At 71.2% G+C, this 57061-nt stretch carries 52 protein-coding genes, 1 pseudogene and 1 riboswitch (1 of these 54 cut by a window edge); of the genes and pseudogenes, 21 read left to right on the plus strand and 32 right to left on the minus strand.

The window, feature by feature from the left end; all coding sequences use genetic code 11:
• Nucleotides 1-126: 126 nt before the first annotated feature.
• From ACH4EW_RS26295 to ACH4EW_RS26320, 6 genes are all read right to left on the minus strand, one after another.
• Nucleotides 127-1155, minus strand: a complete 1029-nt coding sequence (locus tag ACH4EW_RS26295) for a VOC family protein (RefSeq protein ID WP_398260916.1) — start codon at nucleotides 1153-1155, stop codon at nucleotides 127-129.
• 96 nt (nucleotides 1156-1251) lie between these two features.
• A complete protein-coding gene (gene thpD / locus ACH4EW_RS26300) occupies nucleotides 1252-2145 on the minus strand; it encodes an ectoine hydroxylase (RefSeq protein ID WP_398260918.1) in 894 nt (297 codons plus the stop codon).
• A gap of 3 nt (nucleotides 2146-2148) precedes the next feature.
• A complete protein-coding gene (locus ACH4EW_RS26305; protein WP_398260920.1) occupies nucleotides 2149-2547 on the minus strand; it encodes an ectoine synthase in 399 nt (132 codons plus the stop codon).
• Nucleotides 2548-2625: 78 nt separating this feature from the next.
• Complete coding sequence (ectB, locus tag ACH4EW_RS26310; protein WP_398260922.1) at nucleotides 2626-3894, minus strand: diaminobutyrate--2-oxoglutarate transaminase; 1269 nt, start codon at nucleotides 3892-3894, stop codon at nucleotides 2626-2628.
• A 43-nt stretch (nucleotides 3895-3937) separates the two neighbouring features.
• Nucleotides 3938-4402: a diaminobutyrate acetyltransferase gene (gene ectA, locus ACH4EW_RS26315; protein ID WP_398261079.1), complete on the minus strand. Its 465-nt coding sequence runs from the start codon at nucleotides 4400-4402 to the stop codon at nucleotides 3938-3940.
• A gap of 394 nt (nucleotides 4403-4796) precedes the next feature.
• Nucleotides 4797-5903: a pyridoxal-phosphate-dependent aminotransferase family protein gene (locus ACH4EW_RS26320; protein WP_398260924.1), complete on the minus strand. Its 1107-nt coding sequence runs from the start codon at nucleotides 5901-5903 to the stop codon at nucleotides 4797-4799.
• 133 nt (nucleotides 5904-6036) lie between these two features.
• On the opposite strand from ACH4EW_RS26320, the gene ACH4EW_RS26325 reads away from it, so the two are divergent.
• Nucleotides 6037-7113: an amidohydrolase family protein gene (locus tag ACH4EW_RS26325; protein WP_398261081.1), complete on the plus strand. Its 1077-nt coding sequence runs from the start codon at nucleotides 6037-6039 to the stop codon at nucleotides 7111-7113.
• 362 nt (nucleotides 7114-7475) lie between these two features.
• On the plus strand, nucleotides 7476-8582 hold the full coding sequence (locus tag ACH4EW_RS26330) for an SCO1860 family LAETG-anchored protein (RefSeq protein WP_398260926.1): 1107 nt from the start codon (nucleotides 7476-7478) through the stop codon (nucleotides 8580-8582).
• 114 nt (nucleotides 8583-8696) lie between these two features.
• On the opposite strand, the pseudogene cobC reads toward ACH4EW_RS26330, so the two are convergent.
• The 15 genes and pseudogenes from cobC to ACH4EW_RS26405 all read right to left on the minus strand — a co-directional run.
• A pseudogene (cobC, locus tag ACH4EW_RS26335) lies at nucleotides 8697-9788 on the minus strand (Rv2231c family pyridoxal phosphate-dependent protein CobC); the annotation flags it as partial.
• The gene (locus tag ACH4EW_RS26340) at nucleotides 9775-10683 is read right to left on the minus strand and encodes a sirohydrochlorin chelatase (RefSeq protein WP_398260928.1); all 909 of its coding nucleotides are present in this window, start codon (nucleotides 10681-10683) and stop codon (nucleotides 9775-9777) included. The pseudogene cobC and the gene ACH4EW_RS26340, both read right to left, overlap by 14 nt.
• Entirely contained in the window at nucleotides 10680-11288 is a 609-nt protein-coding gene (locus ACH4EW_RS26345; RefSeq protein WP_398260930.1) for a precorrin-8X methylmutase, read from the minus strand. Before ACH4EW_RS26345 ends, ACH4EW_RS26340 begins: the two co-directional genes overlap by 4 nt.
• Nucleotides 11285-13012: a precorrin-3B C(17)-methyltransferase gene (cobJ, locus tag ACH4EW_RS26350; RefSeq protein ID WP_398260932.1), complete on the minus strand. Its 1728-nt coding sequence runs from the start codon at nucleotides 13010-13012 to the stop codon at nucleotides 11285-11287. Before cobJ ends, ACH4EW_RS26345 begins: the two co-directional genes overlap by 4 nt.
• Nucleotides 13009-14265 carry a precorrin-6y C5,15-methyltransferase (decarboxylating) subunit CbiE gene (cbiE, locus tag ACH4EW_RS26355; protein ID WP_398260934.1) on the minus strand — a complete coding sequence of 419 codons (1257 nt, stop codon included), beginning with the start codon at nucleotides 14263-14265 and terminating at the stop codon, nucleotides 13009-13011. The genes cobJ and cbiE overlap by 4 nt, the downstream gene beginning before the upstream one ends.
• Nucleotides 14262-15110 carry a precorrin-4 C(11)-methyltransferase gene (gene cobM / locus ACH4EW_RS26360; protein WP_398260936.1) on the minus strand — a complete coding sequence of 283 codons (849 nt, stop codon included), beginning with the start codon at nucleotides 15108-15110 and terminating at the stop codon, nucleotides 14262-14264. The genes cbiE and cobM overlap by 4 nt, the downstream gene beginning before the upstream one ends.
• Before the next feature lie 116 nt (nucleotides 15111-15226).
• Nucleotides 15227-15973: a precorrin-2 C(20)-methyltransferase gene (cobI, locus tag ACH4EW_RS26365; protein WP_398260938.1), complete on the minus strand. Its 747-nt coding sequence runs from the start codon at nucleotides 15971-15973 to the stop codon at nucleotides 15227-15229.
• Nucleotides 15970-17328 (minus strand): cobyrinate a,c-diamide synthase, encoded by a 1359-nt coding sequence (locus tag ACH4EW_RS26370; RefSeq protein ID WP_398260940.1) that lies wholly within the window; start codon nucleotides 17326-17328, stop codon nucleotides 15970-15972. Before ACH4EW_RS26370 ends, cobI begins: the two co-directional genes overlap by 4 nt.
• 10 nt (nucleotides 17329-17338) lie before the next feature.
• Nucleotides 17339-17938, minus strand: coding sequence for a cob(I)yrinic acid a,c-diamide adenosyltransferase (gene cobO, locus ACH4EW_RS26375; protein WP_398260942.1), 600 nt, complete (start codon nucleotides 17936-17938; stop codon nucleotides 17339-17341).
• On the minus strand, nucleotides 17938-19947 hold the full coding sequence (locus tag ACH4EW_RS26380) for a putative cobaltochelatase (protein WP_398260944.1): 2010 nt from the start codon (nucleotides 19945-19947) through the stop codon (nucleotides 17938-17940). The genes cobO and ACH4EW_RS26380 overlap by 1 nt, the downstream gene beginning before the upstream one ends.
• A 169-nt stretch (nucleotides 19948-20116) precedes the next feature.
• A complete protein-coding gene (gene cobN / locus ACH4EW_RS26385; RefSeq protein WP_398261083.1) occupies nucleotides 20117-23782 on the minus strand; it encodes a cobaltochelatase subunit CobN in 3666 nt (1221 codons plus the stop codon).
• Between the two features lie 8 nt (nucleotides 23783-23790).
• On the minus strand, nucleotides 23791-25350 hold the full coding sequence (locus ACH4EW_RS26390; RefSeq protein ID WP_398260946.1) for a cobyric acid synthase: 1560 nt from the start codon (nucleotides 25348-25350) through the stop codon (nucleotides 23791-23793).
• Complete coding sequence (locus ACH4EW_RS26395; RefSeq protein WP_398260948.1) at nucleotides 25347-26390, minus strand: cobalamin biosynthesis protein; 1044 nt, start codon at nucleotides 26388-26390, stop codon at nucleotides 25347-25349. Before ACH4EW_RS26395 ends, ACH4EW_RS26390 begins: the two co-directional genes overlap by 4 nt.
• Before the next feature lie 147 nt (nucleotides 26391-26537).
• Nucleotides 26538-26669, minus strand: a riboswitch (cobalamin riboswitch).
• 170 nt (nucleotides 26670-26839) lie between these two features.
• Nucleotides 26840-27070, minus strand: coding sequence for a hypothetical protein (locus ACH4EW_RS26400; protein WP_398260950.1), 231 nt, complete (start codon nucleotides 27068-27070; stop codon nucleotides 26840-26842).
• 35 nt (nucleotides 27071-27105) lie between these two features.
• Entirely contained in the window at nucleotides 27106-28371 is a 1266-nt protein-coding gene (locus tag ACH4EW_RS26405) for an anion permease (RefSeq protein ID WP_398260952.1), read from the minus strand.
• 318 nt (nucleotides 28372-28689) lie between these two features.
• Between ACH4EW_RS26405 and ACH4EW_RS26410 the strand changes: the two genes are divergently transcribed.
• The 3 genes from ACH4EW_RS26410 (at nucleotide 28690) to ACH4EW_RS26420 (ending at nucleotide 32112) form a co-directional block, all read left to right on the plus strand.
• Complete coding sequence (locus ACH4EW_RS26410) at nucleotides 28690-29349, plus strand: class II aldolase/adducin family protein (protein WP_398260955.1); 660 nt, start codon at nucleotides 28690-28692, stop codon at nucleotides 29347-29349.
• 138 nt (nucleotides 29350-29487) lie between these two features.
• On the plus strand, nucleotides 29488-30615 hold the full coding sequence (locus ACH4EW_RS26415; RefSeq protein WP_398260957.1) for an alpha/beta hydrolase: 1128 nt from the start codon (nucleotides 29488-29490) through the stop codon (nucleotides 30613-30615).
• Between the two features lie 141 nt (nucleotides 30616-30756).
• Nucleotides 30757-32112 carry a hypothetical protein gene (locus ACH4EW_RS26420; RefSeq protein ID WP_398261085.1) on the plus strand — a complete coding sequence of 452 codons (1356 nt, stop codon included), beginning with the start codon at nucleotides 30757-30759 and terminating at the stop codon, nucleotides 32110-32112.
• Between the two features lie 49 nt (nucleotides 32113-32161).
• Here the strand turns inward: ACH4EW_RS26420 and ACH4EW_RS26425 are convergent, their stop codons facing one another.
• A complete protein-coding gene (locus tag ACH4EW_RS26425; RefSeq protein WP_398260959.1) occupies nucleotides 32162-32575 on the minus strand; it encodes a VOC family protein in 414 nt (137 codons plus the stop codon).
• Between the two features lie 250 nt (nucleotides 32576-32825).
• Between ACH4EW_RS26425 and ACH4EW_RS26430 the strand changes: the two genes are divergently transcribed.
• The 3 genes from ACH4EW_RS26430 (at nucleotide 32826) to ACH4EW_RS26440 (ending at nucleotide 35928) form a co-directional block, all read left to right on the plus strand.
• A complete protein-coding gene (locus ACH4EW_RS26430) occupies nucleotides 32826-34424 on the plus strand; it encodes an ABC-F family ATP-binding cassette domain-containing protein (RefSeq protein WP_398260961.1) in 1599 nt (532 codons plus the stop codon).
• 339 nt (nucleotides 34425-34763) lie between these two features.
• Nucleotides 34764-34985, plus strand: coding sequence for a helix-turn-helix domain-containing protein (locus ACH4EW_RS26435; protein ID WP_398260963.1), 222 nt, complete (start codon nucleotides 34764-34766; stop codon nucleotides 34983-34985).
• A gap of 151 nt (nucleotides 34986-35136) precedes the next feature.
• Nucleotides 35137-35928, plus strand: a complete 792-nt coding sequence (locus ACH4EW_RS26440; RefSeq protein ID WP_398260965.1) for an enoyl-CoA hydratase/isomerase family protein — start codon at nucleotides 35137-35139, stop codon at nucleotides 35926-35928.
• Nucleotides 35929-36021: 93 nt separating this feature from the next.
• Here ACH4EW_RS26440 and ACH4EW_RS26445 read toward each other — a convergent pair whose 3' ends face one another.
• Nucleotides 36022-36723: a hypothetical protein gene (locus tag ACH4EW_RS26445; protein WP_398260967.1), complete on the minus strand. Its 702-nt coding sequence runs from the start codon at nucleotides 36721-36723 to the stop codon at nucleotides 36022-36024.
• A 92-nt stretch (nucleotides 36724-36815) separates the two neighbouring features.
• Here ACH4EW_RS26445 and ACH4EW_RS26450 point away from each other — a divergent pair, with 92 nt between their 5' ends.
• The 5 genes from ACH4EW_RS26450 to amaP are packed head-to-tail and all read left to right on the plus strand — an operon-like array spanning nucleotide 36816 to nucleotide 39140.
• Complete coding sequence (locus ACH4EW_RS26450; protein WP_398260969.1) at nucleotides 36816-37283, plus strand: Asp23/Gls24 family envelope stress response protein; 468 nt, start codon at nucleotides 36816-36818, stop codon at nucleotides 37281-37283.
• A gap of 39 nt (nucleotides 37284-37322) precedes the next feature.
• On the plus strand, nucleotides 37323-37514 hold the full coding sequence (locus ACH4EW_RS26455; protein WP_398260971.1) for a hypothetical protein: 192 nt from the start codon (nucleotides 37323-37325) through the stop codon (nucleotides 37512-37514).
• A gap of 5 nt (nucleotides 37515-37519) precedes the next feature.
• The gene (locus tag ACH4EW_RS26460; protein WP_398261087.1) at nucleotides 37520-37873 is read left to right on the plus strand and encodes a hypothetical protein; all 354 of its coding nucleotides are present in this window, start codon (nucleotides 37520-37522) and stop codon (nucleotides 37871-37873) included.
• Complete coding sequence (locus tag ACH4EW_RS26465; protein ID WP_398260973.1) at nucleotides 37870-38556, plus strand: DUF6286 domain-containing protein; 687 nt, start codon at nucleotides 37870-37872, stop codon at nucleotides 38554-38556. The genes ACH4EW_RS26460 and ACH4EW_RS26465 overlap by 4 nt, the downstream gene beginning before the upstream one ends.
• Before the next feature lie 5 nt (nucleotides 38557-38561).
• The gene (gene amaP / locus ACH4EW_RS26470; RefSeq protein WP_398261089.1) at nucleotides 38562-39140 is read left to right on the plus strand and encodes an alkaline shock response membrane anchor protein AmaP; all 579 of its coding nucleotides are present in this window, start codon (nucleotides 38562-38564) and stop codon (nucleotides 39138-39140) included.
• Between the two features lie 39 nt (nucleotides 39141-39179).
• On the opposite strand, the gene ACH4EW_RS26475 is transcribed toward amaP, so the two are convergent.
• The 6 genes from ACH4EW_RS26475 to ACH4EW_RS26500 all read right to left on the minus strand — a co-directional run bounded on the left by ACH4EW_RS26475 (nucleotide 39180) and on the right by ACH4EW_RS26500 (nucleotide 44921).
• Nucleotides 39180-39935, minus strand: a complete 756-nt coding sequence (locus ACH4EW_RS26475; protein ID WP_398260975.1) for an SDR family oxidoreductase — start codon at nucleotides 39933-39935, stop codon at nucleotides 39180-39182.
• A 5-nt stretch (nucleotides 39936-39940) separates the two neighbouring features.
• The gene (locus ACH4EW_RS26480; RefSeq protein ID WP_398260977.1) at nucleotides 39941-41740 is read right to left on the minus strand and encodes a glycoside hydrolase family 15 protein; all 1800 of its coding nucleotides are present in this window, start codon (nucleotides 41738-41740) and stop codon (nucleotides 39941-39943) included.
• Between the two features lie 293 nt (nucleotides 41741-42033).
• Nucleotides 42034-42849, minus strand: a complete 816-nt coding sequence (locus tag ACH4EW_RS26485; RefSeq protein ID WP_398260979.1) for an SURF1 family protein — start codon at nucleotides 42847-42849, stop codon at nucleotides 42034-42036.
• A gap of 71 nt (nucleotides 42850-42920) precedes the next feature.
• The gene (locus ACH4EW_RS26490; RefSeq protein WP_072482991.1) at nucleotides 42921-43154 is read right to left on the minus strand and encodes a hypothetical protein; all 234 of its coding nucleotides are present in this window, start codon (nucleotides 43152-43154) and stop codon (nucleotides 42921-42923) included.
• 64 nt (nucleotides 43155-43218) lie between these two features.
• Entirely contained in the window at nucleotides 43219-44217 is a 999-nt protein-coding gene (locus ACH4EW_RS26495) for a DEDDh family exonuclease (protein ID WP_398260981.1), read from the minus strand.
• 29 nt (nucleotides 44218-44246) lie between these two features.
• Nucleotides 44247-44921, minus strand: coding sequence for a TetR/AcrR family transcriptional regulator (locus ACH4EW_RS26500; RefSeq protein ID WP_398260983.1), 675 nt, complete (start codon nucleotides 44919-44921; stop codon nucleotides 44247-44249).
• A 126-nt stretch (nucleotides 44922-45047) separates the two neighbouring features.
• Between ACH4EW_RS26500 and ACH4EW_RS26505 the strand changes: the two genes are divergently transcribed.
• From ACH4EW_RS26505 to ACH4EW_RS26525, 5 genes are read left to right on the plus strand one after another with little or no spacing between them, the layout of a single operon-like run.
• The gene (locus ACH4EW_RS26505; RefSeq protein WP_398260985.1) at nucleotides 45048-45848 is read left to right on the plus strand and encodes an acetoacetate decarboxylase family protein; all 801 of its coding nucleotides are present in this window, start codon (nucleotides 45048-45050) and stop codon (nucleotides 45846-45848) included.
• Complete coding sequence (locus ACH4EW_RS26510) at nucleotides 45845-46729, plus strand: SDR family NAD(P)-dependent oxidoreductase (protein WP_398260987.1); 885 nt, start codon at nucleotides 45845-45847, stop codon at nucleotides 46727-46729. The genes ACH4EW_RS26505 and ACH4EW_RS26510 overlap by 4 nt, the downstream gene beginning before the upstream one ends.
• 10 nt (nucleotides 46730-46739) lie before the next feature.
• Nucleotides 46740-48017: an amidohydrolase family protein gene (locus tag ACH4EW_RS26515; RefSeq protein ID WP_398260989.1), complete on the plus strand. Its 1278-nt coding sequence runs from the start codon at nucleotides 46740-46742 to the stop codon at nucleotides 48015-48017.
• Nucleotides 48017-49246, plus strand: a complete 1230-nt coding sequence (locus ACH4EW_RS26520; RefSeq protein WP_398260991.1) for an amidohydrolase family protein — start codon at nucleotides 48017-48019, stop codon at nucleotides 49244-49246. The genes ACH4EW_RS26515 and ACH4EW_RS26520 overlap by 1 nt, the downstream gene beginning before the upstream one ends.
• A 25-nt stretch (nucleotides 49247-49271) precedes the next feature.
• Nucleotides 49272-49985: a VIT family protein gene (locus ACH4EW_RS26525; protein ID WP_398260993.1), complete on the plus strand. Its 714-nt coding sequence runs from the start codon at nucleotides 49272-49274 to the stop codon at nucleotides 49983-49985.
• Here the strand turns inward: ACH4EW_RS26525 and ACH4EW_RS26530 are convergent.
• On the minus strand, nucleotides 49942-50736 hold the full coding sequence (locus ACH4EW_RS26530) for a TetR/AcrR family transcriptional regulator (protein WP_398260995.1): 795 nt from the start codon (nucleotides 50734-50736) through the stop codon (nucleotides 49942-49944). The two genes, ACH4EW_RS26525 and ACH4EW_RS26530, sit on opposite strands and share 44 nt — an antisense overlap.
• Before the next feature lie 135 nt (nucleotides 50737-50871).
• Between ACH4EW_RS26530 and ACH4EW_RS26535 the strand changes: the two genes are divergently transcribed.
• The 3 genes from ACH4EW_RS26535 to ACH4EW_RS26545 all read left to right on the plus strand — a co-directional run bounded on the left by ACH4EW_RS26535 (nucleotide 50872) and on the right by ACH4EW_RS26545 (nucleotide 53908).
• Nucleotides 50872-52092, plus strand: a complete 1221-nt coding sequence (locus tag ACH4EW_RS26535; RefSeq protein WP_398260997.1) for a saccharopine dehydrogenase family protein — start codon at nucleotides 50872-50874, stop codon at nucleotides 52090-52092.
• Between the two features lie 251 nt (nucleotides 52093-52343).
• Nucleotides 52344-53222 carry a sterol desaturase family protein gene (locus tag ACH4EW_RS26540; protein ID WP_398260999.1) on the plus strand — a complete coding sequence of 293 codons (879 nt, stop codon included), beginning with the start codon at nucleotides 52344-52346 and terminating at the stop codon, nucleotides 53220-53222.
• Entirely contained in the window at nucleotides 53219-53908 is a 690-nt protein-coding gene (locus ACH4EW_RS26545) for a lysoplasmalogenase (protein WP_398261001.1), read from the plus strand. The genes ACH4EW_RS26540 and ACH4EW_RS26545 overlap by 4 nt, the downstream gene beginning before the upstream one ends.
• 141 nt (nucleotides 53909-54049) lie before the next feature.
• Here ACH4EW_RS26545 and ACH4EW_RS26550 read toward each other — a convergent pair whose 3' ends face one another.
• Both ACH4EW_RS26550 and ACH4EW_RS26555 read right to left on the minus strand, forming a co-directional pair.
• Nucleotides 54050-55489 (minus strand): CoA transferase, encoded by a 1440-nt coding sequence (locus ACH4EW_RS26550; protein ID WP_398261003.1) that lies wholly within the window; start codon nucleotides 55487-55489, stop codon nucleotides 54050-54052.
• Between the two features lie 112 nt (nucleotides 55490-55601).
• Nucleotides 55602-57061 carry the 3' portion of a S8 family peptidase gene (locus ACH4EW_RS26555; RefSeq protein WP_398261005.1) on the minus strand. It continues 76 nt past the right edge of the window, so 1460 of the gene's 1536 nt are visible here — the last part of the coding sequence; its start codon lies off the right edge, out of view; it ends in the stop codon at nucleotides 55602-55604.

Raw genomic sequence — 57061 nt, forward strand, 5'->3', positions numbered from 1 at the left:
CATCTGGGCCGAGCTGGCACTGCCCCGACCCGACGGGCCCCCGAACGGCACAGCATTCCCGAACATCCTTGACGCGGAACTCTGACCGCCGGGTCGACAGGTCCCGTGGAGCCCGACAGGCGGCGGTTACTGCTCCTGGCCGGCCTCGTCCAGCGGCGCGCTGTGCCACTTCCACGAAGCGACCCGGGCACGACCGGGCAGCTCGGCGCGGCCGGTGGCCCAGAGCAGGACGGCCCACCGGTCGGCGTCCTTCGGGGCGTCCGGGAACAGCCGGGCCAGCACCCGGTCGCAGAGACCGGCGGGCGGGGTCCAGGGGACATCCAGGCTCGCGGCGAGGTCATGCACGTGCACCAGGGTCTCCACGACGCCCATGGCGGCGAAGCCCTCCGGGTCGGACACCCCGTAGGAGTGGTACGAGCGGACCTCGGGCGAGGCCGTCCGTACCATCGCCGCGAGCAGCGCACCGCTCGCCTCCAGTGTCCGGAGCAGCCCGGCGGGTCCTGCCGTCCGGTCGGCGAAGACCGCGTTCGCCGGACCGCCCTTGTACTCGGCGCTCCAGCGGTACGGGAGATACGTGTCCAGCGGCGGCTGCCGCGGGCCCAGCTGGGCCGCGTAGGAGAAGAGGTCGTCGCTCAGATGCTCCGCGGTCTCCCAGCAGTTCCACTCCAGCGACCCGGCCGGGACCAGCCAGTTGTCCACCGGGGACTCCCGGAGCGCGTCGACCGCGAGACGGACCGCGGTGGTCACATCGTCCGCCGTGACCGGCAGCCGGGTTCCGGTCAGCGCAGCCCGTTCCGCCGCACTGCACTCGACACAGAACTCATTGCCCTCCGGATCGGCGAGCGTCGCCCAGCCCCGCCCGTTCGGCCTGCGATGGTCGGCCACGAGGGTGGCACCCAGGCCGAGCAGCCGCTCCACCTCCTCGTCGCGGGTACGGTCCTGCGGCTGAATGTCCAGGTGCAGACGGTTCTTGGTGCTCTTCGGCTCCGGTACCGAGATGAACAGCAACGCGGCACCGGGGGCCTCGACGAGCGCCTCGGGATCGCCGGGGGCGTCCTCGTCGGAGAGCGGGGCGCCGAGCACCCCGGACCAGAAACCGGCGAGCTCGTAGGCGTCGGCGCAGTCGATCGTGATGTGACGTACGAGTGAAGTCATGGGCCCCACTGTCGCTGCTCGCGGCTGTCGCGGTCCACCAGCTTTGGAGCGGGGGGTGGGACGGTGCCTGCCGCCCCACCCCCGCTCCAGCTCACGTCACCTCACCGGCGTGAAGTTCCGTGCCCCGATGAACTCCGGACGCCGTGCCGGTGCCGCGAACGGCTCCTCCGCGGCGTTCTCCACACTGTTGAAGACGATGAAGACATTGCTGCGCGGGTACGGGGTGATGTTGTCCCCCGAGCCGTGCATGCAGTTGCAGTCGAACCAGGTCGCCGAACCTGCCTTGCCCGTGAAGAGTTTGATGCCGTGCCGGTCGGCCAGCTTCGTCAGCGCCTCGTCGGACGGTGTGCCGATGTCCTGCATCTTCAGGGACTGCTGGTAGTTGTCCTTCGGCGTCTCGCCCGCACAGCCGAGGAACGTCTTGTGTGAACCGGGCATGATCATCAACGCGCCGTTGGTGTCGTGGTTCTCGGTCAGCGCGATCGACACGGACACCGCCCGCATGTTCGGCAGACCGTCCTCGGCATGCCAGGTCTCGAAGTCCGAGTGCCAGTAGAACCCCGAAGCGCCGAAGCCCGGCTTGACGTTGATCCGGGACTGGTGGACGTATACATCCGAACCGAGGATCTGACGGGCCCGGCCCACCACGCGCTCGTCGGCGACCAGCCGGGCGAAGACCTCGCTGATACGGTGGACCTCGAAGAACGACCGTACGTTCTGGGACTTCGGCTCCACGATCGAGCGCTCGTCGGCCCGCACCGCCGGGTCGGCGATCAGCCGGTCCAGTTCGGCGTGGCAGACGGCGACTTCGTCCGGTGTGATCAGCTGGTCCACGGTGAGGAAGCCGTCGCGCTCGAAGCCCTGCAGATCCTTCACGGCGACCGGCCCCGGGGCTCCGGGCCGGGACCAGATGACCGGGTCCTGACGGGGCGTGATCATTTCGGCCGGGCCGCGTGTGGGGTACAGATCGGCGCGTACATCGGTGGTCATGGTTCAGCCCTCCTCGGTGAGCAGTGGGTAGACACCGTTCTCGTCGTGCTCCTCCCGTCCGGTGACCGGAGGGTTGAAGACGCAGATGCAGCGGAAGTCGGTCTTCGGCCGCATGGTGTGGTGCTCATGGCCGTTCAGCAGGTACATCGTGCCGGGGGTGATCCAGTGCTTCTCGCCGGTCTCGTCATTGGTGAGCTCGGCCTCGCCCTCGACGCACAGGACGGCCTCGATGTGGTTCGCATACCACATCGACGTCTCGGTACCCGCGTACATCGTGGTCTCGTGGAGCGAGAAGCCCACCTTCTCCTGCGCGAGCACGATGCGCTTGCTCTCCCAGGTGCCGGAGGCGGCCTTCACATGCCGGTCGGTGTTCTCGATGTCGCTGAAGGATCGAACGATCATGGTGGTCGGTGCCTTTCTCTCGGCCGTGGTGTGTCTCGTCGGACTCGCGTCGGGGGGCGAATCCGGGTCAGGGTCGGGTCAGGCGGTCTCGCGGACCGCGCGGGCGAGCGTCCGCAGGCCCTCGTCCAGCTCCTCGGGGGTGACGGTCAGCGGCGGCAGCAGCTTCACGACCTCGCTCTGTGGACCGGAGGTCTCGACCAGCAGGCCCAGCTCGAAGGCGCGGGCGCAGACCGCGACGGCGCGCGACTTGTCGGTGAACTCCATGCCCCAGACCAGGCCGCGGCCCCGGAACTGTGCACCGAGCCGCGCGTGTTCGTCGCAGATTGCAAGGAGCGCCTGCTCGATCTGCTCGCCTCGGGCCTGGGTCTGCTTCTCCATCTGGCCGTCCGCCCAGTAGGCGTCCAGCGCGGCGGCGGCCGTGACGAACGCCGGGTTGTTACCGCGGAAGGTGCCGTTGTGCTCGCCCGGCCCCCAGATGTCCAGCTCCGGCTTGAACAGGCAGAGCGACATGGGCAGTCCGTAGCCGCTGACGGATTTGGACAGGGTGACGATGTCGGGGGTGATGCCGGCCTCCTCGAACGAGAAGAACGTCCCCGTACGTCCGCAGCCCATCTGGATGTCGTCGACGATCAGGAGCATGTCGCGGCGATGACACAGATCGGACAGCGCCCGCAGCCATTCGGGGCGCGCCACATTGATGCCGCCCTCGCCCTGCACCGTTTCGACGATCACGGCGGCGGGCTTGTTGAGACCGGAGCCCTGGTCCTCCAGGAGTCGCTCGAACCAGAGGAAGTCGGGTACCTGGCCGTCGAGGTAGTTGTCGAACGGCATCGGGGTGCCGTGCACCAGCGGGATACCGGCCCCGCCCCGTTTGAAGGCGTTGCCGGTGACGGCGAGCGCGCCGAGCGACATGCCGTGGAAGGCGTTGGTGAACGAGACGATCGACTCGCGCTGCTTCACCTTGCGGGCCAGCTTCAGCGCCGCCTCGACCGCATTGGTGCCGGTCGGGCCGGGGAACATCACCTTGTACGGGAGGTCACGCGGGCGCAGCACGTTGCTCTGGAAGGACTCCAGGAAGGCGCGTTTCGCGGTGGTGGCCATGTCGAGGCCGTGGGTGATGCCGTCGCGTTCGATGTAGTCGATCAGCGCGCGCTTCAGCACCGGGTTGTTGTGGCCGTAGTTGAGAGATCCTGCACCGGAAAAGAAGTCGAGGTAGGTGTGGCCGTCCTCGTCGGTCAGACGGGCGCCCTGCGCACGGTCGAACACTGCGGGCCAACTGCGGCAGTAACTCCTTACCTCCGACTCCAGGGTTTCGAAGACACTCAGTGCGGGTGGGGTGATGGTCACAGGGAATCTCCTGCTTGAGGGGTTGTGGCGGGCAGCAGTGTGCTCAGGTGCGGAACGGGCCGATGCGGTAGAGCACTTCCGGCAGATGCGTTCCCTCGGGGAACAGCTCGCCGTCGAAGAGCACTTCGCGCTCCAGGGCCACGTCATGGCGCTGCGCGTAGGAGGTGAACAGCCGGTCCGACGCGGTGTTGTCCGGAGTCACGGTGGTCTCGACCGAGGCCAGGCCCTGCTCGGCGGCGACCCGCGAGGTCAGCGCGTCCAGCAGCTTTCCCGCCAGTCCGGTCCCGCGGTGGCCGTGGTCGACGGCCACCTGCCAGACGGCGAGTGTCTCGGCGCGGTCCGGCCGGAGGTATCCCGTCACGAAGCCCACGGGCCCACCGGTCTTGTCGCGGGCGACCACGGAGGTGGCCGAGAAGTCACGGCACCACAGCAGGTAGCTGTACGAGGAGTTGAGGTCCAGGACCTCGGAGTCGCGGGCGATGCGCCAGATCGCGGCCCCGTCCTCCACTCGTGGGGTGTCGATGGTGAGGAATTCGCTTCGGGCACTTGCGAAATCTGCTGGTGCGGCGGTCATGCGAATTGAATTTACCCGGCAAATTCTGAATTTTCATCGACGCGAGGGGTTGGGTGGGGCAATCCTTTCTGTTATCGCGCGGGCGCGTAAGTCGACGCGATCTGGCTGTACTTTCTTCCGGTTTAGGTGCTATTTATCCGGCATAACAGTCGTGATGTGGGATCGGTCACAAGGTCGTAACTCTCAGGTGGCGCAACGGAGTTGCATGGATCAAACTCCTGGCAACTTGAGTGTTTAGGGTCCGGGAAAGCGGGCAGAAGAATGCGGGGAGCTGCTCTGAATAAAGCAGCTCCCCGCATTTGTGAAATGTTGACGTTATCGGTGCGATTTACTCGCTCGGCCAGGCCTCCGAAGCGGCTTTGCGGGCAGTTTCGAAGTCGACCTGCCGGCCCGCATCGGCCAGCGCCGCCCCCAGAGCCGCGAGCGAGGACTGCACCGTGCCGCGCGTCGCATCCACACCGTAGTGATTGACCCGGATCATCTCCTTGGACAGCGCACCGCCGCCCGCGATCAGCGGCAGCGACGGGTCGGCCGCGAGTGCCCGCGCGACCAGCTCGGAGGCGTCGATGCCTGCCGGGGCGCGCAGCGTCGTCGCGACCGGTGCGGCGTCCTTCGCCTCGTGCACGTACGGCGACAGACCGCCGCCGAGTGCCACCGCACCCGCGCGCGTTGCCGCGGCCGCCGCGGCGTGCCGGGCCATCAGCGCATCCAGCCCCTCGGCCTCGATCCGCTCCACGCACGCCGCCAGAGCCAGCATCTCCAGCTGGGCGGGGGCGTGCAGCAGCGCCCTGCGGCCGCCGTCGATCCAGCGTTCCTTCCAGTCCAGGAGGGAGAGGTACGAGCGGCGCGGGGCCTGGGGGTTGGCGGCGATCCGCTCCCAGGCTCGCTCGCTCACGGACACCGCGGACACCCCGGCCGGGCCGCCCATCGCCTTCTGCGCGCCGATCACACAGAGGTCGACGCCCCACACGTCCGGCAGCAGCGGCTCGGCGCCCACCGATGCGACGGCGTCCAGCATGAACAGCGCCCCGTGCGAACGGACCACCTCGCCGATCTCGGCGACCGGGTTGGTGTTGCCGGTCGCCGCCTCGGCGTGGACCAGGGAGACGAAGTCGATCTCGGGGTGCTCGGCCAGCGCCCGCGCGACCTGGTCGGCGGTGACCGCCGTGTGGAACGGAACCGCCAGGTCGACGACGTTGGCTCCGCAGTCCCGCAGCCAGTTCCCGAAGGTCTGTCCGTATGGCCCGGTGACGACGTTCAGGGCGGTCGAGCCCGGCCGGGCACCGCCCCGGATGCAGCCTTCGAGGGGGAGCAGCGCCTCGCCCTGCATGATGACGACGTCCTGCTCGGTGGCGAGGAGGCCGGCCACCCGCTTCTCGATGGCCGCGAAATGCGCGGCGGTGAGCGGGGCGAGGTCGAGGAAGGGGTGCGTCACGGTGGTGCTCTCTTCAGGATCGGGTCGGTGTGCCGCGGTGCTGCGTACGGACAGTGCTTCCGTCGAAGCGTACCCAGGGTGCCGGGCGGTGCCTCGTACAGTGCTGTTCATGAGCGATCACAGGGCACCGCAGGTGCTGCACGTGAAGGGGCGGGTGCTCGTCGGACCCGAGGACGTCCGGGACGAGCTCTGGGTCGTCGACGGGCGGATCTCGTACGGGAGGCCGGCCGGCTTGGAGGAGGCGGTGACCGTCACCGGCTGGGCGCTGCCGGGGCTGGTCGACGCCCACTGTCACGTCGGGCTCGATCACCACGGCGCCGTCGACGCGGCGACCAGCGAGAAGCAGGCCATCGCCGACCGGGAGGCGGGTGCGCTGCTGCTGCGGGACGCGGGCTCTCCGTCCGACACCCGGTGGATCGACGACCGCGAGGACCTGCCGAAGATCATCAGGGCCGGACGTCACATCGCCAGGCCCCGCCGGTACACCCGGAACTACGCCCACGAGATCGAGCCGGACGAGCTGGTCGCGTACGTCGCCCAGGAGGCGCGCCGCGGCGACGGCTGGGTGAAGCTGGTCGGCGACTGGATCGACCGGGAGGTGGGCGATCTGACCGCCTGCTGGCCGCGTGAGGCGGCCCGGGCGGCCATCGCCGAGGCGCACCGGCTCGGCGCCCGGGTCACCGCGCACTGCTTCGCCGAGGACTCGCTGCGCGATCTCGTCGAGGCCGGGATCGACTGCATCGAGCACGCCACCGGGCTGACCGAGGACACTGTTCCGCTCTTCGCCGAGCGTGGTGTTGCGATCGTCCCCACGCTGGTCAACATCGCCACGTTCCCGGCGCTCGCGGCGGGCGGCGACGCCAAGTTCCCCCGCTGGTCGGCCCATATGCGGCGGCTGCACGAGCGGCGTTACGACACCGTGCGCGCCGCGTACGACGCCGGGGTTCCGGTCTTCGTCGGCACCGACGCGGGCGGGGTGCTCGCCCATGGGCTGGTGGCGGACGAGGTCGCCGAGCTGGTGAAGGCGGGCATCCCGGCCGTGGAGGCGCTGTCCGCGACGACCTGGGGTGCGCGTCAGTGGCTCGGGCGTCCGGTGCTGGAGGAGGGCGCACCGGCGGATCTGGTGGTGTACGACGAGGACCCGCGGGCGGACGTACGGGTGCTGGCGGCGCCGCGACGCGTGGTGCTGAACGGGCGGGTGATCGGCTGAGAGCCTTGTCGGGTGACCTTCGACCGGAAAGCGGGCTCACGGAGCCGCCTTCCGACCGGGGTGTGCCGTGTTGACCGGCAGTTACCAAATCCCTGCCGTGTCGTTGAAGCATCCTTGCGTGCACTCCGGCGCAGTCGGTCTCCGTGCCGTCCGCGCTCGGCGGATCGGGTGACTCCGAGGAACGAACGTACCGAGATAATCGAATACAGGTGCGGAAACCCCCCTTTGGGGTGAACTCACTTCAGGTGTCTGCCAGTTCACCCTCCGTGCGTAAAGCTTTCGGGGTCGAGGTCACCGGTGCCCGTGATGTCCCCGTTGGACGGCGCCGGTGGCTCCATGTCTCTTGTGGGGGTTCCACCATCTTGAACAGCAACACCTTCCGCCTGGCCGCCCTGGCGGTCGCCGCCGCTCCCGTCGCCCTGCTGGTCGCCGGTCCGGCGCAGGCCGCCACCGCGGCCACCACGACCACCGGCGACGGAAAGGCGAGCGCGGTCGTGCTCCGTACCGCACTCGACGTCTCGCTCCTGAACAAGACGATCGATGTGCCGCTCAAGGTCACGCTCAATGAAGTGCAGGCACCCGCCAGCGCCGACAAGACCGCGCTGAGCGTGCGGCTCGACGGGGTGGACAACGGAAAGCCGGTCAGCGTCCTGAGCGCCGATGTGGCCACCGCCAGGGCGACCGTCGGCAAGAACAGGGCCGAGGGTTACAGCAATCTCGTGAAGGCCGGGGTCCATGTGCCCGGACTGCCGCTGCTCTCGCTGATCGAGGTCGAGAAGGTCACCTCCAAGGCGGTCTGCGAGGTGGGCAGGAAGCCGGTCGCCGAGTCGAACGTGCTGGGGCGTGTGTCGGTCCTCGGCCAGCGGATCAACCTCACCGCGAGCGGCACCACACGGGTGCAGGTGCCGGGCGTCGGAGAGGTGAGCCTCGGCCTCTCGAAGACGCACACCACCTCGCGCACCGCTGCGGCGGCCGCACTGCAGCTGAAGGTCTCCGTCAATCCGCTCAAGCTGAATGTCGCCGATGTGCAGGGCGAGGTCACGCTCGCCGAGGCGACCTGCGAGACGCCGAAGGCGACCGGGCCGGGCGGTGGAGAAAACGGCGGTACGAGCAACGGCGGTACGGGCAACGGCGGTTCGGGCAACGGCGGTTCCGGCAATGGAGGCTCTGGGAACGGTGGTTCCGGCAACGGAGGCTCCGGGAACGGCGGTGCGACCGGCGGGAGCACCTCCGGCAGCGGCGGCAGCACGTCCGGCAGTACGTCGGGAAGCACCTACGGTGCCACCGGTGGCGGTGACGGCGGCGATGTGAAGCCCCAGACGGGCACCGGCCACGCCCCGGCCGTCGATTCCAACCTCGCGGAAACGGGCGGCAGTTCCGCGACGCCGTACATCGCGGGCGGCGCGGCCCTGCTGCTGGCGGTGGGCGCCGGGGCGACGGTCGTGGCCAGGCGCCGCGCCCAGGGCTGACCTCTCAAGGCCCGAGGGGGGCAGGCCATAGGCCGTGAGGGGAGTGGGAGCGGTGTTCGCGTGACGGAACGCCGCTCCCCGTTCGCGTAGGGCGGGCGCGGACCGGGCGCCCCGTCAGTGCGTGACCGCGGTCAGCGTCTGCAGCGCCTGATCGAGTGCCTGCAGGAAGCGGTTGGTCGTCGCACGGTCGCGTACCGCCAGCCGCAGCCACTGCGGACCGAGCCCCGGAAACGTATCTCCACGCCGCGCCGCGAACCCCAGAGCCCGCAACCGCTCCCGTACCTCGATGGCTTCCTCCAGCCGCACCAGGACGAACGGTCCCTCGGCCGGTTCCGCCACCCGCACTTCGGTGAACTCCCTGAGCCCCGCGACCAGATGGGCCCGGTCCACCGCGATCCGCTCCGCCGCGGCAGCCGCTTCGGCCAGGGCCCGCGGCTCCATGCACGCCTCGGCCGCCGCCAGCGCAGGGGACGACACCGGCCACAGCGGCTGCGCCTCCTCCAGCGCGCGGATCGTCTCCGGGGCGGCCAGTACGTAACCGATCCGCAGCCCCGCGAGCCCCCAGGTCTTGGTGAGGCTGCGCAGCACGACGAGCCCCGGGATGTCCGTACGCCCGCACAGCGCCTCGCGCTCGCCCGGCACCGCGTCCATGAACGCCTCGTCGACGACCAATGTCCGCCCGGGGCGCGCCAGTTTCTCCAGCGCGCCCGCCGGATGCAGGACCGACGTGGGGTTGGTGGGATTGCCGACGACCACCAGATCCGCGTCCTCGGGCACGGCCGCCGGGTCCAGCCGGAAACCGTCCTCGGCCGGCAGCAGCACCCGCCGTACCTCGTGCCCGGCCGCACGCAGCGCCGACTCGGGCTCGGTGAACTGCGGATGGATCACGACCGGACGGCAGGCCGGCAGCGCCCGTGCGATCAGCACGAACGCCTCCGCCGCACCCGCCGTCAGCAGCACGCGCTCCACCGGCAGCCCGTGCCGGGCCGCGACCGCCGCGCGCGCCGGACGGCCGTCCGGGTACGCGGCGAGCTCGCCCAGCGACGCGGCTATTCGCGCCTTCAGCCAGGCCGGGGGCGTATCGGCCCTTACGTTGACGGCGAGATCGGTCAGATCCCGGCCCCGTCCCCGTACTTCCGCGTCACCGTGATGCCGCAGATCGTGCGTGCCCGTGCCTGTCGCGCCGGGTCTTTCAGTGGGAGTGTGCATGACCGCCGTGGGGGTGGTGGTGATGGCCGTCGTCGTCGGGGTGGAAGTGCGGCTGCTGCGGCAGCCCCACCTTGTCCTCGAAGCCCGGCAGCGAGATCCGGTACACGCATGAGTCGCAGTTCATCCGCAGATCGCCCTTGACGGCCTCCCGGTAGCGCTCCATGACCAGGTCGTACAGCTCCTCCGCCGCACCGATGACCTCGGCCGAGCGGACATCGAGCTCCGGGTGGGCGGCGGCCCACTCCTCGGTCTGATGACGCACCCGGTCCGGCAGGATGCCGGTGAAGAGGAAGTACGGCAGAACGACTATGCGCCCGGCACCCAGCTTCACGCAACGGTCGAGACCGGACGGTACGTCAGGCGCCGCGAGCGAGACGAACGCCGTCTCCACCCCCGCGTAACCACGGCCCTCCCAGAACAGCCGCGCCGCCTTGTACACCTCGGCGTTGGCGTCCGGGTCGGTCGAACCGCGCCCGACCAGCAGCACCGTCACCTCGGACCGGTCGGTGTCGCCCAGCACCGCGTCGACCCGGCGCTCCAGCACCTTCAGCAGCGCCGGGTGCGGGCCGAGCGGACGGCCGTAGGTGTACGAGATGCCGGGGTGGCGCTCCTTCTCACGGGCCAGCGCCGCCGGAATGTCCCCCTTGGCGTGCCCGGCCGACACCAGCATCAGCGGCACGGCGGCGAAGCGCCCGGCACCGCGCTCGACAAGCTCGGTCACGGCGTCGCCGAGCGGCGGCGGGGACAGCTCGATGAAGCCGCCCGCGACGGGCAGCTGGGGGTGGCGCTTGCCCAGCTCGGTCACGAAGTCACGGAACGCCGCGGCCCCACCCTCGTCCCTGGTGCCGTGGCCGGCGATGAGCAGTGCGGGCTGGACGGACGCGGTGGTCACAGATTCTCCTCGGTGTTCGTGGGGTGCAGGGGGTGGTACAGCAGGGCGTTGAGAGCGGCGGCGGCGACGGCCGAGCCGCCCTTCTCGGACACATTGCTCACGGCGGGCAGACCGCTCTCGCGCAGCGCCGCCTTCGACTCGGTCGCGCCGACGAAACCGACCGGCAGCCCGATGACGAGCGCGGGCGCGGCACCGAGGACGAGCAGCTCCTCCAGCGCCGTCGGCGCATTGCCGATCACCCAGATCGCACCGGGTCCGACTTGCTCGTACGCGAGCCGGATCGCATGTGCCGAACGGGTCAGTCCGGGACCGGACCTGGCCTCCTTCAGACGGCACACGGTCTCGCGGCGGGTGATGCCCGCAGCGACCATCTCCACATCGGTGACGACCGGCGCACCGGCGTGCAGCGCCGCATGTGCGACGACGAGCGACTCCTCGTCGCAGACCAGGTCCGTCGCGTACTCCAGATCCGCCGCCGAGTGAATGACCCGCTCCACCACGGCCCGGGTCAGCGGTGCGAAGTGCGAGGTGTCCAGGCGGGTGCGCAGCCGCCGGAACGACTCCTGCTCGATGGGGTGAACGGTTCTCTCCCAGGGCCGGTTCATTCGGCTCCCTCCCGCGCCGGAGCCGTGGTGGCCGACTGCCAGCGGTAGCCGCGCGGTGTCACCATGCGGCCCGCGATCTCCCGGGTGGCCGTGTTGCCGACCGTCACGACCGTCATCATGTCCACCGTCACCGGGTCCAGACCGGCGAGCGAGGTCACCCGGCTGCTCTCGTCCGGGCGCGAGGCATTGCGGACGACACCGACCGGTGTCGCCGGTTCCCGGTGCTCGGACAGGATCGAGAGGGCCTTCGGGAGCTGCCAGTCGCGGCCCCGGCTGCGCGGGTTGTAGAACGTCACGATGATGTCGGCCTCGGCCGCGGCCCGTACCCGGCGCTCGATGACCTCCCACGGCGTGTGCAGATCGGAGAGGCTGATCGACACATGGTCGTGGCCCAGCGGAGCGCCCAGGATCGCGGCAGCCGCCAGCGCGGCCGTCACACCCGGCACACCCACCACATCGATATCGGCGCCCGCCTCGGCGAGCGCGGGCGACGCCATCGCGTACACGCCCGCGTCACCGCTGCCGATCAGCGCCACCGCATGCCCCTTGCGCGCCTCGGCGACCGCCGTACGGGCCCGCGCCTCCTCGGCGCCGAGCCCCGACTCCAGGATCGTGGTGCCGGGCCGCAGCAGGTCCCTGATCTGGTCGACGTACTGATCGAGCCCGACCAGCACCGAGGCCCGCCGCAGCTCCTCGCGTGCGCGCGGGGTCAGCAGATCGCGCGCACCCGGGCCGAGACCGACGACGGCCAGGCGCCCGCGCGGGCTGCGGCGCACCACCGCACACGTGGCCATCGCGGCCCGCCCCTCGAGGCCACTCGACTTCCGCTTCGGCACGAGGAGTTCGCCCCCCGCGGCGAGCGCGGCGGCCTCCGCGACGGAGGGCGTACCGACGGCGGCGAGCGGCGCGCCCGACGGATTGGGCACCTCGATACGGGCCAACTCCCCGGCGGCGTACGTCCGCAGCGGTACGCCGAGCTGCGCGGCCGCGGCGACGATCCCCGGCTCGTCCGCCTTGGCATCGACCGTCACCAACTCCGCGATGCTCAGCGGCGACAGCCCGGCCTCGCGCAAGGTGTCTTGGATCAGCCCGACGACCTCCCCGACCGGCGCACCCTTGGACGCACCGACACCGACAGCGAGCGAAGCGGGCCTCAACACGGCGGCCTGTGCCTCGAGTTCGATGATCCGGTCGCCGACATGCAGCACGGCCGAGCCGTCGGCACCGGGGGACACATTCGGCGGCAACGGCGGCAACGGCCATACCGCGTCCGCCCGCAGCTCCACCCGTGCCCCGTCGAGCATCGCGCGCGACACCCCCGCCACGTCGCCCTCCACGGGGAGGCCCAGCATGTCCAGCCCCGGCACCCCCGCCGCATCCGTCGCCGTCGTCACGACCGGCGCCGCGCCCAGCACGTCACCGACTGCCCCGGCCAGGGCGTTCGCCCCGCCGCCGTGCCCGCCGAGCAGTGCCACCGCATGGCGGCCCGCCTCGTCGACACAGACGACACCCGGGTCCGAGGACTTGTCCGAAAGCAGCGGGGCAAGGAGCCGCACCACCGCCCCCGTCGCCAGGAAACACACCAGCTGCTCGCACTCGGCGAACGCCCGCTGCACGGCCTCGCGCACCGGTCCCTCGTAGACCACGGTGCGACCGGGCCAGGCCGCGGCCAGCCGGTCGCGGGCGACGGTGCCCGCCGCCGTGGCGGAGATCAGGCCGATCACTGGGTTGCTCCTTCACTTGCACGGACCGCGGGGCGGGTGCCCCACAGCAGAAAGACCGGGTTGGTCGCGGCGAGCCGCGTCACCTCACCGGGCAGCGGCGCCAGCCGGGAGGACTGCAGCAGTACGCCCTCGGGCACGAGCCCGGCACCGGTCAGCGCCGCACGCACCTCAGGCACCCGGTCCAGCGCGGCCAGCGCCACCACCACCGAGCGCCGCGCCCGCCGGGCGCACGCCGTCACGATGGCGGGCAGCTCACGCCCGCCGCCCCCGATGAACACCGCGTCCGGGTCGCCCAGGCCGTCGAGCACGGCGGGCGCCGAGCCGTGCAACGCACGGACGTACACCGCGTGCGCGGCCGCGTTCGCCCTGATCCGCTCGACCCCGTCCGAGGTCTTCTCCACGGCGACGACGGCCGCGCCGAGCCGCGCGCACTCCACCGCGACCGAACCCGAACCTGCACCGATGTCCCACACCAGGTCACCGGTGCTCGGCCCCAGCCGTGCCAGCGCGAGCGCCCGCACCTCGAACTTGGTGATCATCGAATCGCGGTGCTCGAACTCCGTCTCGCCCAGCGCCCACCGGCCGGGCCCGGCGGGCGCTCCCGCGAGCGTCCGCACCGGGGAGAGCACCCGGGACTCGTCCAGACACAGCACCACACTCACCGGATCCGGCCAGTCGCGGGCCGCCGCCTCGGCGGGAGTCAGCCGCTCGACGTGCTCCCGCTCGGGGTCGCCGAGCGCCGTCGCCACGACCAGGGTGCGCCCCTTGGCTCCGTGCACCAGCCCGGCCGCCAGCTGACCGGGCCCGGCGCCGGGCCCGGTCAGGACGGCCACCTTCGGGTGCGCCAGACATGCGTTCACCGCGGTCCGCGGGTCGCGGCCGTGCGCACTGACCACGACCGCGTCGTCCCATGCCAGCCCGAGCCGGGCGAACGCGACCGCGACGGACGGCGCACCCGGCCGTACATCGAGCGCCTCCGGCCCGAAACGCTCCGCCAGCGCGCGGACAATCCCGAAGAATCCGGGGTCGCCGGAGGCCAGCACCACCACCCGCCCCCCGGCCCCGTGCGCATGCTCCGCGATCCGGTCGAGCGCGGGCGCCAGCGGACCGAGCACGATGCGCTCGACCTGCTCCGGCAGCCCCGCGGCCTCCAGATGACGCCGGGCGCCGACCACCAACGTGGCCACGGCCAGCGCGTCCTGGGCATCGGGACCGAGCGGCGCGCCCGTCCCCGTACCGAAGACTCGGATCATGAGCCGGACCGCTGGGCGCGCAGCTCGGCCCGGGCCGCCTTGTCGGCCTTGCGGAAACCGTGGAAGTGCCCCGGGTGGTAGAGGTGCGAACGCGTCCCCGAGGCCGAGAGCGCCGGGCCGACCAGGAAGAGGGTGTGCTTCCAGAGCTTGTGCTCCTTGACCGTCTCCTCCAGGGTCTCGATCGTGCAGTGCAGGATCAGCTCCTGCGGCCAGGTCGCCTGGTACGCGATCACGACCGGCGTCGACGTCGGATAGCCGCCCTCCAGCAGCTCCTGGGTGAGCTGCCCGGACCGCGCCGCCGACAGGAACACCGCCATCGTCGTGCCGTGACGTGCGAATTCCCGTACCTCCTCGCCCGGCGGCATCGGCGTCTTGCCGCCACCCAGGCGCGTCAGGATCACGGACTGCGCGATCTCCGGAATCGTCAGTTCCCGCTGCGCGATCGCGGCGACGGCCGAGAACGACGACACCCCCGGCACGATCTCGACCGCGACCCCCAGCCCGGCACACCGGTCGACCTGCTCCTGCGTGCCGCCCCACAGCGCCGGGTCGCCGGAGTGGATACGGGCCACCTTCAACCCCTCGGCCGCCGCGCGTTCGTACACGGCGACGACCTGCTCCAGCGACATCTGCGCCGAGTCGAGGATCTCCGCGCCCTCCCGGGCATGCTCCAGGACCTCCGCCTGCACCAGGCTCGCCGCCCAGATGACGATGTCGGCATCCGCGATGGCCCGCGCCGCCCGGAAGGTCAGCAGATCGGCGGCGCCGGGGCCGGCACCGACGAACGTCACTCGGCCGTGGGTGGGCGCGGCGACTGCGCCGGCTGCGTCGACTGCTTCGGACATGGGACGGGGTCCTTTCGAAAAGCGGGAAAACGGGACAGATAAGGTGAGGTGGACGGCAGGGCGCGGTGAGATGCGCGCACGGGGTCAACCTGCCGGCAACACGGCGCGGGTGATCCTCACAACTTCCCGCCCCGCCCGCCGTCGCGCGGCGCGGGCGCGATCAGCGTCGACAAATACGGCAACGGCCCCTCGGCCAGGTCCGCCGCCGGCCGGATCGACTCCTCGGGCAGCCCGAGGGCCGAACCCCACACCGCGTCCTCGGTGCGCCCCGTCTCACGCAGCGCCGTGGCCACCTCCGCGGCCAGCCGCCCGAACTTGTACGCGACGACCGTCCCGGGACCTTCCAGGGCCTCCTTGAGCACCGCGGCCCCGGCGGTCACCGGCACCAGCGTCAACGGCTCCGTGCCTTCCGTCAGCACCGCACCGCTGCGCGCGGCCAGATCCTGCATCGCCGTGATACCCGGCACGGTCTCCACGGCCGTACCCGGCAGCAGCTCACCCATCGTGTGCGCGAGATATGTGAACGTCGAGTACACATTGGGGTCGCCGATCGTCGCGAACGCCACCGAACCATGCGTACGCAGCAGCTCCGCGACCCGCTCACCCGCCGCGTCCCACGCCGCCTCCCGACGTGCCCGGTCCGTCCGCTCGTTCAGCGCGAACACCACACGTACGACCTTGTCGGCCGCCACGTAGTGCAGCACGGTCGCCTCGGCCCGCCCCCGTTCACCGGTGTCCATCACCGGCACGACGACGACCGCGGCATCACGCAGCGCGTTCACACCCTTGACGGTCACCAGCTCCGGGTCACCGGGTCCGACACCGACGCCGACCAGTCTGCTCGTACCGTGACCGTGGCTCATCCCTTGCACCTCTCAACGAATCGGCGGGCCATACCGGGCGCCGCAGCCCAATGCGTATGCAGATAACTCGCGTGCACGCCCCGCTGTACGAACCCCTCCACGCGCCGCTCCGGCTGGTGCAGGCCCCACGCCGGCTGGGCCCCGGCGCCGGGCTGCAGCACGGTCCGGTGGAACTCGTGCCCGCGCACCCGCGTCCCGGGCGCCGCCAGCACACTGCCGGAGACCGCCACGGCCTCCCGGTAGCCGAGTGTCAGCCGCTCGGACATCCGCCCCTCGGCATCGAGGACCCCGCACATCGGCAGCCCGTCGAGCGAACGCGCCAGATACAGCAGCCCCGCACACTCGGCAGCCACCGGAGCCCCGGACTCCGCCAGTTCGGCGACGGCCTTGCGCAGCGCGGCGTTGGCGGACAGCTCGGAGGCGTACACCTCCGGAAACCCCCCACCGATGACCAGCCCCCGCGTCCCCTCGGGCAAGGACTCGTCCCGCAACGGATCGAACGGCACGACTTCGGCCCCGGCGGCGGCAAGGAGTTCGGTGTGCTCGGCGTAGGAAAAGGTGAACGCGGCCCCGGAGGCGACGGCGACCCTCGCGGGCCGGGCAGCGGGCCCACCGCACGCGCCCACCGCCCCGGCCACGTCCCACACCTCACCCGGCACCGCGGGCGCCGACCGCGCCAACGCCATGACCGCGTCCAGGTCACACCCCGCCCGCACCCGGTCCGCCATCGCCGCGACAGCGTCCACCGCGTCGCCCCGACGCTCGGCCACCGGCACCAGCCCCAGATGCCGCGACGGCACAGCCACCTGCCCGGCCCGCCGCAACACCCCCAGCACCGGCACACCCGACTCGTCCAACGCCTCCCGCAACAGCGCCTCGTGCCGCTGCGATCCGACCTTGTTCAGAATCACTCCGCCGATCCGCACCTGCGGATCCCACGAGGCGAAGCCGTGCACCAGCGCGGCCACGGACCGCGACTGCGACGACGCGTCGACGACCAGCACCACGGGCGCCCGCAGCGCCTTCGCGACCTGCGCGGTCGACGCCAGCTCGCCCCTCCCCGACGCCCCGTCGTACAGCCCCATCACACCCTCGACGACCGCCAGATCGCAGCCGCGCGCACCGTGCGCGAACAGCGGAGCGACCAGCTCCGGGCCGCACATGTACGCGTCGAGATTGCGCCCCGGCCGCCCCGTGGCCAGCGTGTGATACCCGGGATCGATGTAGTCGGGCCCGACCTTGTGCGCGGACACGGCAAGTCCCCGCTCCGCGAAAGCCGCCATCAGCCCCGTGGCAACGGTCGTCTTGCCGCTGCCCGACGAGGGCGCGGCAATCACCAGACGCGGAACGTTCACCGCGGGCCCCTCACCATTCGATGCCCCGCTGACCCTTCTGACCGGCGTCCATCGGGTGCTTGACCTTCGACATGTCGGTCACCAGATCGGCGGCCTCCACCAGCTTCTCGGGCGCGTTGCGTCCCGTGATGACCACATGCTGAGTACCGGGACGGCCGCGCAGCACCTCGATCACCTCGTCGGTGTCGACCCAGCCCCAGTGCATGGGGTACGCGAACTCGTCGAGGACGTACAGCCGGTACGTCTCGCCGGCCAGGTCGCGCTTGACCTGCTCCCAGCCCTCGCGCGCCGCCTCCTCGTTGTTCAGCTGCTTGTCGCGCTGCACCCACGACCAGCCCTCGCCCATCTTGTGCCAGGCGACGGACCCGCCCTCGCCGCTCGCCCCGAGGACCTTCAGCGCGTTCTCCTCGCCGACCTTCCACTTCGCCGACTTGACGAACTGGAAGACCCCGATCGGCCACCCCTGATTCCAGGCGCGCAGCGCGAGCCCGAAGGCCGCCGTCGACTTCCCCTTCCCGATGCCGGTGTGCACCACCAGCAGCGGCCGGTTGCGGCGCTGACGGGTGGTCAGCCCGTCGTCCGGCACGGTGGTCGGCTGTCCCTGCGGCATTACGCGGCCCTCCCGCTGGTTGACTGAACGTCCTTGACGAGCCCGGCGATCGAGTCGGCCCGCAGTTCGTCGAGCGTGACGGCGACGGACCCGAGATCGCGCGCGAGACTTCCCGCAAGTCCGAGCCGTACGGGCCCCGACTCGCAGTCCACGACGACGGACGCGATGCCCTCGGCCTCGTGCAGCCGCGCCGCCCGCGACGCCAGCGCCACCGGCTCGGGCCCCCCGGTCGCCCGCCCGTCGGTCACCAGGACCAGCAACGGCCGCCGCGACGGATCGCGCAGCCGCTCCACCCGCAGCACCTCATAGGCCTTCAACAGCCCGGCCGCGACGGGGGTACGCCCACCGGTCGGCAACATCTCCAGCCGCGCCGCCGCGGCGTCCACCGACGACGTCGGTGGCAGCACCACCTCGGCGTCCTTGCCCCGGAAGGTGATCAGCCCGACCTTGTCCCGCCGCTGATACGCGTCCAGCAGCAGCGAAAGGACCGCACCCTTCACGGCACTCATCCGCTGCCGGGCGGCCATCGACCCGGAGGCGTCCACGACGAACAGCACGAGATTGGATTCGTGACCTTCTCGCACTGCTTGCCTGAGATCGTCACGACGCAGGAGAAGTCCGGCTCCGTTGCGCCCCCGCGCCCGCTGATGCGGGGCGGCTGCCTGCACGGTCGCCGCCAGATGCAGCTTGGTCAGGGCGCCCTGCGGACGCCGCGCACCCGTCGTGCGCCCGTGCTCGGTACGCGCCCGTGACCGCCGCCCCGCGGCGCCCTCACCCAGACCGGGCACGCTCAGCATCTTCGTACGGAACGGCTCACCGGCCCGTACGGGCTGCTGCTCGCCGCCCCCTCCCTGTCCCTGCTCCTTGCCCTGTTCGGGCACGGACTGCGCGGGCGTGCCGTCGGCCCCGCCCTCGGGCTGCGGCCCGGTGTCGGGTCCGTCGCTCCGCGGCGGCCGGCCGCCGCCACCCGGGCCGTCCGGGTCCGGATCGTCGTCCTCGCCGCTGTTCCGCTCCAGCGTGTCGTCGAGCTTGTCCTCGTCGAGCCCCGGCGCGTCGAAGGGATTGCGCCGGCGCCGGTGGGGGAGCGCGAGCAGGGCAGCCTGTCGTACGTCCTCGGCCAGTACATCGGTGCGCCCCGCCCAGGCGGCCAGTGCCGTGGCGGTCCGGGCCATCACGATGTCGGCCCGCATCCCATCGACCTCAAAGGCCGCACAGGTGGCTGCGATCTGGCGCAACGCACTGTCACCGAGCCGTACGTGGGGCAGCAGTGCACGCGCGGCCACGATCCGCGCCCGCAACGCGCCTTCCTCGTCGGCCCAGTGGGCGGCGAAGGCGACCGGATCGTCGTCGTACGCGAGCCGACGCCGCACCACCTCGACCCGCAGATCGGTCTCACGGGAGGCGGCGACCTCGACGGTCAGCCCGAACCGGTCGAGGAGCTGAGGTCTGAGCTCCCCTTCCTCGGGATTCATGGTCCCGACGAGCAGGAAGCGCGCTGCATGCCGTACGGAGACACCTTCGCGCTCCACGTACGAGGCACCCATGGCGGCGGCGTCCAACAGCAGGTCCACGAGGTGGTCGTGGAGGAGGTTGACCTCGTCGACGTACAGGATCCCGCGATGCGCGTCGGCGAGCAGCCCTGGCTCGAAGGCCTTCACGCCCTCGGCGAGCGCCCGCTCGATGTCGAGCGCGCCGACGAGCCGGTCCTCGGACGCGCCGACGGGCAGTTCGACCGTCCGCGCCGTCCGTGACACGCCGGACCCGGCCTCGTGGGGTCCGTCGGGACACGCGGGATCGGGCGAGTCCGGGGCGCAGGAGAACCGGCACTCCGGGACGACGGCCACCTCCGGCATGAGTGCGGCCAGCGCCCGCACGGCGGTGGACTTGGCGGTCCCCTTCTCGCCGCGCACCAGCACCCCGCCGACGGCCGGCGAGACGGCGTTGAGGAGCAGCCCGAGCCGGAGGTCGTCCTGTCCGACGATGGCGGTGAAGGGATAGGAAACACTCACGCGGTGATCACTCCTTCGGGTGCGGCCGGGGCGAATGGCCGGTCGGCGGGCACGAGGCTGGTGAGGGTGAGGACGTGCTCCCCGCAGACGCGGGGATGTTCCGAGCACGAGATCGCCCTCACGGCCGTCCCGTGTGTGCTCCCCGGAGTTGCGGGGGTGTCCGGGGCGCTCACGCGTCCCCCTCCAGGTCGCCCTCGAGTTCGAGGTAGGTCGCCCGGAGCCGCTCCAGCGTCTCCTGGTCCGGCTCCGCCCACAGCCCCCGCTCGGCCGCCTCCAGCAGCCGCTCCGAAATCCCGCGCAGAGCCCAGGGGTTGGACTTCTTCATGAAGTCCCGGTTGGTCTCGTCGAACACGTACTCGGCCGACAGCTTCTCGTACATCCAGTCGTCGACGACCCCCGCCGTGGCGTCGTACCCGAAGAGGTAGTCCACGGTCGCGGCCATCTCGAAGGCGCCCTTGTACCCGTGGCGCCGCATCGCGCTCATCCACCGCGGGTTCACCACCCGCGCCCGGAACACCCGGTGCGTCTCCTCGCCCAGCGTCCGCGTCCTCACCTGGTCCGGCGTGGCGCTGTCACCGACGTACGCCTCGGGCGACTCGCCGGTCAGATGCCGCACCATCGCCACCATGCCGCCGTGGTACTGGAAATAGTCGTCGGCGTCATGGATGTCGTGTTCTCTCGTATCCACGTTCTTCGCCGCCACCGCGATCCGCCGGAACGCCGTCTCCATGTCGCCGCGCGCCGCCCGCCCGTCGAGCCCGCGCCCGTACGCGTAACCGCCCCAGACCGCGTACACCTCGGCCAGGTCGGCGTCGCTGCGCCAGTTCCGGGCGTCGATCAGCGGCAGCAGCCCCGCTCCGTACGCCCCCGGCTTGGATCCGAAGACGCGCGCCGTTGCCCGGCGCCGGTCGCCGTGCTCCGCGGTGTCCTCATCCGCGTGCGCCCGTACGTAGTTGGCGTCGGCCGGCTCGTCCAGCTCCGCCACGGCCCGTACCGCGTCGTCGATCAGCCCCACCACATGCGGGAAGGCGTCCCGGAAGAAACCGGAGATCCTGACCGTCACGTCGATCCGAGGCCGCCCCAGCTCGCGGACCGGCACGACCTCGAACCCGGTCACCCGCCGCGACGCGTCGTCCCACACCGGCCGGCAGCCGAGCAGCGCCAGGATTTCCGCGATGTCGTCGCCCTGGGTGCGCATGGCGGAGGTGCCCCACACGGTCAGGCCGACCGACTTCGGGTAGTCGCCCGTGTCGGCGAGATATCGGGCGATCAGCGAGTCGGCGAGCGACTGCCCGACCTCCCACGACAGCCGGGACGGAATCGCCTTCGGGTCCACCGAGTAGAAGTTGCGCCCGGTCGGCAGCACATTGACGAGCCCGCGCGTGGGCGAGCCCGACGGGCCGGCGGGTACGAAACCGCCGTCCAGTGCCCGCAGAATGTGTTCGATCTCGTCCGTCGTCCGGGCAAGGCGCGGCACGACTTCCTCGCACGCGAAGCCCAGCACGGCGACCGCATCCGGGAGTTCGAAGCCCAGCACGTCCCGTACCAGCCCCGCCGCGGCCGCGATGTCCCAGCCGCGCTCCTCCATGCCCTCGGCGAGCCGGCGGCACAGCCGCTCCAGCAGGTCGATCGCGTCGGCACCGGTGCGCGCCGGGCCGTCGACCAGTGCGGTCAGCTCGACTGGAACCTTCACCGCGGCGCCGGGCTGGGCCAGCAGCTCCTTCTCGCTGAGCCCGAAGTGCTCGGCGATCGACGCCCGCAGCCCCGGGAGCGCGTTCGCCGTGCCGCCCCACACCTGCGAGGCGCGCAGCACGGCCAGCACCAGGTTGACCCGTGCCTCGTCGACGGGACCGCCGCCCAGAATGTGCAGGCCGTCCCTGATCTGGACGTCCTTGATCTCGCAGAGGTAGCCGTCGATGTGCATGACGAACGAATCGAAGTCGTCGTCGCCGGGCTGTTCGTCGACATGGAGGTCGTGGTGCAGCTCGGCGGCCTTCACCAGCGTCCAGATCTGCGCCCGCACCGACGGAGCCTTCGCCGGGTCGAGATCGCTGACCAGCGCGTACTCGTCGAGCAACTGCTCCAGCTTGGCCAGGTCACCATAGGTGTCGGCGCGCGCCATCGGGGGCACCAGATGGTCCACCACCGTGGCGTGCCCACGCCGCTTGGCCTGGGTGCCCTCGCCGGGGTCGTTCACGATGAACGGGTAGATCAGCGGCAGTTCGCCGAGTACGGCATCGGGGCCGCAACCGGCGGACAGGCCAAGACCCTTGCCCGGCAGCCACTCCATCGTGCCGTGCTTGCCCATGTGGACGACGGCATCCGCGCCGAAGCCCCCCTCCGATGTTGCGGCCTCCAGCCAGCGGTACGCCGCCATGTAGTGGTGGGACGGCGGCATGTCCGGGTCGTGGTAGATCGCGATCGGGTTCTCGCCGAAGCCGCGCGGCGGCTGGATCAGCACCACCACATTCCCGAACCGGAGCGAGGCGAGGACGATTTCGTCCCCGTCCACGTACAGCGAACCCGGCGGCTCGCCCCAGTGCTCCAGCATCGAGTCGCGCAGTTCCGGCTCCAGCTTGGCGAACCAGGCCCGGTAGTCGGCGAGCGGAACACGCGCGGGGGCCGCCGCGAGCTGCTCCTCGGTCAGCCACTCCACGTCGTGGCCACCGGCGTTGATGAGACGGTGGATGAGTTCGTCGCCGTTGTCGGGGTGCCCCTCGACTCCGTAACCGGCGTCGCGCAGGGCGTCCAGGACCCGTACCGCGGATGCGGGCGTATCCAGACCGACGGCGTTGCCGACGCGCGAGTGCTTGGTCGGGTAGGCGGTGAAGACGAGGGCGAGCTTCTTCTCGGCGTTCGTCTTGTGCTTGAGGACCGCGTGACGCACCGCGATTCCGGCGACGCGCGCGGCCCGTTCGGGGTCGGCGCGGTACACCGGCACGTCGTCGGGACCCTGCTCCTTGAAGGAGAACGGGACGGTGATCAGGCGGCCGTCGAACTCGGGGATCGCGACCTGCATCGCGGCATCCATGGGGGAGAGCGCGGCGTCCGAAGCGTCCCACGCGGCGCGCGTGGAGGTCAGGCACAGGCCCTGCAGCACAGGGACGTTCAGCTCGGCGAGCGCGCCGATGTCCCAGGCCTCGTCGTCGCCGCCGGCGGAGGCGTCCGACGCACGGGTGCCGCCTGCCGCGAGCACGGTGGCGACCAGGGCGTCGGCCCTGCCGAGCAGCTCGTGGAGACCGGCGTCCGCGCCGCGCAGCGAACCGCAGTACACGGGCAGCGCGTTGGCGCCACGGGCCTCGACGGCGTCGCACAGGACATCCACGAACGAGGTGTTCCCGGACAGCTGGTGCGCCCTGTAGAAGAGCACGCCGACGGTCGGACGGCCCTCGACGAACTCGCGGCTGCCGTGCAGACCCCACTCGGGCATCTTCTGCGGCTCGGCGAAGCCGTGGCCGGTCAGCAGGACGGTGTCGGAGAGGAAGCGGGCCAGTTCGACGAGGTTTCCGGGGCCGCCCTCCACGAGGTAGCGCAGCGCCTCGGCGACGACACCGGCGGGCACCGACGACTCGGCCATCAGCTCGGCGTCCGGCACGGCCTCGCCGCCCAGCAGCACGGTCGGGATGCCGGACGCCTTGAGGACGGCCAGTCCGTCCTCCCAGGCGCGCTTGCCGCCGAGGAGACGGACGACGGCGACGCAGGAGCCCTCGATCAGCGCGGGGAGTTCCTCATGGGCGTCGATGCGGGTGGGGTTGCCGATCCGGTACGGCGCGCCGGAGGCGCGCGCGGCGAGCAGGTCCGTGTCGGCGGTCGACAGCAACAGCACGGTATTCAGAGGGGCGTTCATGCGCGTGCTCCAGGTGCTCCGGGGGCGATGAAGGGAAGTCCTGACGGTGCGCCCGACTCGATCAGCCGCAGCAGTGCGTCGGTGTCCGCGTGTTCTTCGATGAGGTCGCCGAGGCGGTCGAGCTGTTCCTCGCGCAGCGCGTCGAAGCAGGTGTCGGGGGCGCAGACGAAACGCCGGCCGGCCGCCCGCGCGACCTCGGCCAGGAAGCGGCGGCGGAATTCGTCGCTCTCCAGCGAACCGTGCCAGTGGGTGCCCCACACGGCGCCGACCCGGCAGCCGTCCAGGCCGTGACCCCGGCCGTCGGAGAAGAACGCCTCCCCGCCGTGTACGTCTGCGACGCCGTGATGGATCTCGTACCCCTCGACGGGGGCGCCGAGCGCCTCGCCGACGGGGCGGGCGAGGGTCTTCTCGCGGTCGAAGCGGATACGCACGGGCAGCAGGCCGAGGCCGTCGATGTGCCCGGCCCTGGACTCGACCTCGTCCTCGATGTGTTCGCCGAGGATCTGGAAGCCGCCGCAGATACCGAGGACCGGCCGGCCCTCGGCGGCGTGCCGTACCAGGGCGTCGGCGAGGCCGCGCTCGCGCAGCCAGGCCAGTGCCTTCACGGTGCCGCGAGTACCCGGCACGATGACGAGGTCGGCGTCGGCCAGCTCCTCGGCGCGGTCCACGAACCGGACGACGACGCCCGGTTCGGCCGCCAGAGCGTCCACATCGGTGAAGTTCGACATCAGGGGTACGGCGCACACCGCGACGCGCAGCACGTCGTCGCCGTGCGGCGGCGCGACGACCGATTCGCGTACGGCTCCGCGCAGCGCTGTGCTGTTTTTGAAAGCGGGCCTCAGACCGTCCTCCTCGTCGATCCCGAGGCCGTGGGCGAAGGGCAGCACCCCGTACGTCTGCCGCCCGGTGATCCCGCGCAGCATCTCCAGACCCGGCTCCAGCAGCGACACATCGCCGCGGAACTTGTTGACGAGGTAGCCGGCGATCAGCGACTGGTCCTCGGCGGAGAGCAGCGCCGTCGTACCGAAGAACGAGGCGAAGACACCGCCGCGGTCGATGTCGCCGACCACCACCACCGGGAAGCGCGCCGCCCGTGCGATGCCCATGTTCACGATGTCCGTGCGCCGCAGATTGATCTCCGCCGGACTGCCCGCCCCCTCGCAGATCACCGCGTCATACGTGTCCCGAAGCCGCTCAAGACAGTCCACGACCGTGCCGAGAAGCGCTTCCTGCCTGCCGCCGTGGTAGCCGCGTGCGCTCATCTCGCCCACCGGTCTGCCCATCAGGACGACCTGGCTGGAGCGGTCCCCACCGGGCTTGAGCAGCACCGGGTTCATCAGCGCGGTCGGCTCCACCCGGGCGGCCCGGGCCTGCATGGCCTGGGCGCGCCCGATCTCGGCGCCCTCGCGGGTGACGAACGAATTCAGCGACATGTTCTGCGCCTTGAAGGGCGCCACCTTCACGCCCCGGCGCACGAGCCAGCGGCAGATGCCTGCCGTGACGACGCTCTTGCCCGCGTCCGAGGTGGTTCCGGCGACCAGCAGCCCGCCGCTCATGTCCGTCTCCGTCCTGCGATCCGACGTCCTGTGACCCGGAGTCCTGCGGACCGATGTCCTGCGGACCGATGTCCTGCGGACCGATGTCCTGCGATCCGTCGTGCGACGAGACCCGCACCCAGCCGCCCCGCCACACACATGCCGAGGGCCAGCGCACTCACCCGGCGCGACAGCCGTACCGCGCGTTCGATGTCCTCGGTCTCCACCGCCCGGCCCGTCTCCCCGTTGAGGACGGGGCGGTGTTCTACCCGGCCGCCGTACGCGAGGGTCCCGCCGAGCCGTACGCCGAGTGCGCCCGCGAACGAGGCCTCCACCGGGCCCGCGTTGGGGCTCGGGTGCTTGGCCGCGTCGGCCCGCCACGCCCGTACCGCTCCACGTGGCCGCCCCCCGGCGGCCACGGCGAGCAGGGCTGTGAGCCGGGCACCCGGCCAGCCCGCGAGGTCGTCGAGGCGGGCCGAGGCCCAGCCGTAGCGCCGGTGGCGGGGCGACCGGTGGCCGACCATGGCGTCGAGGGTGTTCGCGGCCCGGAAGCCGACGAGCCCGGGCACACCGGCCAGCGCGCCCCACACCAGGGCGCCGACCACGGCGTCCGAGGTGTTCTCGGCCACGGACTCCACCACGGCGCGGGCGATCTGCGGTCCGTCGAGGGACTGCGGGTCGCGCCCGCACAGATGCGGCAGCCGCTCGCGGGCCGAATCGATGTCACCGGCTGCCAGGGCGGCGCCGATGGTCCGGGCCTCACGCCCCAGGGACGTACCGCCGACGACGGACCAGGTGGCGGCCGCGGTCAGTGCGACGGAGGCGGCGGGGTGGCTGCGTACGGCACGGGTGATCAGCGCGGCACCACCCGCCGCGCCCCCTGCGCAGACGAGCGTGTGCAGCGCGCCCCACCCGCGGTGGTCGCGCCAGAGACGGCGCTCGACGCCTGCTGCGGCCCGCCCGAAGGCGGCGACCGGATGTCCCCTGCGGGGGTCACCGAGCAGCAGATCGCCGATCAGACCGGCCGTGGCGCCGTACGCGAAAATGCGGTCGGCACGCACGGCTCAACCGGCCGTTGCGCCTCGAAGGACCTTCGTACAGGCGGCTCTCGTCGTCGAGAGCGCCACAGAAACGGACGCACGGCAGCCAGGCATGGCGATATGTCCTCACTCAGGGTCCGCGCCCTGGTTCGACGTGACCGGCGACGAGAGTCTCCTGGCTCCCGGATCCGCAGTTCCCCCGGCCTTCCAGCCCGCTCGCGCGCGCCGTGACTTCCGGTGTGGGGGACTGCTCCCCGGTGACAGTGGCGGGACCGCGCCGGATTCGCACCGGCTTCCTCTGCTGTCGCCGTAATCGGCTCCGGCAGTCCACCACGCCCTGCGAACGCCCGTCAACCTGCTGTTGATCTGCGACGGTGCAGTGTGCTGAGCCCCACATCGGACCGGGCACACCGCATCGGGCCGGACACACGAGGTGTGTCCGGCCCGATGCGGTGTGCCCGGAGAAGGGCTCAGGCGACGATCAGATAGATCCCGTACAGGACCGCCGCAGCACACAGCGCGAAGCAGACGTACGCACCGGCGCGGGCCAGCAGCAGCGAGCCGCCGGAGCCGCCCTGCGCCGCAGGTTCGGGCTGCTTGGAGAGACCGACGATGCCCAGGGTGAAGAGACCCACCAGCGCGACGGTGACGACGAGTGAGACGCCGAAGACGGAGCCGAGGGCTGCCCAGTCGATGTTCATGCTGAATCCTTAGACGGCCGGCGTAGGTGGCTGACCTAGAGGGTGGCGGTTCGCGCCGGGTCCTGGGTGGTTCCGGCCGCGGCCGGAATGGTGGCCTTGAGGTCCTGGGTCGCTGCCTGGGCCGCGGTGAGTGGCGGGCTGACGGAGGCGATGGCAGCGGTGACCACGCCCGCGGGCTCGCTGTCGCCGCCCGTCGGCGCGACATCGTCGTGGCCGACCGGCTTGCGGCGTGACACCAGCCAGATCGCCGCGGAGCCCAGGACCAGCAGCGCCGCGACGACGACGACGCCCCAGGTGCCCTGCCTGGTGAGGAGTTCCGCGCCCGCGCCCACCAGGCCCGCGGCCGGCAGGGTCAGACCCCAGGCGACGAACATCCGGGTGGCGGTGGACCAGCGGACCACGCCGCCCCGGCGGCCGAGACCCGCGCCCATCACGGCGCCGGAGCAGGACTGGGTGGTGGAGAGGGAGAAACCGAGGTGCGAGGAGGCCAGGATGACCGTGGCCGCACTGGTCTGGGCGGCGAAGCCCTGCGGCGGCTTGAGGTCGGTGAGGCCGCTGCCCATGGTGCGGATGATGCGCCAGCCACCCAGGTAGGTGCCGAGCGCGATGGCCGCACCGGCAGAGACGATGACCCAGACCGGAGGGTCGGAGTCGGGGGCCAGGACACCACCGGTGACCAGGGCCAGGGTGATGATGCCCATGGTCTTCTGCGCGTCGTTGGTGCCGTGGGCGAGGGAGACCAGTCCGGCCGAGGCGATCTGACCGGCGCGGTAGCCCTTGGCGGTGGCCTTCTCCTGGGCGCCGTTGCGGATCTTTCCGCCGATCCGGTACGTCAGCCTGGTGGCCAGCAACGCGGCCAGACCGGCCACGATCGGGGCGGCGACCGCGGGGATCAGCACCTTGGTGACGACGGTGCCGCCGTTGACCGACGACCAGCCCGCCGACATCACCGCTGCACCGATCAGGCCGCCGAACAGGGCGTGCGAGGAACTGGACGGAAGTCCGACCAGCCAGGTCAGCAGATTCCACAGGATGGCGCCGACGAGTGCCGCGAAGATGACTTCTGTCTGCAGCCCGTCCTCGTTGATGATCCCGCCGGAGATCGTCTTGGCGACCTCCACCGACAGGAACGCGCCGACGAGGTTGAGCACGGCGGACATGGCCACCGCTGTCTTCGGTTTGAGTGCGCCGGTCGAGATGGTGGTTGCCATCGCGTTGGCGGTGTCGTGGAAACCGTTCGTGAAATCGAACACTAGAGCTGTCACGATCACAATCGCGAGCAGCAGCGTGATGTGTTCCATTTACCCAGGCAATCGTTCGGCGTCATTGGCACGTGGACCGTAGGCAACCTGGATGAACGGAAGGTGAACTGAACAGGGCGCTGTGGTGTCTCCAACCGGAGCCGGGCCGTTCCGTTTGTCCTTCGCGGGGCGGTGTGGGCCCGGCGCATGGCCGATCCGGGCCCGGTTCGCCTCCCCCGCCACCACTTTTTGTGAACTTCTCCGCCTTGGATTCGAAGGCCCCGGACGCCGCTCCTTCTCCCACTGTCAATCGTGGGCGAGGTCGTTGGAGTGACCGATCGCATACCTCTTCGCCCGCCGGGCTGGCAGGATCTCCGCATGAGCGATCAGCAGCGGGACGCGATCGAACGTGCCTGGGACGGTGTCGTCGCCACTGCCCGCAGGACGGCGGCGGACGGTCTCGTCGTCGGGACCTCGGGAAATGTGTCGGCACGGGTCGGCGGGACGGTCCTGGTCACCCCGAGCGGGGTGCCGTACGACCGGCTCCGCCCCGAGGACGCCGTCGGCGTCGACCTGGAAGGCAATCGCGTCCTCGGCGAACTGGCCCCGACCAGCGAACTCCCGCTCCATCTCGCGGTCTACCGGAACAGCGACGCCGCCGCCGTCGTGCACACCCACGCGGTGCATGCCACGGCCGTGTCCACCCTGGTTCCCGAGGTCCCTTCGGTCCACTACGCCGCCGCGATGCTCGGGGGACCCGTCCGCGTCGCGGCCTATGCCCGCTACGGGACCGGGGAACTGGCCGAGAACATGCTCGCCGCCCTGCAGGGCCGTACGGGCTGCCTGCTCCAGAACCACGGAACCGTGACCTACGGCGCGACCCTGGACGAGGCGTACGACAGGACCGCCCAGTTGGAATGGCTCTGCCGGCTCTGGCTCGCCGCGAGCTCCGTCCCCGGGCACACCCCGAACCTGCTCTCCCCGGCCCAGCTGCGCGACGTACAGGAGGCGCTGAAGGGATACGGGCAACCGGGTTGACCCGCCCCTGCCTGCCCCGCTGCCCCCCGCTGTCCCATCTGTTGCCATCCGTTCCCATCTGTCCGTCCCGCCCCCGGCGGGACACCGGACGGCCCCCGTCAGCTGGCCGGGTGTGGCGCACGCCGCGACACTGGAGCGGTGCGCCCGGCAACAGTCACGGCAGCAGCCGTCACCACGATCCTCGGCCTCGGTGCGGCAGCGGTCGCGGCCGGCCGGTACGCCTGCGACGCCGCTCTCGGAGCGCCGTCCGGAGGACCACTGCCCACCGACCGCAGGATCACCGTGCACGCCACGGCGGCCGGACAGGTCACCCTGACCCGCTCCTTCGCCGCCCTGCGGCCCGGTACGTACGGACTGGTGGCCGACGACGTCCACGCCGTCGTCGGCCCGGTGATCGAACACGCCCGGCACGCTCCCGACACCGTCGTCCGCAGACTGGAACGCGTCACCCGCGGCAGCCTGGAAACCGGTGCCAAGGTCCGGATCACCCCACAGCTGCACAGCGGCGACCCCTCCTCGGCCCTCGGCCTCGAATACAGAGAAGTCGAGATCCCCGGCGAACTCGGCGCCCTGCCCGCCTGGTTCCTGCCCGGCCCCCGCGACACCTGGGTCATCACCGTGCACGGCCTCGGCACCACCAGGGAACACCCCATGAACGTCATGGAGTTCCTGCACGATCTGCGTCTGCCCGTGCTCGACCTGGCCTACCGCGGCGACGCCGGAGCCCCGCGTTCTCCGGACGGCCTCGCCCACCTCGGCGCATCCGAATGGCACGACCTGGACGCGGCGATCCGCTTCGCCGTGCGGTACGGAGCCGAGAAGGTCGTCCTGCACGGCTGGTCCACCGGTGCCTCGATGGCACTGCACGCGGCCGTCAACTCCGCGCTCCGCAACCGGATCTGCGGTCTCGTCCTCGACTCCCCGGTCCTGGACCGGGCCACCACGCTGCGCGCCCTGGCCGTCGCCCGCGGTGTCCCGACCGCACTGCTGCCGCTCGCCGTCCGCGCCGCCCCGGGGCAGACCGGACTGCGCGGCGCCCGGCTCCTGGACGGCTCCCTCGTACCGGCGCTGCATGTCCCGACCCTGATCTTCCACGGCCCGGACGACACCCTGGCCCCCTGGCAGCCGTCCCGCGATCTCGCTGCCCGCCGCCCGGACCTGGTCGCCCTGCGCGCCGTACCGCAGGCTCCGCATGGGGCGATGTGGAATGCCGACCCGCTCCACTACGAAGAGGCCCTGCGCCGCTTCCTCACACCTCTGATGTGACCTGATATGAGCGATCGGCCGACGGGTGCCGGACCCCGCACGGCACCCCCTTCCACCGCGAATTCGGGTTCCGTTTGGGCTTTCGGGCCGTCAGGGGCAAGACTGCTCCCCGTGACGTCCCGTACCCCGCGCGACTCCAGGCTGCGACTTGTCCGCCCGCGACCCCTTGCCACCGCTCGCAAGGCCGTTACCACCCGGCGCACCAGGCCGGCTCCCCGCCCCCCGGAGGGCACCCCGCCCAGGGCGGAACTGGCCCGTCAGGCCAGGACGGTCCTCGCCGACGCCGTACGGATCGCCCACTGGGCAGCCGACGGCGCGATGCCCGGCGCGCCGCCACTGGCCGCCCATGCTTTCGAACGGGCCGCGACAGCCCTGGAGTTGTCCCCGGCCCAGGTGCGCTCCGGCTGGGACCGGGCCCGGCTCGCCGGTCTGGTCGAACTGCACGGCGACACCGCACGCCCCGGCTGGCGGCTGCGCGCCTGGGACCGCGACGACTCCGCTGTCCTCCGCGGCTGGGTGGCGCTCTTCGACGCCTGGTCGCTCGTCCACCCCGCGCCCGAGGGCATCGAGTCCACCGCGGTCGCGGAGGCCGTCGAGGCCGTGCCGCAGGTGCTCTCCCTCCTTCAGCTCTCGGCGGGTCCGGTCACCGTGCCCGCCCTCCTGGACCTTCTCGGCCAGCGCGTCGCGGAACTCCACGAGGAGCGCTGCGAGGTGCCGTACGGCCCGCAGGCGCTACCCGCACCGGCCGAATCCGCCCCCGCGGCGCACCCTGCCGCCCTGGTCGCCCTCCTTCTCGACTGGGCCCTTGAGGGACTGGCCGCCGTAGGCGCGCTCACTCTCGGCGCCGGACACGCCACCCTCACCCCGCTCGGCAACTGGGCGGTCTGGGTCAAGCTGGAACAGATCTGTGTCGCGGCGCAGAGCCCGGCCGGGAACATCGAGCAGTCCGCCGCCGACATGCTGCTCGGCTGCGCCCGGCTCACCCCCGGCCCGGCCCGCGCCGAATACCGTGCCTGGCTCGCCGCCCGCCCCGTCGGCAGCGCCGTCGCCGAACTCCTCGGCGTCGCCCGCGGGGAGGACGCGCTGCTGCGCGGGCTCGCCTTCGAGGCGCTCCGGGTCGTCGGCGCCCCCGCCGAACCCGAGGTGCGCTCCGTCATGGGCGACCCCTCACTGCGCCCCTATGCACTGCTGTGGCTGGCCGAGTACGACGGAACGGACCCCGAGGACGCCCAGGACGTCCTCAGCCGGGAGGAAGCCACCTGGCTCTGGGTCGACACCGCGGCGGCCGTCGCAGACCACGGCGAGACCGGGCTGCTGGTCCGCCATCTCGACTCGGCCGTCCAGGGCACGGTGCCGGCGCTGCTGGACGAGGTACGGGCAGTCGGCCACCCGCGCACCGTGCAGGTCCTGGTGGCCCTGGCCGCCGCGCACCCCGACCCGGCGCTGGCCAAAGCGGTGCGCCGGGCCGCGTTCCAGGTACACACGGGCGGCGCGTAGCGCGGGTGGGTCCGTGTCGGACGGGCTTGACCACAAGCCCGTCCGGCCGTCAGTCCGCCGACCCCGGTGCGTACGTCCCGAAGCTCCACACATTGCCCTCCCCGTCCCGCGCCGTGTAGTCGCGCGAGCCGTAGTCCTGGTCCGTGGGCGGCATCAGGATCTCCACGCCGTACTCCACGGCCCGGGCATGATGCGCATCGACCTCGTCCACCACGACGTAGACACCGGCCGGGCCCGCGTCCTGCATCGCCTTGGCGAAGACACCCCCGCGGCCCTTGGAACCCAGCATCACCCTGCCGTTGCCGCAGGACAGCTCCGCGTGGAGCACCGTGCCGTTCTCGCCCTCGTACACCGCTTCCTGGGTGAAGCCGAGGCCCTCCGTCAGCGTCCTGATCGCGGCCTTCGCGTCGTCGTACAGAATCGTCGGATAGATCGTCGGAACGCCGGCCGGTGCGCCTGCCATTGCGCTCACCCCTTCTCGTACTCCCGCGACCACTTCTGTGACCTACGTCTCAGTCTTTCACCGGCCACTGGCAACGGCCCGGAGGACTCGGACCGACCGGCACATGGGGGGCGCCGCGGGGCTGGAAAAGCGGTTGCACACCGCCAGTAGAATGACCCGCATGGCAATGCTCCTTGTGCATCAGTAACGGCGTCGAGTCGTGAGTCCGTAGCCGTCCCGTCCGCCGTCCACACCGCCCTGGAGTTTTACCTTGATCACCGCTTCCGGCATCGAGCTGCGCGCCGGCGCCCGCATCCTCATCGAGTCCGCCTCCTTCCGTATCGCCAAGGGTGACCGCATCGGCCTCGTCGGCCGCAACGGAGCGGGCAAGACCACTCTCACCAAGTGCCTCGCAGGTGAGGGCAACCCCGCCGGTGGCGCCATCACCCGCTCCGGCGAGGTCGGCTACCTCCCGCAGGACCCGCGCACCGGCGACCTCGACGTACTCGCCCGCGACCGCATCCTCTCCGCCCGTGGTCTCGACGAGATCCTGCGCAAGATGCGCGAGAACGAGGAGCGGATGGCGAACGGCAAGGGCGCCACCCGTGAGAAGGCGATGAAGAAGTACGAGCGCCTGGAGACGGAGTTCCTCACCAAGGGCGGTTACGCCGCCGAGGCCGAGGCCGCCACCATCGCCGCCGCGCTCAGCCTGCCCGACCGGGTGCTCGGACAGCCGCTCCATACGCTCTCCGGCGGTCAGCGCCGCCGCGTCGAACTGGCCCGCATCCTGTTCTCGGACGCCGACATCCTGCTGCTCGACGAGCCTACGAACCACCTCGACGCCGACTCGATCGTCTGGCTGCGCGACTACCTCAAGACCTACCGCGGCGGCTTCATCGTGATCTCCCACGATGTCGAGCTCGTCGAGACGGTCGTCAACAAGGTCTTCTACCTCGACGCCAACCGCTCGCAGATCGACATCTACAACATGGGCTGGAAGCTCTACCAGCAGCAGCGCGAAGCCGACGAGAAGCGCCGCAAGCGCGAGCGGCAGAACGCCGAGAAGAAGGCCGCGGCCCTCAACTCCCAGGCCGACAAGATGCGCGCGAAGGCCACCAAGACCGTCGCCGCGCAGAACATGGCCAAGCGCGCCGAGCGGCTGCTCTCCGGTCTGGAGGCCGTCCGGGTCTCCGACAAGGTCGCCAAGCTGCGCTTCCCCGAGCCCGCGCCGTGCGGCAGGACCCCCCTGATGGCGGAGGGCCTGTCCAAGTCGTACGGATCCCTCGAAATCTTCACCGATGTGGACCTCGCCATCGACAAGGGCTCCCGGGTCGTCATCCTGGGCCTCAACGGCGCGGGCAAGACCACGCTGCTCCGGCTTCTCGGCGGCGCCGAGAAGCCCGACACCGGCCAGGTCATCGAGGGGCACGGACTCAAGCTCGGCTACTACGCCCAGGAGCACGAGACCCTCGATCCGGAGCGCTCCGTCCTGGAGAACATGCGCTCCGCGGCACCCGACCTCGATCTTGTCGACGTCCGCAAGACCCTGGGCTCGTTCCTCTTCTCCGGTGACGACGTCGACAAGCCGGCCGGCGTCCTCTCCGGCGGTGAGAAGACCCGTCTCGCACTGGCGACCCTGGTGGTCTCCTCCGCCAATGTGCTGCTCCTGGACGAGCCGACGAACAACCTCGACCCGGCCAGTCGCGAGGAGATCCTCGGCGCGCTGCGTACGTACAAGGGCGCCGTCGTCCTCGTCACGCACGACGAGGGGGCGGTCGAGGCGCTTCAGCCGGAGCGCATCATCCTGCTGCCGGACGGTGTCGAGGACCTGTGGGGCGCGGACTACCAGGACCTCGTCGCGCTGGCCTGATCCCGGCCCGGTCACCCCTGATCCACTTCGTCTGGATCATTCGGCCTACGCGTGATCCATCATCTGAGTGAGTACGTCTCGTACCTCGGCGCGGCGCCCGGCAGATACCTGCCGGGCGCACCCATATGGGGCCGCTCACCCCGTGTGGCCCTGACCTGGCGGTTCGTCCCGAGCCTGTCCCCACTTGTCTCCACAGCCCGGCGGAATGCGGGATTCCGGTCGTATCGGCCCGCTCCCGGACGGGAATCCGGTTGCACGGACCTTGCCGAATGGGTGGCCAGGAAGCCGTCGAGGGGTGATCATGAGAGTCCAGAGCGCACTTCCCATGAGGAGGCACGGGTGGCCGAGACTCTGAAGAAGGGCAGCCGGGTTACCGGCGCCGCGCGCGACAAGCTCGCGGCAGACCTGAAGAAGAAGTACGACTCCGGTGCGAGCATCCGGGCGTTGGCCGAAGAGACCGGCCGCTCCTACGGATTCGTCCACCGGATGCTCAGCGAGTCCGGAGTCACGCTGCGTGGACGCGGCGGAGCGACACGAGGCAAGAAGACCGCCACGGCCTGACGGCCTTCGGCGGATCGGGGCGGGCCTTCCGGCCCGCCCCGAGGCTCACCGGTTTCGGCGGTGGCCACCCGGTCGATCGTGATGTCGGTCGGGTGGTTACTGTTCAGTCACTTAGGTTGAAGTGCTGACTGACCCGATCCGGAGGCGCCCCATGACCTCGCTCGACTCTGTGCTCGACAAGGACGGCGTACGACTCACCGTCGATGACGCGGTTGCCACGGTGACCCTCACCAATCCGGCCAAGCGCAACGCTCAGTCCCCCGCTCTGTGGCGGGCGTTGACGGAGGCCGGACGGGCACTGCCCGGCAATGTGCGGGTCGTTGTGCTCCGAGGCGAGGGCAAGTCCTTCTCCGCGGGCCTCGACCGGCAGGCGTTCACCCCCGAGGGGTTCGACGGTGAGCCGTCCTTCCTCGACATGGCGCGCGGCCCGGAGGCCGAGCTCGACGCGACCATCGCCGAGTACCAGGAGGCGTTCACCTGGTGGCGCCGCAACGACATCGTGTCGATCGCGGCCGTCCAGGGGCATGCGATCGGTGCCGGCTTCCAGCTCGCCCTCGCCTGCGATCTGCGGATCGTCGCCGAGGACGTGCAGTTCGCCATGCGCGAGACCAGCCTCGGTCTGGTCCCCGACCTCACCGGCACACACCCTTTGGTCAACCTGATGGGGTACGCCCGGGCGCTCGAAATCTGCGCCACGGGCCGCTTCGTGCACGCCGAGGAGGCCGAGCGCACCGGCCTGGCCAACCTCGTGGTGCCCGCCGACGAGCTGGACGCCGCAGCCCGCGACCTGGCGGGCGCACTGCTGGCCGCCCCGCGCGATGCGGTCGTGGAGACCAAGGCACTGCTGAGCGGTGCCGTCTCCCGCGGTTACGAGGAGCAGCGCGTTGCCGAGCGCGCCGCGCAGGGCCGCCGTCTGCGCGACCTGGCGGGCATCACCGACTGAGACCGACCGGCACATGGGGCGGGAGGGCTGTGCCCTCGACCGCCGGGTGGGCTCGCTCCTCAGGTCCGCCCGGTGGCCGGCTCCGTCCGGTGGTCAGTCCCGCTCCACCACCGCCGTGATCAGGACCGCGACCGAGGGATGCCCCTCCACCGCATCCGTCACCGCGCTCCGCACCGCACGCGCCACATCGAGCGCCCGGCGGCCGGAGTCCGTCGCCAGTTCGACCCGTACGTGATCCGGGCCCAGGCGCACCGCGTTGCCCAGAACCCGGGTCAGCGTCACGACACCGGGAACACCCGCGGCGGCCACCCCCGCCACCCCCTCCGGTCTCGCCGAGCGCACCTCGGCCGGTGCGGGCGCCCGCCGTTCGGGTGGTGTGTCCAGCAGCTCCGTCACCCGGAGATCCACCTCGGCGACCACCAGGCCCAGCCGGTGCCCGGCCGCCGTCAGCAGTGCCGAGCGCAGATCCGCGGCGGCGGCGGGCAGCGGTCGGCCGGACATCGCCGACATGGTCGCCTCGATCCGCAGTGGCCCCGGCGGCAGCGCACTCGGCGGTGGTTCCACCTCCGCGTCCGGGGCCCGGTCCGGATCAGCCACGGCGATTCTGAGCTCTCCCAGCACCGGCCCTGGTCCCGGCCCGCCCACCGCGTCGCGCAGCACCCAGGCAACGGCCCGCTCCGAGATCCAGGCCCCGTCCGCCGGACCGCCCAGCGGCAGCAGCCGGCCGAGGCCGAGCCGTTGACGGACCGCTGCCGCCCATCCGTCGGCCCTGTGCGGGCTGTCAGCCGTCGTCATCTCCCCAGCCTGCCGCATCCACGGCGCGAAACGGGGCAAGCACACTTAATGTGGGCAGCGAGGTTCAACCCGTCCCGAAGGGAAAAGTGGCGATGACCGAGACCCCACAGCGGAACCGTCCCGAGAGCCCCGAGAAGGAACCGAGCCCGCTCACCAAGCGCGGCGGGGGAGCCCCCGCCACCCGTGGCCGTACGACCATCGCCGACGGCGTGGTCGAGAAGATCGCGGGAATGGCGGCACGTGACGTGGTCGGTGTCCATGCGATGGGCAGTGGCTTCGCGCGTACGTTCGGAGCGGTGCGCGAACGGGTACCCGGCGGTGGGAAGTCCGTCACCCGGGGCGTCAAGGCGGAGGTCGGCGAATCGCAGACCGCTCTCGACCTGGAGATCGTCGTCGACTACGGCGTGTCGATCATCGATGTCGCCCGTGATGTACGGGAGAACGTCATCGCGGCGGTCGAGCGGATGACCGGCCTGGAAGTCGTCGAGGTCAATATCGCGGTGAGCGACGTGAAGCTGCCCGACGAGGAAGAAGAAGAGCCCGAGCCACGTCTCCAGTAGACCTCGTGACCGAGGCAGTTGAGGAGCGAGGAGCACAGGATGACCATGGCTGTGATCGGCATGGTGGCCGGCATGGCGCTCGGATTCGCCGGGTACTTCGGCGGATTCGGGGCCTTTCTGCTGGTGGCCGCGTTGGGGGCGATCGGGTTCGTCGTCGGCCGCTTCCTGGAAGGTGACCTGGAGCCCGGCGACTTCTTCCGGAGTCGCGAGCGCGGCGGCCGACGGCGGTGACGGCGTTGCCGGGGGTGAGCGGCCGGGTACCCGCCGGTGAGCGCGGGGGGACCCGGATCGCGGACCGGGTGGTCGCGAAGATCGCCGCGCAGGCGGCGAAGGAGGCGATCGACGAGCCGCCGAAGAAAGGCGTCTCGCCGCGCGCCACGGTCACGGTGCATCGCGACACAGCCCGGGTCCGGGTGAGCCTGGAGCTCGGATACCCCTGCGACATCGGCCGCCAGTGCGGCGGGGTGCGCCGGCATGTCGCCGAGCGGGTGAAGGCGTTGGCGGGGATGGAAGTGCCCGAGGTCGCCGTACAGGTCGAGCGCCTGCATCCGACGGGAGCGGGCATCGCGGCACAGGGGAGGATCCGGTGACCGAGCCCCACGACCCGGAACACCGTACGCAACGGCCGCCCACCACCCGGCCCGTCGAACAGGGGGCCGTGCCCGAACTCGACCGGTCCGCCTCGTCCGCTGCCTGCGACCCGGAGCCCGCCCAGCAGGAGAGCGGTGGCGGGGCGGGCCGTTTCTGGTCCGCGCGCCGTATTCCTGCGGCGGTCCTCGCCCTGGTGATCCTCGTCGGCACCGGTCTGCTGCTCTACGACGTGGCAGCCGTACGGGCCGGCCATCCGGCGATGCAGTGGCGCCGCACGCTGGCCGACGAACTCGCCGGCCGGCCGCTGGACGACGTCCGGGTGCTGTCCGGCGCGGCGGCCGCCGTGGCGATCGGCCTGTGGCTGCTCGTGCTCGCCGTCACCCCCGGACTCCGCGACCTGCTGCCGATGCGCCGCGACCGTCCCGGCGTACGGGCCGGCCTCGACCGGGCCGCGGCCGCACTGGTTCTGCGGGACCGGGCCATCGAGGTGTCCGGTGTGCAGTCGGTACGGGTCCGGATGGGCCGGGGCAAGACCGGGGTTCGTGCGGTGTCGCACTTCCGTGAACTCGACGACGTACGGGCCGATCTGGACACCGTGCTGGGGACCGGCATCAAGGAACTGGGCCTGGCCAGGCCGCCGAGCCTGTCCGTACAAGTCCGCCGTCCGGCCAAGAAGAGGTGAGTCCGTTGCTCGGGACCGTCAACCGGGTACTGCTCGGCCTGGCCGGGCTGGTGCTGATCTGCGGCGGCGGCGCGGTGCTCGCGGCCGGGCTCGGTCTCTCCGTACCGTCCTGGTGGCCCTGGTACGGCAAGGGTGATGTGCTCCTCAGCGAGGCAGAACGGGACCGCTGGCGCGGCGAGGGCTGGTGGTGGCCGACCGTGATCGCGGTCCTCGCCGTCGTGGTCGTGCTCGCCCTGTGGTGGCTGCTGGCCCAGCTGCGCCGCGCCCGCCTCGCCGAGGTGCTGGTGGACAGCGGCGACGGCGAGGGCGCGCTGCTGCGGGGCCGGGCCCTGGAGGGGGTGCTCGCCCATGAGGCGGGGACCTTGGACGGGGTGGCCCGCGCCCACGTCGTGCTGACCGGCCGACGCAGTTCGCCACGCGCCAGGATCCGCCTGCTGATGGAGCCGCACGCGGAGCCGGACGCGGCGCTCGGCCGTCTCACCGACGAGGCGCTGGCCCATGCCCGGGATTCGGCGGGGCTGGCGGAGCTGCCGGCCGAGGTGCGGCTGAGGGCGGTCAGGCACCGTGCGGAAAGGGTGAGTTGACGGTGATTTCCGTGGCGGTCCAGGGCAGAGCGGGCCGGTTCAGAATCCGTGCCGGGAGCCGCCGTCGACCGGCAGCATGATGCCCGTCAGATACGACGCCGCGGGCGAGAGCAGGAACGCCGCGGTCCGGCCGAACTCCTCCGGCGTGCCGTAGCGCCGCAGCGGAATACGTGCCTCATTGGCCGCGCGAGAGGCTTCCGCATCGCCCGAGAGCGCATCCAGCTCACGCACCCGGTCCGTGTCGATCCGGGCCGGCAGCACGCCCACCACGCGGATGCCCCGGGGGCCGAGCTCATCGGCCAGGGACTTGGCGAAACCGGCAAGGCCCGGCCGCAGACCGTTGGAGATCGTCAGCCCGGCGATCGGCTCGTACACGGAACCGGAGAGCACGAAGCCGATGACACCGCCCGCGCCGAGCGTGGCCGCCGCGGCCCTGGCAAGGCGTACCGCCCCCAGGAAGACCGACTCGAAAGCCGACTGCCACTGCTCGTCGGTGTTGTCGGCGACGAGGCCGGGTGCCGGTCCACCGACGCTGATGAGTACGCCGTCGAGCCGCCCGAACCGCTCGTGCGCGCTGTCCACCAGACGCTGCGCGGCGGCGGGGTCGGCATTGTCGGCGGTCAGGCCGACGGCGTCCGGCCCCAGTTCGGCAGCGGCCGCCTCGACGCGCTTCTCGTCCCGGCCGGTGATGATCACCCTTGCGCCGTCCTCGGCCAGCGCCCGCGCCGTGGCGTTGCCCAGCCCCCGGCTCGCTCCGGTGACGATGTACACGCGGTCCTTCAGTCCAAGATCCATGGGCCCTATCCTGCCGCGTCGAGTCCCAGCGCGTCCTCCCCGGCCAGCGCCATGGCGGTGCCCACCAGTCCGATATGGCTGAACGCCTGCGGGAAGTTGCCGACCTGCCGGCGCCCGACGATGTCGTATTCCTCGGAGAGCAGCCCCACATCGTTACGGAGTGCCAGCAGTTGCTCGAAGAGATCCCTGGCCTCATCGATGCGCCCGGTCAGGCGCAGGGCGTCGGCCAGCCAGAACGAACACGCCAGGAAGGCCCCTTCGTTGCCGGGCAGCCCGTCGATCGAGGCGCCGTCCGTGCTGTAGCGGCGGACCAGGCAGCCGCTGCCCAGCTCGTCCCGGACCGCGTCGACCGTCCCGACCAGCCGGGGATCGTCCGGCGGCAGGAAACCGGTCCGGGCGATCAGCAGCGTCGCGGCGTCCAGATTCCGGGAGCCGTAGGACTGCGTGAAGGTGTTCCGTACCGGGTCGAACCCCTTCTCGCACACATCCCGGTGCACGGCGGTCCGCATCGCCCGCCACCGGTCGGCGTCGCCGGCCAGCGAGGGGTCCTTCTCCAGGGTGCGTACGGCACGGTCGGCGGCGACCCAGGCCATCACCTTGGAGTGCACGAAGTGGCGGCGCTGGCCGCGGATCTCCCACAGCCCCTCGTCCGGCTCGCGCCAGGTGGACTCCAGGAAGCCGAGCAGGCTGAGCTGCAGATTCCAGGCGTGCGGCTTGTCGTCCAGGCCCGCCTCGCGCGCGAGCCGCAGCGAGTCGATGACCTCCCCGTACACATCGAGCTGACGCTGGCGGACCGCGGCGTTGCCGATCCGGACCGGGCTGGAGTTCTCGTATCCGCGCAGCCACGGCAGCTCCGACTCGGGCAGTCTGCGTTCGCCCGCCAGGCCGTACATGATCTGCAGGTCGGCAGGGTCCCCGGCGACGGCCCGCAGCAGCCAGTCCCGCCAGGCGGCGGCCTCCTCCAGGTAGCCGGCCGAGATGAGGGCGTCGAGGGTGAGGGTGGAATCCCGCAGCCAACAGAAGCGGTAGTCCCAGTTCCGTACGCCGCCGATCTCCTCGGGCAGCGAGGTGGTGGGAGCCGCCACGATGCCACCGGTCGGGCCGAAGGTGAGCGCCTTCAGCGTGATCAGTGAGCGGACCACCGCCTCCCGGTACGGTCCCCGGTACTTGCACCGCGCGGACCACTCGGCCCAGTCGGACAGGGTGTTCTCCAGCGCCTCGAACGGCTCGACGAGATCGGGGCGGGGCGAGTGCGAGGGGTGCCAGGTCAGGACGAACGCCACCTGCTCGCCCGCGGAGACGGTGAACGACGAGCGGGTGGAGAACTGCTGGCCCCATGTCTTGACCGGCGGCTCGCTGCGCAGCCAGGCCGAGTCCGGTCCCGCGATCGCCACCCGGTGCCCCTGCGAGCGGCGCACCCACGGCACGACCGAGCCGAAGTCGAAGCGCAGCCGGATCACGGAGCTCATCTCGACGGTGCCGCTGATGCCCTCGACGATCCGCATGACATCGGGTTCCCGGTCGCGCTGCGGCATGAAGTCGATGACCTTGACCGTGCCGGTACGGGTCTCCCAGAAGGTCTCCAGGACGAGGGAGTCACCCGCGTAGCCGCGCCGGGTGCAGGTGTCCGCGCCCTTCGGGGCGATCCGCCAGTGGCCGTTCTCCTCGTCGCCGAGCAGGGCCGCGAAGCAGGCGCCCGAGTCGAAGCGGGGCAGACAGAGCCAGTCGACAGAACCGTTCCTGCCGACCAGGGCGGCCGTCTGCAGATCGCCGATGAGGGCGTAGTCCTCGATGCGTGGGGTCACGTTCTGGCGTGTTCCCGAACCTGGGCCCGGCTAACGGCCTCACCCTCGATTGGCAGCGGCGTCGCAGCGCCTGGGGCCTCCGCCTCCCGCGTTGTCGTCAGTCGCGATGTTCCCCGAGCTCTCGGCTTCGCTCGAGCAGGGGAGGCCCCATTCGCCATCACTCCCTCCTCCGCCTTGGATTCGAAGGCTCCAGGCACCGCTCCTTCTCCCACTGCCAATCGTGGGTGAGGCCGTAAGCAGCCTCAGGAGGTCACGAGAGGCGGGGGCACGCCGGCATCCGGGCGGAGACGGGGTCAGGCCGTCGCGGGTTCCGGCTTCTCCGGCTCGGTGGCGTCCCGCTCCCCGGCGGCGGCCTTGGCCGCCGTCTCCATCCGCTCGCGCTTCTCCCTGCGGGCGAGGACGACGTAGCCGACCGGGACACCGGCGGCGAACAGCCACCACTGCACGGCGTACGCCATGTGCGGGCCGATCGAGCTGTCGTCAGGGGCCGCGATCAGTTCCGGGGAGCCGCCGGAGGGCTCGGGTCCGCTCTGCTCGATGTAGCCGCCGAGCACGGGCCGGGAGAGCCGCTCGGCCTCCTGGGCGCTGTTGATCAGCATCACCTGGCGGTCCGGCAGGTCCGAGATGTCCTTGATGCCGCTGGCGCTCGTCGTCTCGTCTGCCTTGAGCCGCCCGGTGATGGTCACTTCGCCCTTGGGCGCGGCCGGTACGTCGGGGTACGCGCGCTGGCTGTCGGCGGAGGGCACCCAGCCGCGGTTGACCAGGACCGTGCCGCCGCCCTTGAGGTCGAGCGGGGTCAGTACATGTACGCCGACCTTGTCGTCGTTGGAGGTCCTGCGGCGTACGACCACCTCGTGCGCGGTGTCGTACGTGCCCGTGGCTGTCACCGTTCGCCAGTAGTCGGAGCGCGGGACCGTGTGACCCGGGGAGGTGAGCGAGGCGACCGGAACCGGTTTCGCCTTGAGGTTGCGGGAGATCAGAGAGTTCTGCGCGACCTTGTTCTCATGCCGGTGCAGCTGCCAGAAGCCCAGCTCGACCATCGTGGGAATCAGGACGAGGGAGATGAGGGCGAGGATCAGCCACTGCCGGGTCAACAGGAAGCGGTACACCCCATGACGGTACAACTGCGTCATGGGGTGCGCTGCGGAGGGGTGGGGGAAGGGGGTGCGGCGGCCGTTGATCAGACTTTGTCGATGATGCCCACCTTCCCCTCGGCGCGGGCGCAGTGACCGCCGCAGAACCAGTGCCCGTCGACCTCGACACCCTGGCCGATGATCTGGACCCTGCAGTGTTCACAGATGGGCGCCATGCGGTGAATGGCGCAGGAGAAGCAGTCGAAGACGTGCACCGCGCCCTGCGCGTGCACCTCGAACGACATGCCGTAGTCGTTTCCGCAAACCTCGCAACGTGCCATGCGCCACAGGGTGGGACGCAAGGGCGGCGGCGGACGAGCGGCGGGCGGGCGAGTCGCCCCCGGTTCACTCCGATGACGGCGCGGCCGCCCGCGTCGACGCCGGTGCCACATCGCGCAGCAGATGGGTGAACGCGCTCTCGTCCAGAACCGGTGTGCCGAACGACTTCGCCTTCACCGTCTTCGACGTCGCCGAGTCCGGGTCATTGGTGACGAGCAGACTGGTCAGCCGGGACACACTGGTCGCCACATGCAGCCCGGCCTCCACGGCCCGGTCCTCCAGCAGCTCGCGATCGACGGAGGTGTCCCCGGAGAACGCCACCCGCATGCCCTGCATGAGGGGTTTGTCCTTCTCGTACCGCCCGGGGTTGGGATACGGGCACGCCGGGCGCTTGCGCGAGGGACGCCAGCTGTTCTGACCGTACGAAGGCTGGTAGCCGACCCGCGGTGTGACCGGGGAGTCCGACCACTCGGTCAGCGGCCGGCACTCCAGCAGCGGCAGCCGCACCCCGCCCCGCGCCGCCGCATGCAGACTCGGCCGGAAGGCCTCGGCCAGCACCCGGGCGTCGTCCAGGGCATGGTGGGCGCGCTGCTGCACGACTCCGAAGTGCGCGGCCAGCGACTCCAGCTTGTGATTGGGCAGCGGCAGCCGCAGTTCCTTGGAGAGCGCGATGGTGCACAGGCGCTGCTCGACGGGGGCGGTGATCGAGGCCCGTGCGTACTCCCGGGCCAGCATCGACCAGTCGAAAGCCGCGTTGTGCGCGACGAGCACGCGGTTCGCGAGCCGCTCGGAGAGCTGGGCGGCGACCTCCGGAAAGAGCGGAGCACCTTCGAGGACATCGCTGGTCAGCCCATGGATCCAGACAGGACCGGGGTCACGCTGAGGGTTGACGAGCGTGTACCAGTGGTCCTCGACATTGCCCTGCGCGTCCAGACGGTAGACGGCAGCGGACACTATCCGGTCGTCCCGTGCGAGTCCGGTGGTCTCCACGTCGACGACCGCGTACCCCTGTGGGTAGGCGGTCGGCCACGGTGCTGCGGTCTGGAGGTCGTCGAGCATGGTCACAGAGAATACGGGCCGCGACTGACAGTCTCCTATTCGGCCGTCTCCCGTTCCTGTATGCCGCTTCCGCCGCGCAACCCCTGTTGTACGGGGTCCGACAGCAGCCCCTTCACCAGGGCCCGGACGGAATCCGTGAACAGCCGGTCCGGGGCGGCGGGCCGGGCCAGTGCGCGGGCCAGTGCCGGGTCGTCGTCCGCGGTGGACGCAGCCCACAGATCGCCCTCGCCGGGGCACTGAACGGGGGACCGCTCCCGGTTGCGTTCGACGAGAAGGAAGCCGACGGTCTGGAACTGCACCGCCCGCACCGCCGCGGCCGCCCGCACCCCGCGCAGCCCCGCGGCGTGCACCTCCTGGACGAGGGCCTGTTGCGCGGGGAGGAACATCCGCTCGGTGAGCCCTCGTTCATGGACCATCGCGATCAGATGCGGCCGGGCCCGCAGTTCGCGCCGCAGGCCGCGGGCGACGGAGACGATACGGGCCGCCGGGGTCCGGCCGGCCGGGCGGAGGGTGCCCATCTCCTGCACGGTGCGCTCGACGAGCGCGTCCAGCAGCGATTCACGATTGCCGACGTGCCAGTAGATCGACGTGACCGCGGTGCCCAGTTCGGCGGCGAGAGCGCGCATGGTGAGGGCCTGCGGGCCGTGCAGCTTCACCAGGGCGGCGGCCGTGTCCAGGACCTCTTCGCGGGTCAGCGACGATCGCGCCACAGCGCTCCTTGATTCTCGAACTCCGTTACGTGCATGCCTATTTACCCTTCATCGGTGTCGGTGTAACTGTGTTACAGAACCCGCACGGAGAACCGGGAAACGGAAGACCGAGAAGGGTGGTACGGCATGGCACGTGTTCGGTACGGCGCGCGCACCGAGGCCGAGATCGCGGCGGCCCGCGCGGCCCGCTCCGCGCTCCCCGACATCTGGTCCACCGGCGTGGTGGCCCTCTGGGAGAGCGACCCCGACGCGGTGGCGGCTGTTATCCCGCCGCCCCTCAAACCCGCGGAGCGCCCGCTCGTCCGGGCCAGCATCAGTACGGTCGAACTCCCCGGCTACCCCCTCGGTGCGGGCTCCGTCGCAGTCGCCGCCGTCCACGACGGGCACGAGGGCTGGTACCCGCTCGTCATGCCGATGACCCATGAACGGGCGCTGACCGGCGGCCGTGAGGTGTTCGGCGAACCGAAGAAGCTCGGCGAGGTGACCGTCGAACGCGACGGCCTCGTCGTCCGGGCCGCGCTCGCCCGGCACGGCATCGCGTTCGTCGAGGTGCGCGGCGCGGTCGGCGAACCGCTCCCGCTGCCCGAGCCGACGGCCAAGCTCGACTTCTACTTCAAATTCCTGCCCGCGGTGGACGGCGAAGGGTTCGACTCCGACCCCGTCCTGATCCACTGCACCCGCCACGAGAAGGTCCGCAGACTGGAACGGATATCGGGCGATGTGGTGCTGCGCGAGTCGATGTACGACCCGGTCGCCGACCTCCCGGTACGACGGCTGGTCGACATCACCATCGGCGAGAAGACCAGCGACCAGCAGGGCAGGGCCGTGGAGCGGGTGAGTGCCGAGGCGCTGCTGCCGTACATCCACCAGCGTTACGACGACCCGCAGCAGATCCATGACGGCCCGCCGGAAGGGAGCGTCCGATGAGGCTGGAGGAGGGCCAGGTCGCCGTCGTCACCGGCGCCGCGAGCGGCATCGGCCTCGCGATGGCGCGCAGGTTCGCGGCCGAGGGGCTGAAAGTCGTCCTCGCCGATGTGGAGGAGGGCGCGCTCGACAAGGCGGCAGGCGAATTGCGCCAGGACGGTGCGCAGGTGCTGGCCCGGGTCGTCGACGTCGGCGAGCGGGAATCCGTACAGGCCCTGGCCGAAGCCGCGTACGACACCTTCGGCGCCGTGCATGTGCTGTGCAACAACGCCGGTGTCGGCTCCGGGGCCGAGGGCCGGATGTGGGAGCACGAGCCGAACGACTGGAAGTGGGCGTTCGCGGTCAATGTGTGGGGTGTCTTCCACGGCATCCAGGCGTTCGTGCCCCGCATGATCGCGGCCGGCGGCCCCGGGCATGTCGTCAACACCTCGTCCGGCGACGGCGGGATCGCCCCGCTGCCGACCGCCTCCGTGTACGCGGTCACCAAGTCCGCCGTCGTCACGATGACCGAGTCGCTGTACGCACATCTGAAGGCGGAGGGCGCACCGGTCGGCGCCTCGGTCCTCTTCCCCGGCCCCCACATGCTCCGTACCGGACTGTGGGAGTCGCACCGCAACCGCCCGGAGCGGTACGCCAAGGAACGCCCGCGCAGGACCCCGTACCGCAGCCTCGACCAGTGGGAGTCCGCCATGCGGGCGGCGGGCCGCGAGGTGGAGTTCACCCCGGTGGAGGACGTCGCGGGGACCGTCGTGGACGGGATACGCGCCGACCGCTTCTGGATGCTGCCGGAGAGCGAGCACAGCGACCGGCAGATCCGCGCCAGGTCGCAGTCGATGCTCGACCGGGCCGACCCGTCGTACCTGGAGAGTTTCATACTCGACTGAGGAGCGAGCGATGACCGACGACCCGTACCTGATCATCTCCTCCGACTGCCACGCCGGGCTGCCGACCGAGGAGTACCGGCCCTATCTGGACCCCCGCTTCCACCGGGACTTCGACGACTTCCTCGCCGGGCGCGACCGCCGCCGCGAGGAGATGACCCGCCTCGGCGTACGCAACGAGGCCTTCGCCGACAAGTGGTTCCAGGACAACGAGGAAGGGCTGAGGGGCGGTTGGGACGCCGCGCAGCGTCTCAAGGAACTCGACGGCGACGGGGTGGCGGCCGAGGTCGTCTTCCCCGACGCGGACGCCGTCGACAGCCGGACCGCCGCCCCCTTCGGAGTGGGCCTCGGGCTCTCCGGCGATCAGGACCCGGAACTGGGCATGGCGGGCGCGCAGGCCCACAACCGCTGGCTCGCCGATTTCGTCTCGCAGAACCCCGAACGCCACTGCGGGGTCGCCCTGTTGCCCGTCACCGGCGAGGTCGACCGGGTTGTCGCGGAGATTTTCCGGGCGAAGGAGTCCGGACTCGGCGCGCTCATGATCCCCTCCATGTGGGTGGACAAGGCCCCGTACCACGACCGCCGCTACGACCCCGTGTGGGCGGCCGCCGCCGAGACGGCCATGCCGGTGGTCACGCACTCCGGTGCTGCTCCGCGCCACGAGTACGGCGACCACCTCGGGATCTACGTCTCCGAGGTCACCTGGTGGCCGTCCCGCCCGCTCTGGTTCCTGCTCTGGTCGGGCGCCTTCGAACGCCACCCCGGGCTGAGGTTCGGCGTCGCCGAGTCAGGCTGCTGGTGGCTGCCGAACCTCCTCTGGTTCATGGACCGGCTCTACCTCGGCGCCCACGGCGGCAAGAAACTCTCCCCGTTCGCCGAACTGAAGCGGCCCCCGCACGAGTACCTCGACCGCCAGGTCTTCATCTGTGCCACCAACACCAAACGCCGCGAACTGGCCCAGCGGTACGAGATCGGCGTCGACAACATCCTGTGGGGCAGCGACTTCCCGCACCCCGAAGGCACCTGGCCGAACACGGCGAACTGGCTGCGCAACACCTTCCACGACATCCCGGTGGCCGAGACCCGCCGGATGCTGGGCCTCGCCGCAGCAGAGGTCTTCGGCTTCGACACGGCGAAGCTCGCGCCGATCGCCGAGCGCATCGGCCCCACACCCGAGGATCTGGGCCAGAGCGCCGACCAGGCGGCGGTCGAGGCGTCCTGGGCGCGCTCGCGGGAGGCCGGCCGGCACTGGCTGACCGACCACGACTTCCCGGTCCTGGGGGTCGGCTGATGTCCCGCGAGCGCTACACCGTCATCTCCGCCGACTGTCACGCGGGCGCCGACCTCCTCGACTACAAGCCGTATCTGGAGACGAAGCACCACGACGACTTCGACGCCTGGGCGGCGGCCTACGTCAACCCGTACGAGGACCTTCTCGCCGACACCGCCGACCGGAACTGGAACTCCGCGCGGCGCGTCGCGGAGCTGGAGGCGGACGGCATCGTCGCGGAGGTCGTCTTTCCCAACACCATCCCGCCCTTCTTCCCCTCTGCCTCCCTGGTGGCGCCCGCGCCGTCGCAGGCGGAGTACGAACAGCGCTGGGCCGGCCTGCGCGCCCACAACCGCTGGCTCGCCGACTTCTGCGCGCAGGTGCCGGGCCGGCGGGCGGGCGTCGCACAGATCCTCCTCAACGACCCGGCGGAGGCGGTCCGCGAGATCCGCCGCACCAAGGAGGCGGGGCTCACCGGCGGCATCCTGCTGCCCGGCACCCCGCCGGGATCCGGCATCCCGGAGCTGTACTCCCAGGTGTACGACCCGCTGTGGGCGGTCTGCGAGGAGCTGGACGTACCGGTGAACCACCATGGCGGCTCGGCCTCCCCGCCACTCGGCGACGAACCGGCGGCGCGTGCCGTCTTCATGGTGGAGACGACGTGGTTCTCCCACCGGGCGCTGTGGCACCTGATCTTCGGCGGGGCTTTCCGCCGCCATCCCGGACTGAAACTGGTCCTTACCGAACAGGGCTCCGGCTGGATCCCGGGCGTCGTGGAGATGCTGGACTACTACCACGGACGGCTGGTCGCGGCGGCAACGAGGGCATCCACCGCCGAGTCCAAATTCGGTGCGGGGCTTGCCGCTTCGATGGGCGCGAGCCCCGGTGAGGTGTGGCGGGACAACTGCTATGTCGGCGCCAGCTTCATGCGGCCGCACGAGGTGCCGCTGCGCGACCGGATCGGCATCGACAAGATCATGTGGGGCAGCGACTACCCGCATGACGAGGGGACCGCCCCGTACTCACGAGAAGGCCTGCGGATCGCGTACGCGGGTCTGCCGCCCGAGGAGATCGCGGCGATGGCCGGCGGCAATGCCGCGCGCGTCTACGGGTTCGACCTGGCGGCGCTGGACCGTGTCGCCGCGACCGTCGGCCCGACGGTCGCGGAGATCGCCGAGCCCCTGAAGGAGATCCCGCCCGACGCGACCAGTCCCGCCTTCGCGCCGGGCGGGTCGGTACGCGTCTGGTGACCGGGCGGAGTGAGACCATCCCCGGGTGACGGATACCCAGGCGCATGACGAAGCGCACGGCAACGGGCTCGGCGCGCGGCTGAACTGGCTGCGCGCCGCGGTGCTCGGTGCCAACGACGGTGTGGTCTCCACCGCGGGCCTGGTCGTCGGAGTGGCCGGCGCCACCGGCGACCGCGGCACCCTGCTCACGGCGGGCCTGGCAGGGCTGCTGGCCGGGTCCATGTCGATGGCGGTGGGCGAGTATGTATCGGTCTCCACCCAGCGCGATTCGGAGCGGGCCGCGCTGGCGATGGAGAAACGCGAGCTGTCGGAGGCCCCCGAGGCGGAACTCGTCGAACTCACCGGCTTGTTGGAGGGCAAGGGGCTGAGCCGGGAAGTCGCCCGCGAGGCCGCTCTCCAGCTGACCGAACGCGATGCGCTGCGCGCCCACGCGGTGGTCGAACTGGGCATCAACCCGGACGAGCTGACGAACCCGTGGCACGCGGCGGGCGCGAGCTTCCTGGCGTTCACTGCGGGAGCGCTGCTGCCCCTGCTGGCGATCGTGCTGCCCCCGTCGTCGCTGCGGCTGATCGTCACCGTGCTGTCAGTACTGGCGGCGCTGGCACTGACGGGCTGGTGGAGCGCACGGCTGGGCGAAGCGAGGGCGGTGCCCGCGGTGCTGCGGAACATGGGTGGAGGGGCGTTGGCGATGGCGGTCACCTATGCGGCGGGGGCGCTGCTGGGGGCTGTGGGCGTGTAGGGCGTGTTTCGAATGTCCCGTCCGGCCGGGGGCGTCCGGGGCCCGGCCGGTGCAGCCGCTCGAGGCGGGCGGCCGCGCTGTCCAGGAGCATCTCCAGGGCTGTCGGGTAGGCGCTGGTGACCATGCGGGTCGCCAGCAGCGGCGCCGCCTCGGCGATCCGGGGGTGGGTGGCGGCCGGCAGGTGCGCGTACGTCGAACGCCACATGTCCTCGTCGGCGCGCAGGGAGGCCAGGGGCAGGGCCAGGGAGGCCGCGTCGAGTGCGGCGAAGGCCAGCGCCTGATCGATGAAGGCGTGGTAGATCCGCACGGTGTCGGGCACCGGGAAGCCGGCCGTGCGCAGCACGTCCAGGACGGCCTCGTCGGCGGCCAGTTCGTGGGCGCGGCCGGTGACCCGGCTCGCGGTCAGCTGCGCAGCCTGCGGGTGGGCCACGTACGCGGCGTGGATGCGCGAGCCGATCGTCTGCAGGTCCGCACGCCACTTCCCCGTAGGCTGCCAGCCCCGCAGGGCCTGCCCCATGAGGGCGTCGCCGATGGCGAGGGTGAGGTCGTCCATGCCGCGGAAGTACCGGTACAGGGCGCTCGGGTCGCAGTCCAGTGCCAGGCCGAGCCGGCGGGTGGTCAGGCCGGCGCTGCCGTGCTCGCGCAGCAGCCGCAGTGCGGCCTCCACGACGAGCCGCTCGGACAGCACGGTGCCGCTCCTGGTGGGACGGCGTCGCTGTCGCTTCTCCTCGGGCACCACTGGTTTCGGCACCGTCGCCACCCTCTTCCTGCACGTCTGTTCCGAGGCTTATGCCAACGCTATTGACCTTACGTGAGCCCAGGGCGTTGTATCTCCGGTCAGGCGCGCCTCGTCTTCGATGTCTTTGACCGAGAGGGAATTCTTGCCATGCGTGTACTGCTCGTGGGAGCCGGCGGTGTGGGCACCGCGATCACCCGGATCGCGGCCCGGCGCACGTTCTTCGACCTGATGGTGGTGGCCGACTACGACCTCGGGCGCGCCGAGGCGGCCGTCACCGCCCTCGGTGCCGCCTCGTCCCGATTCCGCGCCGAGCACGTGGACGCGGGCGACGAGGCGGCGGTGGCGGCGCTGCTGCGGCGGCACGAGTGCGACGTCCTGCTCAACGCAACCGACCCGCGCTTCGTCATGCCCCTGTTCCAGGCGGCGCGGTCGGCCGGCGCCACCTACCTCGACATGGCGATGTCGCTGTCGCAGCCGCACCCCGAGCGGCCGTACGCGGAGTGCGGGGTCAAGCTCGGCGACGCGCAGTTCTCGCAGGCCGAGGACTGGGCGAAGGACGGCGCGCTGGCCCTGGTCGGCATGGGCGTGGAGCCCGGCCTGTCGGACGTGTTCGCACGGTATGCGGCCGATGAACTCTTCGACGAGATCGAGGAGATCGGCGTCCGCGACGGCGCGAATCTCACCGTCGACGGCTACGACTTCGCGCCGTCCTTCAACATCTGGACCACGATCGAGGAGTGCCTGAACCCGCCGGTCGTCTACGAGGCGGACCGGGGGTGGTTCACCACCGCGCCGTTCAGCGAGCCCGAGGTGTTCGACTTCCCGGAGGGCATCGGGGAGGTCGAGTGCGTGAACGTGGAGCACGAGGAGGTGCTGCTGGTCCCGCGCTGGATCGACGCGCGGCGCGTCACCTTCAAGTACGGGCTCGGGCGGGAGTTCATCGAGACGCTGCGGACGCTGCACCTGCTGGGCCTGGACCGCACCGACCCCGTGACTGTGCGGGGCGCCGACGGCCCGGTCGCGGTGTCGCCCCGCGACGTGGTCGCCGCCTGCCTGCCGGATCCGGCGACGCTGGGCGAGCGGATGCGCGGGAAGACCTGCGCGGGCACGTGGGTGCGGGGTGTCAAGGACGGTGCGCCTCGCGAGGTGTACCTCTACCACGTGGTGGACAACGAGTGGTCCATGGCGGAGTACGGTAGCCAGGCGGTGGTGTGGCAGACCGCGGTCAACCCGGTTGTCGCTCTCGAACTCCTCGCCACCGGTGCCTGGTCGGGCTCGGGTGTCCTCGGCCCGGAGGCGTTCCCGGCTCGCGTGTTCTTGGACCTGCTGACCGAGTACGGCTCGCCCTGGGGCATGCGCGAGCACTGAGCAGCCCAGTCGATCCGGACCCGCGAGCTCCACGACCGGCTCCGCGACCGCGTCCGCCGGGCGGAAGGCCGGGACGCGGAGCCGCTCGGGCTCCACCCTGCACAGCAGTTTCTCCCCCGCGCAAGCTCCAGTACAGGGATCGTACGACGCCCGCATTGGCGGAAGTCACCAAATACTGCTGACACCACGTCTCGTATACTTGTTGGTAACTACGTCTGGTCCCGGCGGACCTGCGGCTCTACGGTGCTTGTATGCAGCCGAACCTGCCCGATGTCGTGCTCTGGTCCATACCGGCCTTCGTCCTGCTCACTGTCCTCGAGATGGCTCTCCACCACTTCCATCCCGATGACGAAGCCGCCGGATACGAGGCGAAGGACACCGCCACCAGCATCACCATGGGGCTCGGCAGCCTGGTTTTCGACCTGCTGTGGAAAGTGCCCATCGTCGCGATCTACACCGCGGTCTACGAGCTGACCCCGCTCCGCGTGCCCGTGCTGTGGTGGACCGTACCGCTGATGCTGCTGGCGCAGGACTTCTTCTACTACTGGTCCCACCGCGGCCACCATGTCATCCGGATCCTCTGGGCCTGTCACGTGGTCCATCACTCCAGCCGGAAGTTCAACCTCTCCACCGCGCTGCGCCAGCCCTGGACGTCGCTGACCGTCTGGCCGTTCTATGTGCCGCTCATCGCCTGCGGTGTCCATCCGGCCGCGCTCGCCTTCTGCTCGTCGGCGAACCTCGTCTACCAGTTCTGGGTGCACACGGAGCGCGTCCACAAGCTCCCCAGGCCCTTCGAGTACGTACTGAACACGCCCTCCCACCACCGGGTGCACCATGCGTCGCAGGGCGGCTACCTGGACCGGAACTTCGGCGGCATCCTGATCCTGTGGGACCGGCTCTTCGGGTCCTTCACCGCCGAGGCGGAGCGGCCCGTGTACGGCCTCACCAAGAACATCGACACATTCAATCCGCTCCGTGTCGCCACGCATGAGTACGCAGCCATCGCCCGCGATGTCCGGGCGGCGGTCAGCTGGAGCGAGCGGGCCGGGCGGATCTTCCGCGGGCCCGGCTGGCAGCCGGCCGGAACGGCCGCCCGTACGCCCGTCCCCGCCCAGGAGCGCATCGGATGAGCGCCGCCGCCGTCACGGACCGGCGGGAACGTCTCGTACGCCCGCTGCTCATCGCCTTCCTCGTGGCCTCGGCCGTCGACCTCTTCGGCCTGCTCGCCGGCGTCCCGGCCGCCCACTTCGTCGCCAAGCCCCTGCTGATGCCGCTGCTGGCCGGGTACGCCGCCGCCCGGCGCGGCCCCCGGCTGCTCATCGCGGCGCTCCTGTTCGGCTGGGGCGGCGACGTGTTCCTGCTGTTCGACGCCGATGCCGCCTTCCTCATCGGGATGGGCTCCTTCGCCGCAGGTCATGTCTGCTATCTCTGGCTCTTCGGGCGCGCCCGCGGTTCGCTGCCCGTGGGGGTCGTGTATGCCGCCGTCCTGGTCATCTTCGTCGCGCTGCTCTGGAGCGGGCTGCCGGCGGACATGCGGATTCCGATAGCCGGCTACAGCCTGCTGCTCACGGTGATGGCGTACCGCGCCGGCACCCTCGGCCCTTACGCGGCCGTCGGCGGGGCGCTCTTCCTGCTCTCCGACGCGCTCATCGCCACCGGCATCGCCGACTGGCCGCAGCTGCCCGCCCCCGACTTCTGGATCATGTTCACCTACATCGCGGCGCAGTTCCTGCTGACCGTCGGAGCGCTCGCGCCCGGCGGGAAACGGGCTGGTGCCACCCCCGAGGCGCACCGTGAGCAGAGTAACGGCGTCTGAACTCAGCAGGCGCCCCTCGCATGTGGGTCATATGTGGGCCACCGTCATCCACGCGCCCACGACACGCGTGTGACAGCGCATCGGGCACGGATTCCTCGGCACCGTCGCGGAGGCGAGGTCGTAAGGCGCCGAGGGCGCTCGTCAAGCCGTGAGCCAGGCGGCCGCGTCCGCCCCCAGCGGGCCCGGCGGACGCGACCAGTCAGCGGGCGAACCGTCGAAGGCGACCGGCGGCAGGGCGTGCCGCAGCCGGCCGAGCGGGCTGTCCGTCTCTGTGAGCCACTTCTCCGGGTCGTACGAACCCGTGACCCCGGACCCGGCACCGCACTCGGCCCCGGACTCCGCCCGGGCGGGCAGCTCCTCGAGCAGCCACGCGGCGGTACGGGCGAGCGAGAGCGTGACCAGCCGGGAGCCGCCCGCGTCGTGCTGCTCGGTCAGTGCGCGCAGCACGCCGGCGGCCAGCAGATAGCCCGTGCCGTGGTCGAGCGCCTGGGCGGGCAGCGCACCGGGCAGGTTCTCGGGCCCTGCCGTGGCCTCGACCGAGGCGATGCCGGTGGCCACCTGCACCAGACTGTCGAAGCCGCGCCGCTGTGCCCATGGCCCCTGCCCCCAGGCCGAGAGCCGCCCGATCACCAGCCCAGGCCTGCGCGCGGCCAGGGACTCCGGCATCAGGCCGAACCGTTCGATCGCACCGGGCCGGTAGCCGACGACGACCACATCCGCGTCGGTCAGCAGCTCGTCGAATACGGCCATGCCGGAGCGGCTGCCGAGATCCAGGTCCGCCGACCGCTTCCCGAAACCGGTGTCGCTGTGCGCGTCCTGGCTCTCCGGGAGCTGCGGGGCGTCGATCCGCAGGACGTCCGCGCCGAGCAGCGCGAGCGTACGGGTGGCGACGGGCCCCGCGATGACCCGGGTGAGGTCCAGCACGCGCAACCCGGCGGCGGGCAGCAGCGGTTCACCGGCGAGCGCCGCCGTCCGGCGGACCGGCCCGCTGCCGATGCGGTCCCTGGCCACCAGCGGCGTGGCCGCGACAGCCGCGCCCCGAGGGCCGGCCGCCCACTCCTCGGGCGTACGGGCGACCACGGCCAGGCCGCCCGCGGCGTACACCGTCTGCTCGATCTCCGGTCCCCGGCGCCCGGTGAACGAGGCCGCGACGGCGTCCACGGCGGTGTCGTCCGAGGTGTCCGCGGGCAGCCCCAGCGTGGCGAGCAACCGGGCCCGGTGGTGCGGGTAGTTGGCGTGCGTACGGACCCAGCCGTCCGCCGTGCGCCAGAACCGGGACAGCGGGGCGAAGTTGGTCAGTGCGCGCCTGTCGATCCGCAGATGGCGCTCGCTCGTGAACGCCGTGGCCACCGCGCCGTCGTCGACCCGGACCTGCGGCACGGGGCGTGCGGTGCGGCGCGCGGCCAGTTCGGCAGCGGCCAGTGAGCAGACCGCGACGGCGGAACGCGCCAGTTCCATGACGGGCAGCCGGGCAGGCAGCAGCCCGTCGGGACCGCTCGTCCCGATCCGCGCAAGAAGCGCGGGATCACCGCCGAGCGCCGCCCAGGCCTGCTCCGTACCGGACATTCGTGCATGGGTCATTCCCGCACTATGGCACTGAGTGCCACCTTTCAGGAAGGGGAGCTGGGAGAGGTGCGGGACAGGCAGTGGGCGGGGCCGTCGACTCCAGCCCCGCCCACTGCCTTTGCGCTCCCTACCAGCGGACCGCGTTCAGTGCGTTGACGACGCCGTGGCCGTAGTAGCCGTTCACCTTGCCGCCGCCCTTGCAGGTCGTCGCGTCGATCAGCTGGCCGGCCGAGTTGTAGACCTTGGACGGGCAACCCGGGTTGACGGCCTGGGCCTTCAGCAGCTCCTGCAGTTGCGCAGGCGTGGCCGTCGGGTGCGTGCTCTTCAGCAGGGCCGCGACGCCCGCGACATGCGGGGTGGCCATCGAGGTGCCCTGCTTGTAACCGTACTCGCCGTTCACGACCGTCGAGAGCACACGACCGTTGGCGTCCGGGGTGGCCGGGACCTGCCACCTGTCGCCGCCGGGGGCGGACACGTCGGCGACGCCCAGGCCGAAGCTGGAGTAGTACGACTTGAAGCCCTGAGAGCCGGTCGAGGACACCGTGACGACGCCCGGCAGCTGGGTCGGGATGTCGAAGCACTTGCGCGGGTCCACGGTGCGCGGTCCCGGGGTGGAGTCGTTCGGACTGGACTCGTCGAGGATCTCGTCCGACGCCAGGTCGTAGTTCTCGTTGCCCGCCGCGGCGACATTGAGGACGCCCTTGCGCTCGGCGTACTTCGTGGCGCGGGTGAGGGCGTCGAGCAGACCCTTCTGGTCCGGGTCGTCCTTGCAGTTGAAGTACCAGGGGTCGACGTAGTAGCTGTTGTTGGTGACCTCGATGCCGTGCTCGGCGGCCCAGACGAAGCCGCAGACGACCGCCTCGGTGTAGAAGAGGCCGGTGCCGGGCTCACTGACCTTGATGCCGGCCACCTTGACACCGGGGGCGACACCGGTGACGCCGATGCCGTTGCGGGCGGCGGCGATCGTACCGGCGACATGCGTGCCGTGGTCACTGCCGTTGGTGTACGGACGCCAGGCGCCCTCGGTCGTGTCCGCAACGCCGCCGACGCAGTTGGCCGACTGCTTCCTGGAGAAGTTCGCCTTGAGGTCCTCATGGGTGTCGTCGACACCTGTGTCGATCACGCCGACGGTGACCGAGGCGCTGCCATCGTTGATCTTGCTGGCCTTGTCGGCCTGGATGGCGCGCATGTCCCACTGGTTGGGCTCCAGCGGCTCCTGGCCCGGGCCGGCGGCCTCGGCCGCCTTCGCGGCCTCCTCGGCGGTCAGCAGCTCGGTGCCGCCCTCCTCGGTCGTGGCGACGGACTGGAGCGGGGCGGTGCGGGTGGCACCGGCCGACTCGACGCCCCGGGTCTTGCGAATGGTCTTCGCGAAGTCGGGGTTCGAGGAGTGGGCGACGATGACACCGATCTGCTCATGGGCGACCACCACCGTGCCGCCGGCTGCGGCTATCGCCTTCTTCACCTGCTTGACGGTGCCGTGATTGGCACGGGTGTTGACGACGTAAGACATCTTCGGGCCGTCCGTCGAGACCGCCGCAGTGGGCAGTCCGTCCGACGGGGCAGCCGATGCGGCACTCGTCGGCAGGA

Origin of the sequence: Streptomyces sp. NPDC018000 (genome assembly GCF_044328025.1) — a bacterium.
Classification (GTDB): domain Bacteria; phylum Actinomycetota; class Actinomycetes; order Streptomycetales; family Streptomycetaceae; genus Streptomyces.

Excerpts from the sequence above, each read along its gene's own strand:
- cobO (WP_398260942.1), bottom strand. The coding sequence starts at position 17,938 with ATGCCGCAGGGACAGCCGACCACCGTGCCGGACGACGGGCTGACCACC.
- cbiE (WP_398260934.1), bottom strand. The coding sequence starts at position 14,265 with ATGATCCGAGTCTTCGGTACGGGGACGGGCGCGCCGCTCGGTCCCGAT.
- ACH4EW_RS26305 (WP_398260920.1), bottom strand. The coding sequence starts at position 2,547 with ATGATCGTTCGATCCTTCAGCGACATCGAGAACACCGACCGGCATGTG.
- ACH4EW_RS26450 (WP_398260969.1), top strand. The coding sequence starts at position 36,816 with ATGACCGAGACCCCACAGCGGAACCGTCCCGAGAGCCCCGAGAAGGAA.
- ACH4EW_RS26405 (WP_398260952.1), bottom strand. The coding sequence starts at position 28,371 with ATGGAACACATCACGCTGCTGCTCGCGATTGTGATCGTGACAGCTCTA.
- ACH4EW_RS26505 (WP_398260985.1), top strand. The coding sequence starts at position 45,048 with ATGGCACGTGTTCGGTACGGCGCGCGCACCGAGGCCGAGATCGCGGCG.
- ACH4EW_RS26425 (WP_398260959.1), bottom strand. The coding sequence starts at position 32,575 with ATGGCAGGCGCACCGGCCGGCGTTCCGACGATCTATCCGACGATTCTG.
- thpD (WP_398260918.1), bottom strand. The coding sequence starts at position 2,145 with ATGACCACCGATGTACGCGCCGATCTGTACCCCACACGCGGCCCGGCC.
- ACH4EW_RS26440 (WP_398260965.1), top strand. The coding sequence starts at position 35,137 with ATGACCTCGCTCGACTCTGTGCTCGACAAGGACGGCGTACGACTCACC.
- ACH4EW_RS26540 (WP_398260999.1), top strand. The coding sequence starts at position 52,344 with ATGCAGCCGAACCTGCCCGATGTCGTGCTCTGGTCCATACCGGCCTTC.
- ACH4EW_RS26445 (WP_398260967.1), bottom strand. The coding sequence starts at position 36,723 with ATGACGACGGCTGACAGCCCGCACAGGGCCGACGGATGGGCGGCAGCG.
- cobM (WP_398260936.1), bottom strand. The coding sequence starts at position 15,110 with ATGTCCGAAGCAGTCGACGCAGCCGGCGCAGTCGCCGCGCCCACCCAC.
- ACH4EW_RS26490 (WP_072482991.1), bottom strand. The coding sequence starts at position 43,154 with ATGGCACGTTGCGAGGTTTGCGGAAACGACTACGGCATGTCGTTCGAG.
- ACH4EW_RS26390 (WP_398260946.1), bottom strand. The coding sequence starts at position 25,350 with ATGAGCGGCGGGCTGCTGGTCGCCGGAACCACCTCGGACGCGGGCAAG.
- ACH4EW_RS26535 (WP_398260997.1), top strand. The coding sequence starts at position 50,872 with ATGCGTGTACTGCTCGTGGGAGCCGGCGGTGTGGGCACCGCGATCACC.
- ACH4EW_RS26515 (WP_398260989.1), top strand. The coding sequence starts at position 46,740 with ATGACCGACGACCCGTACCTGATCATCTCCTCCGACTGCCACGCCGGG.
- cobI (WP_398260938.1), bottom strand. The coding sequence starts at position 15,973 with ATGAGCCACGGTCACGGTACGAGCAGACTGGTCGGCGTCGGTGTCGGA.
- ACH4EW_RS26455 (WP_398260971.1), top strand. The coding sequence starts at position 37,323 with ATGACCATGGCTGTGATCGGCATGGTGGCCGGCATGGCGCTCGGATTC.
- ACH4EW_RS26410 (WP_398260955.1), top strand. The coding sequence starts at position 28,690 with ATGAGCGATCAGCAGCGGGACGCGATCGAACGTGCCTGGGACGGTGTC.
- ACH4EW_RS26295 (WP_398260916.1), bottom strand. The coding sequence starts at position 1,155 with ATGACTTCACTCGTACGTCACATCACGATCGACTGCGCCGACGCCTAC.
- ACH4EW_RS26345 (WP_398260930.1), bottom strand. The coding sequence starts at position 11,288 with ATGAACCGGCCCTGGGAGAGAACCGTTCACCCCATCGAGCAGGAGTCG.
- ACH4EW_RS26400 (WP_398260950.1), bottom strand. The coding sequence starts at position 27,070 with ATGAACATCGACTGGGCAGCCCTCGGCTCCGTCTTCGGCGTCTCACTC.
- ACH4EW_RS26475 (WP_398260975.1), bottom strand. The coding sequence starts at position 39,935 with ATGGATCTTGGACTGAAGGACCGCGTGTACATCGTCACCGGAGCGAGC.
- ACH4EW_RS26545 (WP_398261001.1), top strand. The coding sequence starts at position 53,219 with ATGAGCGCCGCCGCCGTCACGGACCGGCGGGAACGTCTCGTACGCCCG.
- ACH4EW_RS26520 (WP_398260991.1), top strand. The coding sequence starts at position 48,017 with ATGTCCCGCGAGCGCTACACCGTCATCTCCGCCGACTGTCACGCGGGC.
- ACH4EW_RS26510 (WP_398260987.1), top strand. The coding sequence starts at position 45,845 with ATGAGGCTGGAGGAGGGCCAGGTCGCCGTCGTCACCGGCGCCGCGAGC.
- ACH4EW_RS26550 (WP_398261003.1), bottom strand. The coding sequence starts at position 55,489 with ATGACCCATGCACGAATGTCCGGTACGGAGCAGGCCTGGGCGGCGCTC.